The following is a 57,671-nucleotide window of genomic DNA, read 5'->3' as shown; positions in this document are numbered from 1 at the left end:
CGTCACAGTTCGTTGTCGATGAGGGCGAAGATCTCCTCGTCGGAAGCAGAGTCGATCTTGTCCATCACGCCGCCCGCGTCCGCGGGGGCGGCGCCGAGCTTGGTGAGCGCGCCCTGCAGGATCGGTACGAGCCGGCCTCGGATGGCGTCTCCTTCGCCGTTGGCGTTGAGCAGCAGGTCGTCGATCTGCTCCAGCGCCTTGCGCAGGGTGTCCTCGGGTGAGGGCGGCGCGGGGGCGAGGACGCCGGCCAGGTAGGCGGCCAGCGCGTTGACGGTGGGGTGGTCGAAGACGAGCGTGGGCGGCAGGCGCAGGCCGGTGTCGGCGTTGAGCCGGTTGCGCAGTTCGACGGCGGTGAGGGAGTCGAAGCCGAGCTGGTTGAAGGGCCGGTCGAGTTCGACGCTGTCGGGGCTGCCGTGCGCGAGGACGGCGGCGACCTGGGCGCGTACGGTGTCGACGAGCAGGCGGTGGGCGTCCTGGCGGGGCAGGGTGGCGAGGCGGGCGGCGAGTGCGCCGGGTCCGGCTCCGGCGGGTGCGCCGGCGGTGCGGCGGGGGGCGCGGACGAGGCCGTGGAGCATGGGCGGCAGGTCGCCGGTCTCGGCTCGGGCGCGCAGTCCGGCGGTGTCCCAGCGGGCGGCGACGACGAGCGGGTCGGGGCTGGTGAGCGCGGTGTCGAACAGGTCGAGGCCCTGGTCGACGGTGAGGGGGGCGATGCCGGCGCGGGCGAGCCTGGCGACGTCCGTCTGGGTGAGGGCGCCGGTCATGCCGGAATCGGTGTCCCACAGGCCCCAGGCGATGGACACGCCGGTGAGGCCGTGTTCGCGCCGGTGGGCGGCGAGGGCGTCGAGGAAGGCGTTCGCCGCGGCGTAGTTGCCCTGGCCGGGGTTGCCGAGGACGCCCGCGAGGGAGGAGAACAGGACGAAGAACGCCAGGTCGCGGTCCTGGGTGAGCTCGTGCAGGTGCCAGGCGGCGTCGGCCTTGGGGCGCAGCACGGTGTCGATCCGGCCGGGGGTCAGGCTCTCGACGAGGCCGTCGTCGAGGACTCCGGCGGTGTGGACGACCCCGGCCAGCGGGACGTCCGCGAGCAGGGCGGCCAGGGCGTCGCGGTCGGCCACGTCGCAGGCCGCGACGGTGACGCGGGCGCCCAGCTCTTCCAGGTCCGCCACCAGGCCGGCGGCGCCGGGGGCGGCCTCGCCGCGCCGCGACACCAGCAGCAGGTCCCGTACGCCGTGGCCTGTCACGAGGCGGCGGGCCACGAGGGCGCCCAGGCCGCCGGTGCCGCCGGTCACCAGCACGGTTCCGGAGATTTCGGGTAACGGGTGGGGGTCGGGCTTGCGGCGGGCCAGGCGCGGGATGAGGGCCTTGCCGTCCACGACGCGGACCTGGGGCTCGCCGGTGGCGGTGACGAGGGCCCAGTCGGTGTGGCCTTCCTGGGCCTCGGCCAGCACGAACCGGCCGGGCTGCTCCGACTGCGCCGAGCGCACCAGCCCCCACACGGCGGCCGCCGCCGGGTCGCCGGGCCGGGTGGCGAAGACCACGGTGGCGTCGTCGGGCTGCGCGGCGACGGCGTCGAGGACGCGCGTGGTCAGCTCGCGCACGCGGGACGGCACGTCAGGCCGGTCGCTGACGCACGGGATCACCACGGGGTCGGCGGCTCCGGCCGCGGCGGCGGGGGCCTCGACCCAGTCCACGCCGTGCGCGGCCGTGCCGGTGGCGGCGCGGCGGGGCGCGGCGGCGCGGACGCGCAGGCTGCCGATCGACAGGACGGGCGCGCCGTCGGGGCCGGCCGCCTCGACGTGCGTGTCGTCGCCGTCCACGGCGAGGCGTACGCGCAGCTCGGGGGCCTGCGAGGCGTGCAGGGCGACGCCGCCGAACGCGAACGGCAGCCGCAGCTCGTCGTCGCCGCCGGCCAGCACGAGCGGGTGCAGCGCGGCGTCGAGCAGGGCGGGGTGGATGCCGAACCCCGCGGGGTCGACGCCGTCGGGCAGGGCGACCTCGGCGAACAGCTCGTCGCCGCGCCGCCACACCGCGCGCAGCCCCTGGAAGGCCGGGCCGTACTCGTAACCGCGCTCGGCCAGCCGCTCGTAGCCGCCCTCGACCTCGACCGGCTCGGCGCCCTCCGGGGGCCAGGTCCCGGCCCACGGGTACGCGGCCGCGTGCGGGGCGTCGGGGGTGAGGGTGCCGGAGGCGTGCCGCTGCCAGCCGTCGGGGGTGCGGGAGTGGACGGCGACGGCGCGGCGTCCTTCGTCGCCGGGCGGGTCGACGGTGACCTGGAGGGTGACGGCGCCGCTGTCGGGGAGCGGCAGCGGGGCCTCGATGACGAGCTCGTCCAGGCGGCCGCACCCGGCGTGGGCGCCGGCTTCGAGCGCGAGCTCGGCGAACGCGGCGCCGGGCAGCAGCGCGCCGCCTTCCACGGCGTGGTCGGCGAGCCAGGGCGCGCCCCGCGCCGACAGCGGGCCGGACAGCACGTACGCGTCGCCCGCGACGGGGACGACGGCGGCGAGCAGCGGGTGCCGGGAGCCGTCGATGCCCGCGCCGGCGGGGCGGGCGGGCGCCTCGTGGTCGCCGAGCCAGTAGCGGCGCCGTTCGAAGGCGTAGGTGGGCGGCTCGGCGGCCGGGTAGGGGGCGGCGGCCAGGGCGGTGAGCCAGTCGACCGGCGCGCCGAGCACCCAGGCGTGGGCGAGCGCGGCCAGCATGCGCGGCCAGTCGCCCGCGCCGCGCCGCAAAGAGGCGCAGACTCCGGCGGTGATGCCGGCGGCGTGCCGGCTGTCGTCGGTGTCGGCGCCGAGCACCGGGTGCGGGCTGCACTCGACGAACAGCGGCGTGCCGGTCCCGGCGAAGGCCCGGACCGCCTCGTCGAACAGCACCGGGTTGCGCAGGTTGTCGTACCAGTAGCCGGAGGTGAGCCGGTCCGGCTCGACGAAGCGCCCGTCGAGGGAGGAGCAGAAGGCGACGCCGGTGTCCTGCGGCCGTACGCCGTCGAGGGCGGCGGCGAGCTCGTCGGCGATGGGCTCGACGAGCGGGGTGTGGGAGGCGTAGTCGACGGCGATGCGGCGCGTCCGGACGGCGTCGCCGCAGGCGGCGGCGAACTCGTCCAGGGCGGCGTCCTCGCCGGCGACGACGCAGGAGGCGGGGCCGCTGTGCACGGCCACCCAGAGGCGGCCCGCCCACGGCTCGATCCGCGCCTGAGTGTCGGCGGCGGGCAGGGCGACGGCCATCATGCCGCCGGTGCCGCTGAGCCGCAGCAGGGCGCGGGAGCGCAGGGCGACGACGCGGGCGGCGTCCTCCAGGGTGAGCGCCCCGGCGACGCAGGCGGCGGCGATCTCGCCCTGGGAGTGGCCGAGGACGGCGGTGGGCTGGACGCCGAGCGAGCGCCACAGCTCGGCGAGCGAGACCATGACGGCGAACAGGACGGGCTGGATGACGTCCGTGCCGTCGAGCGCGGGGGCGCCGCCGGTGCCGCGCAGCACGTCGACGACGGACCAGCCGGTGTGCGGGCGCAGTGCCTCGTCGCAGCTCAGCAGCCGGTCGCGGAAGACGTCGCTGGTGTCGAGGAGGTCGACGGCCATGCCCGCCCACTGGGAGCCCTGGCCGGGGAAGACGAACACGGGCCGGGGGGCGGGCAGCGCCTCGCCGAGGACGGCGGCGGCGTGCGGGGCGCCGGTGGCGAGGGCGTCGAGCGCGTCGAGCAGCTCGGCGCGGCCGTCGGCGACGACGGCGGCGCGGTGCGCGAACGCGGCGCGGCGGGCCAGGGCGCGGCCGGTGGCGCGCAGGTCGGCGTCGGTGGCGGTGGCGGCGTAGCGGCGCAGGCGGGCGGCCTGGGCGCGCAGGGCGGTCTCGGTCTTGGCGGACACGGTCCAGACGAGCGGCTCGCCGGTCGTGGCGGGCGTGCCGGTGGGGGCGGGGACGGCTTCGAGGATGACGTGGGCGTTGGTGCCGCTGACGCCGAAGCTGGACACGCCGGTGCGGGCCGGGCGGTCGGCGGGCAGCGCGACCTCCTCGGTGGCCACGCGGACGCCGCCGGACTCCCAGTCGACGTGCGCGGTGGGCTCGGTGACGTGCAGGGTGCGCGGCAGCACGCCGTGGCGCATGGCCTGCACCATCTTGATCACTCCGGCGACGCCGGCGGCGGCCTGGGTGTGGCCGATGTTGGACTTGACCGAGCCGACCCACACGGGCTGGTCGTCGGCGCGGCCCCGGCCGTAGGTGGCCAGCAGCGCCCCGGCCTCGATCGGGTCACCCAGGCGGGTGCCGGTGCCGTGCGCCTCGACGGCGTCGACGTCGCGGGTGTCCAGCAGGGCGTCGGCGAGGGCCTGGCCGATCACGCGTTCCTGGGCGGGGCCGCTGGGGGCGGTCAGGCCGTTGCTTGCCCCGTCCTGGTTGACCGCCGAACCCCGGATCACCGCGAGCACGCGCCGCCCGTTGCGGATCGCCGACGACAGCCGCTCCAGCACCAGCACGCCCACGCCCTCGGACCACGCCGCCCCGTCCGCCGAGGCGGAGAACGACTTGCACCGCCCGTCGGCCGACAGCGCCCGCTGCCGCGAGAACTCGATGAACGGCACCGGTGACGCCATCACCGTCACGCCGCCGGCCAGGGCGAGCGCGCACTCCCCGCGCCGCAGCGACTGCACGGCCAGGTGCAGGGCGACGAGCGAGGAGGAGCAGGCGGTGTCGACGGTCAGGCTGGGGCCCTCCAGCCCGAGCGTGTACGAGACGCGCCCCGACAGGACGCTGGAGGCGCTGGAGGTGAACAGGGTGCCCTCGACCGAGCCGGGGGCCAGCTCCAGGAACCGGGTGGAGTAGTGCTCGTACATGCATCCGGCGTAGACGCCGGTGCGGCTGCCGCGCAGCGTGCCCGGGTCGATCCCGGCCCGCTCCAGCGCCTCCCAGCACGACTCCAGGAACAGCCGGTGCTGCGGATCCGTCGCCAGGGCGCTGCGCGGGCTCATGCCGAAGAACCCCGCGTCGAACTCCCCGGCGTCGTGGACGAAGCCGCCGTGCCTGACGTACGACTTGCCCGCGGCCTCGGGGTCGGGATCGTAGAGGCCGTCCAGGTCCCAGCCCCGGTCGGCGGGGAACTCGGTGATGGCGTCGCCCCCGGACGCCACCAGGTCCCACAGCTCCTCGGGGCTCGTCACCCCGCCGGGGTAGCGGCAGGCCATGCCGACGATCGCCACCGGCTCGTGCCGGCGGCCCTCCTCGTCGGCGAGTTGCCTGCGGGTGTCCGCCAGTTCGACGGTCGCGCGCTTGAGGTAGGCGCGGAGCTTGTCCTCGGTGCCCATCGGTCTGGCCCTTCCGGTCTCGGTCATGGCGTCACATCTCGTTGTCGATGAGGGCGAAGATCTCCTCGTCGGAAGCGGAATCGATCTTGTCCATCACCGTGTCGGGACGGCCCGCGCCGTCCGGAGCCGCGCCGAACCTGGCCAGGCCGCTCTGCAGCACCGCGACGAGCTTGCTGCGGATGGCCTCGCCGTCGCCCGTGGCGCTGGTGAGCATGGATCCCACACGTTCGAGCGCGCCGCGCAGGGTCTCCTCCGGGGAGGGCGGCGCGGGCGCGAGGGTGCTGAACAGGTACTCGGCGAGCGAGCTGATCGTCGGATGGTCGAAGACGAGCGTGGGCGGCAGGCGCAGGCCGGTGTCGGCGTTGAGCCGGTTGCGCAGTTCGACGGCGGTGAGGGAGTCGAAGCCGAGCTGGTTGAAGGCGCGGTCGACGCTGACCTTGTCGGGGCTGCCGTGGGCGAGCACGACGGCGACGTGGCCGCGCACCCGTTCGGTGAGCAGGCGCAGCGCCTCGTCCCTGGTGAGGGTGGCGAGCCGGGACATCAGCTCGGCCACGCCGGCGGGCTTGGCGGTGCGGCGGGGGGTGCGGACGAGGCCGTGCAGCATGGGCGGCAGGTCGCCCGCCTCGGCTCGGGCGCGCAGCCCGGCGGTGTCCCAGCGGGCGGCGACGACGAGGGGATCGGGGCTGGTGAGCGCGGTGTCGAACAGGTCGAGGCCCTGCTCGACGGTGAGGGGGGCGATGCCGGTACGGGCCAGCCTGGCCACGTCGGCCTGCGAGAGGCCGCCCGACATGCCCGATGCGGTGTCCCACAGGCCCCAGGCGACCGACACCGCCGCCAGGCCCAGCTCCCACCGGTGGGCGGCGAGGGCGTCGAGGAACGCGTTCGCCGCCGCGTAGTTGCCCTGACCGGCGTTCCCCAGCACCCCGGCCAGCGACGAGAACAGCACGAAGAACGCCAGGTCCCGGTCGCGGGTGAGCTCGTGCAGGTGCCAGGCGGCGTCGGCCTTGGGGCGCAGCACCGCGTCCATGCGTTCGGGGGTCAGGCTCTCGATCAGCGCGTCGTCCAGGACTGCCGCGGTGTGGACGACCCCGGCCAGGGGCACGTCCGCGAGCAGCGCGGCCAGGGCGTCGCGGTCGGCCACGTCGCAGGCGGCGACCGTGACCCGGGCGCCCAGCCCCTCCAGCTCCGCCACCAGCTCACCGGCGCCCGGAGCGGACTCACCACGCCGCGACACCAGCAGCAGATCCCGCACACCGTGAACCGTCACCAGACGGCGCGCCACCAGCGCGCCCAGACCACCCGTGCCACCAGTCACCAGCACAGGCCCCGAAATTTCCGGCAATGGGCGGGTTTCGGGCTTGCGGCGGACGAGGGCCGGGGCCAGCACCCTGCCGTCGCGGACCCGTACCTGGGGCTCGGCGACGGCGGCCAGGCTGCCCCAGTCGGCGTGGCCGTCCTCGACCTCGGCCAGCACGAACCGGCCGGGCTGCTCGGCCTGCGCCGCGCGCACCAGCCCCCACACGGCGGCGCCCGCCGGGTCGCCGGAGCGGGTGACGAACGCCAGCCGCGACTCGGCCATCCGCGCGTCGCCGATCGCCGTCAGCACCTGCTGGGTGAGCCGGCGGACGGCGGCGGGGACGTCGCCGGGACGGTCGGTGACGCACGGGATGACGACGGCCTCGGCCACGCCGCTGCCGGGCGGCGTCTCGGACCACTCCACGGCGTACACCGCCTGCGCGGGCCTGGCCGGCGTCCCGGACGGGACCGCCCGCACGCGCAGGGAGGCGAAGGAGAGCGCCGGCTGTCCCGCCGGGGTGGCGGCCTCCAGCGCGCACTCGTCGCCGCCCGCGCCGGTCAGGCGCACCCGCAGCCGGTCCGCGCCGGGATGGAGGAGCCGCAGGCCGCGCAGCTCGAACGGCAGCCGCACGCTCTCGTCGTCCCCGGCGACGAGCAGCGGGTGGAAGGCCGCGTCGAGCAGCGCGGGGTGGATGCCGAACCCCTCGGGGTCCACGTCGCCGGGCAGGGCGACCTCGGCGAACAGCTCGTCGCCGCGCCGCCACACCGCGCGCAGCCCCTGGAAGGCCGGGCCGTACTCGTAACCGCGCTCGGCCAGCCGCTCGTAACCGCCCTCGACCTCGACCGGCTCGGCGCCCTCCGGCGGCCAGGTCCCGGCCCACGGGTACGCGGCCGCCTGCGGGGCGCCGCCCGCCGTGACGGTGGCGGACACGTGGCGGGTCCAGTCGGCGTCGGGGTCACCGGCGGGCCGCGAGTACACGCGTACCGGCCTGGCCCCCGCGTCGTCGGCGCTCTCGGCGACCACCCGGACGGCCACCCCGCCCTCCGGCGGCAGCGTCAGCGGCGACTCGAACACCAGCTCCTCGACCGCGTCGCAGTCCACCCGCCCGGCCGCCTCCAGGACCAGCTCGGCCAGCGCCGCCCCGGGCAGCACGACCGTCCCGGACACCGCGTGCCCGGCCAGCCAGGGCGCCGTGGCCACCGACAGGCGCCCGGTCAGCACCACGGGCCCGTCCTCGGGCAGGTCGACGGCCGCGCTCAGCAGCGGGTGCCCGGCCTCGCGCAGCCCGGCCGCCGCCAGGTCGGCGGCGGACGCGGGCGGGGCGAGCCAGTAGCGTTCGCGCTCGAAGGCGTACGTCGGCAGGTCCACGAGCCGGCCGCCCGCCGCCCGCGCGGGCCAGTCCACGCGCACCCCCGCCGTCCAGGCGCGGGCCAGGCAGCCGGCGAGCCCGTCGGTCTCGGTACGGTCGCGGCGGTGCAGGGGGACGATCGCGGCGTCCTCGCGGGTGACGCAGTCGTGCGCCATCCCGGACAGCACCGCCTGCGGCCCCACCTCCACGAAGACGCCGACGCCCTCGTCCTCCAGGCGGGAGATCGCCGCCCGGAACAGCACCGGCCCGGTGATCTGGTCGAGCCAGTAGGAGGTGCTCGCCCACGTGCCGCCCGCTCCCGGGACGGCCGTGGTGTGCGGCCTGCCGAACGTCACCCCCGCCAGCTCGGCGGCGAACGCCGACAGCATCGGCTCCATCAGCGGCGAGTGGAAGGCGTGGCTGACCGGCAGGCGGCGGATGCGGCGGCCCCGGGCCCGCCACTGCTCGGCGACGGCCAGGCACTCCCGCTCGGCGCCGGACACGACCACGGCGGCGGGGCCGTTGACGGCGGCGACGCTCACGCGCGACTCCAGCCCGGCGATCGACCCGGCGACCTCCTCGGCGGTGGCCTCCACGGCCACCATCGCGCCGGGCTCGCGCAGCTCCTGCATGAGCCGGCCGCGCGCGGCGATGAGGCGGGCGGCGTCGGCCAGGGACCACACCCCGGCGGCGTACGCGGCGGCGTACTCGCCCACCGAGTGCCCGGCGACCGCGTCCGGCCGCACGCCGTGCGAGGCGAGCAGCTTGAGGGCGGCCACCTCGAAGGCGAACAGCGCCGGCTGCGTGTAGGCGGTCCTGTCGAGCAGAGCGGCGGTGGCGCTGCCGGGCTCGGCCCACATCACGTCCCGCAGCGGCCTGTCGAGGTACGGGCCCAGCGCGTCGCACACGTCGTCCAGGGCGGCGGCGAACACGGGGGACGCCGCCGCGAGCTCGCGGCCCATCCCGGCCCGCTGCCCGCCCTGCCCGGTGAACAGGAACGCCGTCCTCGGCTGCTCCCCCGCCACCCCTTCCACCACTGCCGCTTCCACCACGGCCGCCGCGGCGGGCCCGCCGCTCGGGGAGCTCCCGTTGGCGTGCGCGGCCGGGGCGGGTGTGCCGGTGGCGTACGCGGCGAGGGCGGTGGTGAGGGCGGCGTGGTCGGGGCCGAGGACGACGGCGCGGTGCGGGAGTGCGGCGCGTCCGGCGAGGGTGCGCGCCACGTCGGCGGGCCGGGGCGGCTCGCCGGAGGTGACGGCGGCGTGCAGCCGGGCGGCCTGGGCGCGCAGGGCCCGGGGGCTGCGGGCGCTGATCGGCCAGGCGACCTGCTCCGGCGCCTCCGGCGTCACGGGCTCGGGCTCGGGCTCAGCGGCGGGCTCGGCGGCGGGGGCCTCCTCGATGATGAGGTGGGCGTTGGTGCCGCTGATGCCGAACGAGGAGATCCCGGCCCGGCGCGGCCGTTCCCCCGAGGGCCAGGCGCGGGCGGAGGTCAGCAGCTCGGCCCGCCCGGACTCCCAGTCGACGTGCGGGGTGCGTTCGGTGACGTGCAGGGTGGGCGGCAGCACCTCGTGGCGCATGGCCTGCACCATCTTGATCACTCCGGCCACCCCGGCGGCGGCCTGGGTGTGGCCGATGTTGGACTTGACCGAGCCGACCCACACCGGCCGGTCGTCGGCGCGGCCCCGGCCGTAGGTGGCCAGCAGCGCCCCGGCCTCGATCGGGTCACCCAGGCGGGTCCCGGTGCCGTGCGCCTCGACGGCGTCCACGTCCCGCGTGTCGAGCCGCGCGTCCGCCAGGGCCTGGCCGATCACGCGCTCCTGGGCCGGGCCGCTGGGGGCGGTCAGCCCGTTGCTGGCGCCGTCCTGGTTGACAGCCGATCCGCGGATCACCGCGAGCACGCGCCGTCCGTTGCGGATCGCCGACGACAGCCGCTCCAGCACCAGCACGCCCACGCCCTCGGACCACGCCGCCCCGTCGGCCGAGGCGGAGAACGACTTGCACCGCCCGTCCGCCGACAGCGCCCGCTGCCGCGAGAACTCGACGAAGATGTCCGGCGCGGCGATCACGGTGACGCCGCCGGCCAGCGCGAGCGTGCACTCGTCCTGGCGCAGGGCGCGCGTGGCGAGGTGGAGCGCGACCAGGGACGACGAGCAGGCCGTGTCCACGGTGATGGACGGTCCCTCGAGCCCCAGCGTGTACGAGACGCGCCCGGACAGGACGCTCGGCGTGCTGGAGGTGAGCAGGCTGCCCTCGACCTCTTCGGGCACCCGGTCGAGGAAGCGCGTGGAGTAGAGCTCGTACATGCTGCCCGCGTAGACGCCGGTGCGGCTGCCGCGCAGCGTGCCCGGGTCGATCCCGGCCCGCTCCAGCGCCTCCCAGCACGACTCCAGGAACAGCCGGTGCTGCGGATCCGTCGCCAGCGCGCTGCGCGGGCTCATGCCGAAGAACCCCGCGTCGAACTCCCCCGCGTCGTGCAGGAACCCGCCGTGGCGCACATAGGACTTCCCGGACGCCTCCGGATCGGGGTCGTACAGCCCGTCCACGTCCCAGCCCCGGTCGGCGGGAAACTCGGTGATCGCGTCGCCCCCGGACGCCACCAGGTCCCACAACTCCTCCGGGCCCGTCACCCCGCCGGGGAAACGGCACGCCATGCCGACGATCGCCACCGGCTCGTGCCGGCGGCCCTCCTCGTCGGCCAGCCGCCGGCGGGTCTCCGCCAGCTCGACGGTCACACGCTTGAGATAGGCACGGAGTTTCTCGTCATTCGCCACGTTCTGGCCTTTCCATAGACAGGGGGGACGTCATCGCCCGGTTGTCGATCAGGGCGAAGATCTCCTCGTCCGATGCGGAGCCGATCTCCGCCGCGCCGCCGCTGCCGGCGGGGTCGGCGGAGGGGACGGCGCTGGTGGCCCCGATCCTCGTGAGAGCGCTCTGCAGGATGGCGACGAGCTGGCCGCGCATGGCGTCCGCCTCGCCGTTGGCCGTCCGCAGCATCGACTCGGCCTGGTCCACGGCGGCCCGCAGCGTGTCCTCGGCCGACGGCGCCTCGGGCGCCAGCGCGCCGAACAGGTAGGCGGCCAGCGCGGTGACGGTCGGGTGGTCGAAGACCAGCGTGGCGGGCAGCCGGAGCCCGGCGTCGGCGTTGAGCCGGTTACGCAGTTCGACGGCGGTGAGCGAGTCGAAGCCCAGCTCGTTGAAGGCCCGGTCGACGTCCACGTCCTCGGGGCTGCCGTGCGCCAGGACGGCGGCGACGTGCGAGCGGACCAGCTCGACCAGGTGGGCGCGGCCGTCGGCCTCGGCCATCCCGGCCAGCCGCTCGGTCAGCCCGCCGGGTCCGGCGACGGCCGCCGTGCTCGCCGCCGTCGTCGCGCGCCGAGGGGTGCGGACGAGGCCGCGGAGCATGGGCGGCAGGTCGCCCGCCTCGGCTCGGGCGCGCAGCCCGGCGGTGTCCCAGCGGGCGGCCACGATCAGCGGCTCAGAGCTGGTCAGGGCCGTGTCGAACAGGTCGAGGCCCTGGTCCACGGTGAGCGGGGCGATGCCCGCGCGGGCCAGCCTGGCCACGTCGGCCTGGGACAGGCCGCCCGACATGCCCGATGCGGTGTCCCACAGGCCCCAGGCGATCGACACCGCCGCCAGGCCCAGCTCCCGCCGGTGGGCGGCGAGGGCGTCGAGGAACGCGTTCGCCGCCGCGTAGTTGCCCTGGCCCGCGTTCCCCAGCACCCCGGCCAGCGACGAGAAGAGCACGAAGAAGGACAGCTCGCGATCCTGGGTCAGCTCGTGCAGGTACCAGGCCGCGTCGGCCTTGGGCGCCAGCACCGCGTCGAGCCGGGCCCCGGACAGCCCTTCCAGGACGGTGTCGTCGAGCACGGCCGCCGTGTGGACGACCCCGGCCAGGGGCACGTCCGCGAGCAGGGCGGCCAGAGCGTCGCGGTCCGACACGTCGCAGGCCGCGACCCTGACCCGGGCGCCCAGCCCCTCCAGCTCGGCCACCAGCTCACCGGCCCCCGGAGCGGCCTCACCACGCCGCGACACCAGCAGCAGATCCCGCACACCGTGAACCGTCACCAGACGGCGCGCCACCAGCGCGCCCAGACCACCCGTGCCACCAGTCACCAGCACAGGTCCCGAAATTTCGGGCGATGTCCCCGGGGTGAGCTCCTGCCGGGTCAGGCGCGGCGCCAGCAACTGCTCGTCGGCCGTGGCCAGCTGGGTCTCGCCGGAGGCGACGGCGGCGGCGAGGCGTTCCCAGGCGGTGAAGCCGGGCGCGACCTCGGCCAGGGCGAAGCGGCCGGGGTGCTCGGACTGGGCAGACCGCAGCAGGCCCCAGACGGCGGCCGTCCCCGGCCCGCCCGGCCGGGTGGCGAACACCAGCCGCGACCCGGCGAACCGCTCGTCGGCCAGCCACCCCTGCGCCAGGTCGAGGACCTCGCGCAGCGCGTCGTGCGCCGAGTACGGCAGGTCGTCGCCGTCCACGTGGACGGGCGCCAGCACGGTGGCGGGCACGCCGCCCGCGTTCATGCCGGCCAGCGAGGCGAGGTCGTAGTGGCGCGGCGCGGCGATCCCCGCCCGCTCCAGCTCGGCCGCCAGCTCGTCGGCGGCCTCGTCGTACCCGACGAGCGCCCAGCCGCCGGCCCCGGCCGCGGACGGCTCGGGCAGCGGCGTCCAGTCCAGCGTGTGCCCGGCGGCCCCGGCGGCGGGCCGGGCGGCGCCGCGCGGCAGGCGGCGCAGGGCCAGCTCGGCGGCGGCGATCCGGGCGCCCGTGCCGTCGAACAGCGCCAGCGCGATCCGGTCGTCGCCCAGGTCGGTGATCCGGGCGCGCACCGTCTCGGCACCCAGCGCGGTGACGCGCACGCCGCTCCAGGAGAACGGCAGCAGCAGCGCCGACGGGTCGTCGGCCGACTCCAGCACCACCAGGTGCAGCACCGCGTCCAGCAGCGCCGGGTGCAGCACGAACCGGCCGGCGTCGGCGCGTGCCTGCTCGGGCAGCGCCACCTCCACGTACGCGTCGCCGCCGTCGCGCCAGGCGGCCCGCAGCCCCTGGAACGCGGGACCGTACGCGTAACCGCGCTCGGCGAGCAGCTCGTAGAGGCCGTCCAGGCCGATCGGACCGGCCTCGGGCGGCCAGCCGGGCAGCCACTCGGGGGCGTCCCCGGCGCCGGAGCCGAGCAGGCCGGTGGCGTGGCGCGTCCAGGGGGCGTCGGCGTCGCCCGCCGGGCGGGCGTGCACGGTCAGGGCGCGGCGGCCCTGCTCGTCCGGCCCCGACACGCTGACCTGCACGTGCGCCGCGCCCTCCGGCGGGAGCGGCAGCGGCGCCTCCAGGGTCAGGTCCTCGACGGCGTCGCAGCCGGCGGCGGCCACGGCCTGCAGCGCCAGCTCGACGAAGGCGGTGCCGGGCAGCAGGACGCCGCCGTCGATCGCGTGGTCGGCCAGCCACGGCACGGCCGGCACGGACAGCCGGCCGGCCAGCAGGAACCCGTCGTCGGCGGCCACCGGCAGCACGGCGCCCAGCAGCGGGTGCCCGGAGCCCGGCGCGGCGAGGCCGAACAGCTCCCCCGAGCCGCCCGAGGGGGCGGTGAGCCAGTGCCGGGCCCGCTCGAACGGGTAGCCGGGCAGGGCCTCGTGGTGGCGGCGGGCCGTGCCGAGCGCGGCGGCCCAGTCGACGCCCGCGCCGAGCACCCACGCCTGGCCGAGCGCCTTGAACAGCCTCGGCGCGCCGCCGTCGCCGCGCCGCAGCGTGCCCGTGGCGCCGCCGGGCGCGCCGGCCGCCGCGAGCGTGTCCTGGACGTGGCCGGTCAGCACCGGGTGCGGGCTGGCCTCGACGAACACCGGCGTCCCCGCCGCCGCGACCGCCTCGATCGCCTGCTGGAAGCGGACCGGGTTGCGCAGCCCGGTGAACCAGTACTCGGCCGTGAGCAGGCCAGGGTCGATGAACTCGCCCGCGTACGAGGAGCAGAACGCCACCTCGGTGTCGCGGGGCCGTACCCCGTCGAGGACGCGCAGGATCTCCTCACGCAGCTCGTCGATGTGCGGGGTGTGGGCGGCGTAGCCGATGGCGACGCGGCGGGTCTGCACCGCGTCGCCGCAGGCGGCGGCGAACTCGTCGAGCGCGTCGGCGTCGCCCGCCACGACCGTGCTGGACGGGCCGCTGAACACGGCCGGCCACAGCCGTCCGGCGAACGGCTCCAGCAGCTCGCCGACGCGGGCGGCGGGCAGCGACACGGCGAGCATGCCGCCCTTGTCTCCCAGTCTCGTCAGCGCCCGGCTGCGCAGCACGACCACGCGGGCGGCGTCCTCCAGGGAGAGCGCCCCGGCGGCGCACGCGGCGGCGATCTCGCCCTGCGAGTGGCCGACGACGGCGGCAGGCTGGACGCCGAGCGTGCGCCACAGCCCGGCCAGCGCGACCATGACCGTGAACAGCACCGGCTGGATGACGTCGGAGCCCTCCATCGGCGGCGCGCCGGGACGTCCGCGCAGCACGTCGATGACGGACCAGCCGGTGTACGGGAACAGGGCGCGGTCGCAGCGGGCGGCCTGCTCGCGGAAGGCGGGGCTGCCGTCCAGCAGGTCGACGGCCATGCCGGCCCACTGGGAGCCCTGGCCGGGGAAGACGAACACCGGCTTGACCTCGGCGGGCGCGACGCCGCTGGTGACGGCGGCGTGCGGCGTCCCGGCGGCCAGGGCGGCGAGCCCGGCCAGCAGCTCGTCCGGGTCCGCGGCGACCACCACGGCCCGGTGCGCGAACACCGCCCGCCGCGCCAGCGCCCGCCCCGCGTCCACCAGCACCCCGATCACGCCACCCGCGACCGCGTCGGCGGACTCACCGCCGGGGACGTCGGCGTCCGCGGAGGTGGCGGCCGACCCGGCGGTGGGGTCGGTCGGTTCCGAGGTGGGGGTCTGGGTGATGAGGGTTTCGGCGTGGGTGTGGAGGCGGGCGGCCTGGGTGCGCAGGGCGGCCTCGGTGCGGGCCGACACGACCCAGACGATCGGCCCGGCGTCCGTGCCGGCCACCGGCTCCTCGTACGGGAGCTCGGCGGGCGGCGGGGCGGCCTCCACGATGACGTGCGCGTTCGTGCCGCTGATGCCGAAGCTGGAGACGCCGGCCCGGGGCGGCCGGTCCCCCGTGAGCTCGACCGGCTCGGTGAGCAGGCTGACCCCGGCCGAGGCCCAGTCGACGTGCGGCGTCGGGTCGGCGGCGTGCAGGGTGGGCGGCAGCGTCCGGTGCTCCAGCGCCTTCACCATCTTGATCACGCCGGCGACGCCGGCGGCGGCCTGGGTGTGGCCGATGTTGGACTTGAGCGACCCGAGCCAGACCGGCCGGCCGGGGTCGCGGCCCTCGCCGTAGACGGCGATGACCGAGTCGGCCTCGATGGGGTCGCCGAGCCGGGTGCCGGTGCCGTGCGCCTCGACGGCGTCGACGTCGGCGGCGGTGAGCCGGGCGTCGGCGAGCGCCTGCCTGATGACCTCGCGCTGGGCCTGCCCGCTGGGGGCGGTGAGCCCGTTGCTGGCGCCGTCCTGGTTGACGGCGCCGCCGCGCAGGACGCCGAGGACGCGGTGGCCGTGGCGGCGGGCGTCGGAGAGACGTTCGAGCACGAGCATGCCGGCGCCCTCGGCCCAGCCGGTGCCGTCGGCCTGCGCCGAGAACGCCTTGCACCGCCCGTCGCGGGCCAGCCCGCCCTGCCTGCTGAACTCGACGAACATGCCGGGCGTCGACATCACGGTCACGCCGCCCGCCAGCGCCAGCGCGCATTCGCCGCGCCGCAGCGCCCGCATCGCCAGGATGATCGAGACGAGCGAGGAGGAGCAGGCCGTGTCGGTGGTGATCGCGGGGCCGCGCAGGCCGAGCGTGTAGGCGATGCGGCCGGAGACGACGCTGAGCGCGGTGCCGGTCAGCAGGTGGCCGTCGGAGGCGCCGTCCGGCTGGTGCAGGCGGGGCCCGTAGTCGGGGGCCATCGCGCCGACGTACACGCCGGTCGGGGAGCCGCGCAGCGCCGCCGGGTCGATGCCGGCGCGTTCGACGGCCTCCCAGCAGATCTCCAGGAGGAGGCGCTGCTGCGGGTCCATGGCGGTGGCCTCGCGCGGGCTGATCCCGAAGAACGCGGCGTCGAACCGGTCGGCGTCGTGCAGGAACCCGCCGTGCCTGGTGTCGCTGGTGCCGGAGCCGCCCGAGCCGAACAGGGTGCCGAAGTCCCAGCCCCGGTTGGCGGGGAACTCGGTGATGGCGTCGGAGCCGGTGCTGACGAGCCGCCACAGGTCCTCGGGCGAGGTGACCTCGCCGGGGTAGCGGCAGCCCATGCCGACGATCGCGATCGGGTCGTCGTCAGTCCGCGCCGGGGTGACGGCGGCGGCGGTGGCGGGCTCCGGCTCCGCTCCGGTGAGCAGCCCGTGCAGGAAGGCGGTCAGCCGGTCGGGCGTGGGGTGGTCGTACAGCAGCCCGGCGGGCAGCCGCAGCCCGGTGGCCGAGCGCAGCTTGTCGCGCAGCTCGACGGCGGTGGCGGACTCCATGCCGAGGTCCTTGAACGTGCGGCCGGGCTCGACCGCCGCCGCCTCGCCGTAGCCGAGCAGCCGCGCCGTCGTGTCCAGCACCAGCTCGCGCACCTCGGCGCGCGACGTCCCGCCGCGTGGCGCCGCCTGCTGCGGCTCCGCGTCCAGCGGGACCGGCGTCGCCGGCGCGGTGCGGCGGGACGTGGCGGAGGCGCCGTGGGTCAGGTGCTGGAACGGGTACGTGGGCAGGTCGATCGGGCGTCCGCCGGGGCAGAGGCGGGCCCAGTCCACCGGTGCGCCCTGCGCGTACGCCTGGGCCAGCGACCGGGTCAGCCGTTCGGCGCCGCCCTCGCCGCGGCGCAGGGTGCCGGTCACGGCGACGTCGCGGCCCGCGTCCTCGGCCGTCTCCTCCACGCCGGTGACCAGCACCGGGTGCGGGCTGCACTCGACGAACAGCGCGCACTCCTCCAGGGCGGCGCGCACCGCCTGGCCGAAGCGGACGGGGCGGCGCAGGCTGCGGTACCAGTAGGCGGCGTCGAGCCCGGCGGTGTCCATCGGCTCGCCCGTGAGCGTCGAGACGAACGTCGTCTCCACGCTCACCGGCCGGATCGGGGCGAGCGCGGCCAGCACGTCCTCGCGCACCGCCTCGACCTCGGGCGAGTGGGAGGCGTAGTCGACCGGAATGATCTTGGTGCGGTGTCCGGGCAGCCGGGCGGCGAGCTCGGCCAGCGCCTCGCGGGGGCCGGAGACGACCAGCGAGCGCGGCCCGTTGTAGGCGGCGACGGACACGCCGCCGGGCAGCACGGGCTCGACCACCTCCAGCGGGGCGGCGACCGACATCATGCCGCCCTTGCCGGTGATGCCGGCGATGGCGCGGCTGCGCAGGGCGACGACCCTGGCGGCGTCGCCCAGCGTGAGCGCCCCGGCGACGGCGGCGGCGGCGATCTCGCCCTGCGAGTGGCCGACGACGGCGGCGGGGTGCACGCCGTGCGCGCGCCACGTCCCGGCCAGCGCGACCATGACCGCCCACAGCGCGGGCTGCACGACGTCGACGCGGTCCAGGCCGGGCGCGCCGGGGCGCTCGCGCAGGACGTCCATCAGCGCGTACGGAACGAAGGGCGCGAGGGCGTCGGCGCACTCGGCGAGGCGGGCGGCGAACACCGGGGAGGCGTCGATCAGCTCGCGCGCCATCCCGGGCCACTGGGAGCCCTGGCCGGGGAAGACGAACGCGCACCCGCCGGGCACGGCGGCGCCGGTGACGACGGAGTCGTGGGGACGCCCCTCGGCCAGGGCGGCGAGCGCGTCCCGCCGGGCTTCGCGGCCGGTGGCGAGGACGACGGCGCGCCGCTCGAACGGCGTCCTGGTGGCGGCGAGGCTGAGCGCCACGTCCACCGGCGCGACGGCGGGGTCCGCCGCGAGCGCGGCCAGCCGGGCGGCCTGCTCACGCAGGGCCCCTTCCGCTCGCCCGGACAGCACCCACGGTGCCTGATCGCCCGCTCCCGTCACGGCCCCGGCTTCGGCTGCGGCTTCGGTCGCGGCGGTTGCCGCCGCGCCGGGGGCGGGCGGCGGGGGTTCGGCGAGGATGAGGTGGCAGTTGGTGCCGCCCATGCCGAACGAGCTCACGCCCGCGAGCAGGCGGCCGCCGTCCGGCCAGGGGCGGGTCTCGGCGACGACGCTCAGGCGCAGCGCGTCCAGGGGGATGGCGGCGGGCGGCGTGCGGAAGTGCAGGCTGGCGGGCAGTTCGCGGTGCTTGACGGCGAGCACGACCTTGAGCAGCCCAGCGATGCCCGCCGCGCCCTCCAGGTGGCCGATGTTCGTCTTGACGGACCCGACCAGCAGCGGCTCGGCCCGCCCGGCCCCGTAGGCGGCGCCGAGCGCGGCGGCCTCCACCGGGTCGCCGGCCTTGGTGCCGGTGCCGTGCAGCTCGACGTAACGCACCTCGCCGGGCGTCACCCCGGCCTCGGCGCAGGCGAGCCTGATGACCTCCTCCTGGGCCCGGGCGCTGGGCACGGTCAGCCCTTCGCCGCCGCCGTCGTTGTTGACGGCCCCGCCGAGGATCACCGCGTGCACCCGGTCCCCGTCGGCCAGCGCGTCGGCGAGCCGCTTGAGCACGACGACGGCGCCGCCCTCGCCGCGCACGTACCCGTTGGCCCGCTCGTCGAAGACGTGGCAGCGGCCGTCGGGGGACAGCGCGCCGAACGCGCCGATGGCGGCGGTGGTCTCGCCGAGCAGGTTCAGGTTGACGCCGCCGGCGAGCGCCACGTCGCTCTCGCCGCGCCGCAGGCTGGCCGCGGCCATCTGGACCGCGACGAGCGACGACGACTGGCCGGTGTCGAGGGTGAGGCTGGGGCCGCGCAGCCCGAGCGCGTACGAGATCCGGTTGGCGATCAGCGCCCGGTTGACGCCCGTGTAGGCGTGGCGGCCGGGGCCGGGCGCCCGGTCGCGCAGGGCGGCGTAGTCCTGGGAGATCGCGCCGAGGAAGACGCCGGCGGCGCTGCCGCGCAGCGCGGCGGGCACGACGCGGGCGTGCTCGAGGGCTTCCCAGCCGAGTTCGAGCGCCAGCCGCTGGTGCGGGTCCATCGCGGCCGCCTCGTTCGGCGAGATGCCGAAGAAGGCGGCGTCGAAGCCGTCGACGTCGTCGAGGAACCCGCCCCGCCGGTACTCGGCCGCCTCGGGCCATCGGCCTTCGGGCGCGTCCGTGACCGCGTCCTCGCCATCGCGCAGGAGTTTCCAGAAACTGTCCGGATCCGTTGCCCGCGGCAGCCTGCACGCCATGCCGATGACGGCGATCGCGTCCGGCTCGCTCCGCTGTCCCGACTCACCCATCAATGCGCCACCCCAAAGCCTCGGGCGTCCAATTGACGCCGTTTATCCGAACGGCTGTGAAGCATTTACCGACAGCCGGACGAGTTCGCGGCCATTGCATAGTGAGTGAGACCCTAATTGGCGGTTCGGACCGCGGGCACAGGTCGCAGGCGGCACCTTGTTGCCGCCATTTGTTGCCATCGCCGCCGACCGTCCGGCCCCTTGACCCGGGCGCCGGCGGTCGGGGATGAATGACGGACGGACGAAGCCGCGGGAGGAGGGCGCATGCCCGTCGAGTCTCCGCTCAGTCACGGCCAGCTGTTCAGCTGGCGGGAGATCGAGCGGTATCCGGAGGACTGGCTGGCCGAGGCGAACCTGCCTGCCACCTGGGACCTGCGCGGCCTGTCCGTCGGGCAGGTGACCGCCGCGCTGGAGCGGCTCGTCGCCCGGCACGAGGCCCTGCGGACCACGTACGACCCGGGCGGCGGCACGCCGGTGCAGCGCGTGCACGAGAGCGTGGCGCTGCCGATCGAGCGGGTGGACCGGGTGGTGACCGACCCGGCCGAGCACGAGCGGACCAAGGCGGAGCTGGTGGCGGTGCCGTTCGCGATGGCGGACGACCTCAACTGGCGGGGCCGGCTGGTGTGCTCGCGCGGCGTCCCGGTGTACCTGACGCTGGTGTTCTCCCATCTGATCGTGGACCTGTGGTCGATCCACCACCTCCAGGACGAGTTCAAGGCGCTCACGTCGGGCGCCCGCCCGGCGCCCGCGGGCCCGCCGCCGCGCGAGGTGGCGCGGCGGCAGCGCGCGGACGCCTGGCGGCCCCGCCAGGAGGGCGCCGAGCGCTACTGGCGGTCGGTGCTGGCCGAGGGGCTGACCGACGAGCTGCCGACGCTGCCCGCGCGGGTCAAGCGCGAGCGGCTGGAGCTGACGCTGCACTCGCGGCGGCTGGGCGGCCTGGCGGCGGAGGCCGCGCGCAGGCACGGCGTGACCGCGCCGGCGGTGGTGATGGCGTTCGTCGCCGCCGGGCTGGCCCGCCACCTGGGCACCGACCGGGTGACGATGAGCCTGATGTCGTCCAACCGGTTCGCCCCGGAGGACCAGCACCTCATCGGCACCATGAACCAGCTCGTCCCCGTCGTGACCGAGGTGGACCGGCGGGCCACGCTCGCCGAGCACATCAAGCGGCTGCACTGGGCGGGGGCCAGGGCCTACCGGCACGGCAGCTACGACTTCGACCGCGTCACCGAGGTGGCCGGGCCCGCGCCGGAGCACGGCTGCTGGGTCAACCACTTCTTCCGCGCCTGGTTCAACTACGTGCAGGTGGACCGGCGGCCGAGCGACCCCGCCGACCAGACGCCGGCCGAGCTGGCCTGGACACCCGTCGCCCAGCCGTACGGGCAGGCGTTCCGGGTGCGGGTGGAGGTGCGGGGCGGGCGCACCGGCGTGCTCATGCTGGGCGACCCCGACGTGCTGCCGGCCGAGGCGATGACGGACCTCATGCGGACGATCCCGATGGGGATCCAGCTCGCGCTGACGGAGCCGGACCGGGCGCTGAAGGACCTGTGGAGCGCGGGCGCCGAGCTGCCCCCGGCGCTGTTCCCGGCGAACCCGCCCAGCCCGCCCGGCCCGCCGAGCCCGGCCGGGTCGTCCCGGTAGCGGGCCGTCATCGAGGAGAAGGCCATGGCACGCACCCTCCACCAGTGGTTCGCCGCGTCGGCGGCGCGTCACGGCGACCGGGTCGCCCTGGAGGCCGGCGGCGAACGCTGGACGTACGCCGAGCTGGAGGCGCTGTCCGGGCGGCTGGCGGCGCTGATCGCCGGCGCCTGCGACGGGCCGCCGTCGCGGGTGGGGCTGCACGCGGGCCGCGGCCCGCTGGCCTACGCCGGGTACCTGGCGATCCAGCGGCTCGGCGCGGCGGCCGTACCCCTGAGCCCGGCCGCGCCGCCCGCCCGCAACCGGCTGGTGGCCGCGTCCGCCGGGCTCGGCGCGGTGCTGTCGGACGCGGGCCTGGAGCCTCCCGGACTGCCGGACGGCGTCCGCGTGGTGCGGGCCGGCGCCGGGCAGCCGCACCCGTCCGGTCCCGCGCCGTCCGCGCGGGCGCAGGCCGACGACGTCGCCTACGTGCTGTTCACCTCGGGCTCGACGGGGACGCCGAAGGGCGTGCCGATCCGTCACCGCAGCGTGGACGCCTACCTGCGGCACGTGATCCCCCGGTACGGGCTCGGGCCGGGGTGCAGGGTGTCGCAGACCTTCGACCTGACGTTCGACCTGTCGGTGTTCGACCTGTTCGCCACCTGGGGCAGCGGCGCGACGCTGGTCGTGCCGGGCCGCTACGACCTGCTCAAACCGGTCGCGTTCGTCTCCCGGGAGCGGCTGACCCACTGGTTCTCGGTGCCGTCGGTGGTGTCGGTGGCGATGCGGCTGCGCCGGCTGGCGCCGGGGTCGATGCCGTCGCTGCGGTGGAGCCTGTTCTGCGGGGAGCCGCTGACGCTGCGGCAGGCCGCGGCGTGGCAGGCTGCGGCGCCGGACAGCGTCCTGGAGAACGTGTACGGGCCGACGGAGCTGACGCTGAGCTGCACCGAGTACCGCCTGCCCGCCGACCCGGCCCGCTGGCCCGTGACGGCCAACGGGACGGTGCCGATCGGCCTGCCGTACCCGGGCGTGGAGCACCTGGTGATCGACGGCGACGGGCGGCCGGCCGAGGAGGGCGAGCTGTGCCTGCGCGGCGTGCAGCGCTTCCCCGGCTACACCGATCCGGCGGTGAACGCGGGCCGGTTCGCCGCGTTCGACGGGCGGGTCGCGACCGGCGCGGAGACGGGCGCGACGGCGGCGCCGGAGCTGTGGTACCGCACCGGGGACCGGGTGGCCTGGCGTGACGGGGTGCTGGTGCACCTGGGCCGGCTGGACCAGCAGGTGAAGATCTCCGGCCACCGGGTGGAGCTGGGCGAGGTGGAGTGCGCGCTGCGCGGGCAGCCGGGCGTGCAGGAGGCGGTCGTGCTGGCGCTGCCCGGCCCGGACGGCGAGCCGGAGCTGGCCGCCGCCTGCACCGGGCTCGACGGGGCGGCGCTGGATCCGGTGGCGCTGGTCAAGGGGGTCACGCAGGTGCTGCCCGGCTACATGGTGCCGCGCTCGGTCACGCCGGTGGCGGAGCTGCCGCTCAACGCCAACGGGAAGGTGGACCGCCGGGCCGTGGCGGCGGTCCTGCGCGGGTGACGGCTGCGGGACGGCCCCGCTCAGAAGGGCCTGGGACGGTCCGGGCGGGTCGTCATCAGCGTGGACAGCGCCAGCCACAGCGAGCCGACGGTCGCGAACGTGGACTCGTCCAGGAGCTCGTCGGGCAGCTCGACCGCGTAGCCGTTCTCGATGTCGACCATCAGCCGCACCACGCCCATCGAGTCGAGACCGAGCGCCGACAGCTCGTCGCGGGCGGTGAGCCCGGCCGACTCCGCGTACGGCAGATGCGCGCGCAGAATGCTCTGGAACCGGTCCGGAATTTCCAGCATCGCGTTACCCCCAATCCAGTGGTGAATATTCAGGCTGCCGAACGGCGGATCATCGGTCAACAATGGCGCTCCTGGCCGTTTCCCACGGCCGGAACCTGCCATTGAACAGCGGTTGTGCCGGCTGTCCTGAAAAGCCGATCCTCGAATGTGTCCGCCGACCGCCGGGGGTGGGAGAAAATGAAATCCGCGAGCCTGTGCTGGGGGCAGCGCTACATGTGGCTGCGGGTCCACCAGCTGCCGCCCGGCCACCAGCACGAGACGCACGTGGTGCTGCGGTTCGACCTGCCCGCGGGGCTGACGGTCGCGGCCTGCCGGGCGATGCTCACGTACCTGACGCGGCGGCACGAGATCCTGCGCACGACCTTCGGCCCGGGGCCGGAGCAGCGGGTGCGCCCGCCCGCGCCGTTGCCGGTCACGGTGGTGACCGCCGAGCGCGACGGCGGCGCCACGCCCGCCGAGGTGGTCGAGGAGCTCAGCACGCGGCCGTTCGACCTGGCCGGGGAGTGGCCGGTGCGGGCGTGCCTGATCACCTCCGGCGGGGCGCCGCGGCAGTGCGTGCTGGTGTTCAACCACCTGGCGGTCGACATGTGGACGCTCGGGGAGATCAAGCGGGAGCTGCGCACGCAGAGCGCGGGGGCCGTCGCCCGGCGCCCGGCCGCGCTGCCGCCGGTCCGCCACCAGCCCGCCGACCTGGCCCGGCACGAGGCGTCGGCGGACGCGGCCATCGTGGCGTCACGCGCGATGGCGTACTGGCAGGAGGAGGTCGGCGCGCTGCCGGCCGACCCGTTCGCGGCGCGCCGGACCGAGCGGGCCGACGGCCCTCCGGCCGGGCACGCGACGCTGATCTCGCCGCCGATGCTGGCGGCGTCGCGGCGGATCGCCGCCCGGCACGGCGTGTGGCCGTCGCTGGTGCACGTGGCCGCCTACACGGCGATGGCGGCCCTCTACACCGGGCGCGCCGACGTGGCGCACCTGGCGTTCGTCAGCAACCGTGAGTCGCACCCGTGCCCCGACGTGCTGACGTGCATGTTCTCGCCGATGCTGGTGCGGGTGAGCTGCGCGGGCGACCCCTCGTTCGGCGAGCTGCTGCGCCGGGTGGCCGCCGCGTACGGGCGGGCCGGGGAGCACGCGTACGTGCCCTACGACAAGGTCGTGGAGATGGTGTCGCGGGAGGGGTCGCGGCGCGGCGTCGCCGTACGGCTCGGCTCGGAGATCAACTTCATCAAGCAGCGCACCCGCGAGTACGGCGGCCGGCGCACCGCCTTCACCTGGAACCCGGTGCCGTGGGCGTGGGCGCACCACGGCGACGACACGTACCTGCGGGTGGACGAGTGGCGCGACGCGGTCGCCCTGTCGCTGCACGCCGCCTCGTCCGTCATGGACGCCGGCGACGTCGAGCGGTTCCTGCGCGGCATGGAGGCGCTGGTCCTCACCTGCGACGCCCGCGCGTCACAAGAGGGCGCGCCCGGTCCGACGCTCGGCGAGGCGGCCCGGATCGCCGGGTTCGCCCCGGCGGGCGCGCCGCCCGCCCCCGTCCCGCTGGAGACGTGGCACGGTCACGCCGGCCCCGCCGCCCGCGCCCTGGCCGACGCCGTGCGGGAGGCGCACGGCCTCGGCCCCCTCGATCTCTCCGACAGCTACACCCTCGCCGGAGGCCAGGTCCTGCGCATCCCGCAGGTGCTGGCCGAGCTCGCGCGGCGCGGCTGGGAGGGTCTGACCCTCAACCAGCTCGCCGGGCCCGCACCGCTGGGCGCGCTGGCCTCCCGGCTGGCCCAGGGGCGCCTTCACCAGAACCAGGCACACTCGGAGTGAGACCATGAACCACGCATCCACCGGCCAGGTGACCAGGTCACAGCGCCTGGTCGCCTCGGAGCGGGAGCTCCGCGACGCGATAGCACGCGAACTGCCCGGCGAGGACCTCGCCAACCTGGTCGTCATGGGCGGCCACTTCATGCTGTTCGAGGACGCGGCGTCGGGGCGGCTCGTCCCGGGCGTCATCGAGGAGCAGGCGGACGAGACGATGCGCCGCCGGATCGCCGGCCGCGTCGGCATCTTCCCCGGCTACACCTGGCAGCTGTCGGCCGGGCTGCTGCGCGACTACGCCGCCGCCGGCGTCGACACCCGGCTGCTGCTGCTCGTCAACGACTGGCAGTACGTGCCGTCGGCGGGCCGCCCGGCCTCCGAGCTGCGCGCGGAGTTCTTCGCCGGCTTCGCCGAGCTGCCCGGCTCGTACGAGAAGATCCTGCGCGAGGCCGGGCTGTCGGCCGAGGACGTGCTGCCGAGCAGGAAGCACCCGCTGGCGTTCCCGGAGACGTGGCTGAAGTACCGCTTCCAGAAGGCCGCCGACCGGCTGGTCAAGCAGGGCCGGCTGGAGAAGCGCTACCTCGACTCGGGGAACGGCGACAGCGAGGTGGCCTTCCTCGACGCCGACGGCAACTACCGCACGCTCATCAGCTGCGGCATCACCGGCTGCGCCGGCGAGATCACCGAGATGGTCTCCGAGGTGTACCGGGCGGGCTACCGGGCCATCCTGATCTTCGCGCCGGGCGAGTGCCTGATGCCCGTGCAGACGGGCGTGGACATCGCGCTCAACCTGTACGAGCTGCCGGGCATGCGGGTGGTGATCGCCGATCCTGGCGGCAGCGGCGAGATGTCCGCCGAGGAGATCTACGGCAAGCTCGTCACCGTCAGCACGTTCGGGAGCTGACGCCATGAAGGTCATCTATCTGGACGGCTGCGCGACGACGCGGGTGGACGACGAGGTCCTGGACGCGATGCTGCCGTTCCTGCGCGAGGAGTACGGCAACCCGTCGTCCCCGCACGTGCTGGGCAAGCGGGCCAGGCGGGCGGTGGACGAAGCGGCCGCGTCGGTGGCGGCGCTCCTGGGCGCCGACCCTGGCGACGTGGTGTTCACCTCGGGCGCGACCGAGAGCAACAACCTGGCGCTGCTCGGCGTGTTCGGCCACGACGACCGGGCGCCCGTCAACGGGCTGTTCTGCCCGACGGACCACAAGTCGTCGCTGGCGATCGGCCGGGCGCTGGCCGGGCGCGGCGTGGACGTGCGAATGATGCGGGTCGGCCCGGACGGCCGGATCGACCTGGAGCACCTGGCCGGGCGGCTCGACCTGCACTCGCGGGTGGCGACCGCCGCGTGGGTCAACAGCGAGATCGGCACCGTGCAGCCGGTGGCGGAGCTGGCCGCGCTCTGCCACGAGGCGGGCGCGCTGCTGCACGTGGACGCGGCGCAGGCGGCCGGGCGGATCCCGATGCGGGTGCGGGAGGCGGCGGCCGACACGCTGTCGATCTCCGGGCACAAGATCCGCGGCCCGAAGGGCGTCGGCGCGCTGTACGTGCGGCCGGAGATCCGGCACCGGCTGCGGCCGGTGATGTTCGGCGGCGGCCAGTACGAGCTGCGCAGCGGGACGATCCCGGCGCACCTGGTGGTGGGGCTGGGCAAGGCGTGCGAGCTGGCGCTGGCCCGGCTGGAGGCCGAGCGGGCGCGGGCCGCCGAGCTGCGCGCGACCGCGCTGGACATGCTGCAGGCGGGGCTGCCAGGCGTGCGGGTCAACGGCGACCCGCGCCACGGCGTGCCGCACGTGCTCAGCGTGGTGCTGCCCGGCGTGCGCGGGGAGAGCCTGGTGTCGAGCCTGTCGTCGGTGGCGCTGGCCACCGGGTCGGCGTGCAACTCAGGGTCGCAGGAGCCGTCGCACGTGCTGACGGCGATCGGCCTGGACGCGGAGGACGCCAACAGCACGGTCCGGATCTGCCTGGACGCCCGGATGCCGTTCGAGGATCTGGTGCTCGGGCTCGACCTGGTCGTGGAGCGGGCCCGCGACCTGGCCGGCGTGGTCGTCGCCACGGGCGCTCAGGCCCCCTTCAGCCCGTCTTGAGGAACTTCCTGGCCGCTTCCACCCCTGCCTGGAAGCGGCTGGTGGCGTCCAGGTCGCGCATGAGCGTGGCGATGTGGCGGCGGCAGCTGCGCACCGACATGCCGAGCTTCCTGGCCACCACCTCGTCGGTGTAGCCCTTGGCCATGAGGGCGGCGATGGACTGCTGGAGGTCGTCGGCGACGGTGCCGTAGCCGAACTCGACGCCCTCCAGCGGGGTCGCGCTCTCCCACAGGTGGTTGAACATGTCGAGGAAGAACCGGGCGATCCCCTGGTTGCGCACCCGGGCCAGTGACACGTCGCCGTCGCCGTCGCCGAACAGGGCGACGAGCGAGCGGTCGAAGACGATCGCCGAGCGGGGCACGTTGCTGACGGTGTAGACCTCGACCCCGGCGTCCGTGAGCCGCTTCATCGCCAGCCGGGTGGCCACGTCGGCGCGGCTGCGGTGCTGGCAGATGACGCGCACGGTCACGCCCCTGGCGACCAGCACGAGGTACATCTGCGACAGGTCGCCCGCCTCGCCGATCCCGGCCTGGAGCACGAGCAGCTCGTCCCGGCAGGCGTCACCGGCCGTCTTGAGGAAGCCGCGCACCTCCAGGTCGCCGACGAGGTAGTCCACGGTGCTGCGGGCGGCGTCGCCGCCGCCGAGGAAGCCGACGCCCTCGCGGATCTGGTCGATGAGCTCGCGCCGCCGGTAGATCTCCCGCTCGACGGAGGAGACCAGCGAGGCGACCGCGAGATCGGGGTCGACGGGCACGTACCGGCCGATGGTGGCGGCGTCGGCGCGCAGCAGCCGGTTCTCCACCAGGTGCTGGACGGCCTGGCTGACCAGGTGGACGTCGATGCCCAGGTCGGCGGCGGCCACGTCGACGGCCTCGATGGCTCCCTTGCGGGCCGCGTAGTGGTAGACGTCGGTCTCGTGCCCGCCGTCGGAGGCGGACCTGCCGGTGAACAGCGCTGTCATGGACATGGTCGTCACTCCTTCTCTCACGCCGGCGTGCGGCGGCTGAACAGGACAAGTGAGGCGGACAGCAGGAGGGCCGCCATCCCGGCGAGCACGCCGAGCTGCGGCAGCACCGCGCCGAGGCCGGTACCGGGCTCGGCGAGCCGCAGCAGCGCGTCCATGCCCCAGGCGTGCGGGAACAGGTGGCCGATCGCGTTGAGCACGTCCGGCGAGGACTCGCGCGGCCACAGGCAGCCGCCGAGCATCCCGAGGACGACGCCGAGCGGCGGGCCGATCGCGGGGGCCTGGTCGGGCGAGCTGAGCAGGGTGCCGGTGAGGATCGCGGCGCCGGTGGCGACGAGCGCGAACACGCCCACGACCGCCGCCACGCCGACCGGGTCGCCCCACGAGACGCCGAACAGCAGCGCGCTGACCACGACGATGAGCGCCGCCTGCGCGAGCGCGACGATCAGGCGGCTGACGGCCTCGCCGAGCAGCACCGACCTGCGGGTCACGGGCGCGGTGAGCGCCCGCTGCAGCATGCCGAGCCGGCGGCTCTCCACGAGCGCGGCGGCCACGGCCATCGAGTTGATGAACGTGAACAGCAGCAGGTTGGCCGGGGCGGTGTAGGCGAAGCCGCCCGGGTCGCCGCTGCCGGTTGCGGTGCCGGTCACGCCGACGCGCCCCGACTCGGCCTGCGCCCGGCGTACGTGGGCGGCGGCCTCCTCGGCGGTGGCGCCCGCGGCCCGGACGGCGCGGGTGGCCTCCAGGACGGCGGCGACCTTGGCGACCGCGCCGTCGACGGCGCCGCGGGCGGCCAGGCCGCTGCCGTTGGCCTGGGTCATGACGAGGTCGAGGCGGCCGGCGCCGGGCCCGATGATCAGCCCGGCGGCCAGCTCCCCCGACCGCACGGCCGAGCGTACGTCGTCCGTATCCGTCATGGCGCGCACGTCCAGGTCGGCGTGCGCGCGCAGCTCGGCGAGCAGGGCGGCGGTGACGGGGTCGGAGCCTTCGGCGACGACGCCGACGGGCAGCTTGCCGGAGCCGCCGCCACCGAACGCCATGCCGACGAACAGGATCGACACGAACGGCATGATCACCATGAAGAACAGGCCGGTGCGGTCGCGGGCGTGCCTGCGCAGGTTGGCGGCCACGAGCGCGGCCACCGGCCTGGGCCGGTGCGGTGCCTGCGGGGGCGTCACAGCAGCATCCCCTTCCTGAGGCCGAGGACGGCCAGGCCGCCCGCGCCGAGCGCGATCGCCAGCAGGACGGCGACGGGGCCCGCGACGGCGGCCACGCCCGCGCCGGACCCGGCGAGCTCGGCCAGCGCCGTGGCGGTCCAGCCGTTGGGGGTGAGCAGCGCCGCCGTCTGCAGCGGGCCGGGCAGGCTGTGCAGGGGTACGAGGCTGCCGCCGAGGAACGCCGCCACGAACGAGATCACCATGATCACCCCGTCGGCCTGGGCGTCGGTCCTGACCCGGGCGGCGACCAGCATGGTGATCGCGGCGGCGGCGAGCACGTGCGCGGTCAGCACGGTCAGCACGGCGAGCGGGTCGCCCCAGGAGGAGCCGAAGATGAGCGTGCCGGACGCCCAGGTGGCGCAGACGCTGACCATCGCCAGCCCGAACCCGACGACGGCCTTCCCGGCGACCGGCACCCAGGCGGCGAGCGGCCCGGCGCGCATCCGGTCGAGGGTGCCGAGCTTGCGCTCGGTGAGCAGGCTGCGGAAGGACGCGCCGACGACGAAGAAGGCGAACAGCGCCGCCATGCCGGAGCCGTAGTAGACGGCCAGGTCCACCTTGCCGCCGGCCAGCGGGTCGCCGGTGAGCGCGAGCGCGGGACCGGCGGCGCCGTTGCGCTCGACCAGCTCCTTGACCTCGTCGCCGGGCACCCCGGCGAGCAGCGCGGCCCGCACGGCCAGCGTCCTGGCGTCCACGACGGCGGAGATGCGGTCCACGACCGCGCCCGCGACCACGCCGGCCAGCGGCGATCCGGCCGAGGTGAGAACGGTGACGTCGCCGCCCTCCCCCGCGCCGACGCGGGCGCTGAACCCGGCGGGGAAGACGATGGCCGCGCCGATCTCGCCGGCGTCGAGCGCCCGCCGCGCCTCCCCGCCGTCCGGCAGGTCGCGCAGCGTCACGCTGCCCTTCAGCTCCTCGGCGCCCGCCACCTCGCGGCGCACGCTCGCCGGGAACTCGCCGCCGTCCAGGTCGACCAGGCCGATGGTGGCGCGCAGCGGCGGGTCGTCACCGCCGAGCGCCAGCCCGAACAGCGTGGCCAGCGTGACGGGGACGATCAGCGCGATGACGATCGCGGTGCCGTCGCGCAGCCTGGTGCGCAGCTCGTGCGCGCTCACCGTGAGCAGGGCCCGCCCCATGTCAGTCCCGCAAGGTGGTGCCGGTGAGGTGCAGGAACGTGGCTTCCAGGTCGGGCTCGACGACTTGGGCGGCGGTCACGGTGGCATGTCCCTCCACGGCGGTGATGAGCGACGGCAGCAGGTAGCGCCCGCCGTCGGCGAGCAGCCGCACGGACGACTCCCCGGTTCTGGCGGCCTCGCTCACGCCCTCGACGGCCCGCAGCTTCCCGAACGCGGCGGCGACGTCGCCGTCCAGCACCAGCTCCACGGTGTCCGCGCCGCCGACGAGGGAGACCAGCTCGCGGCGGGTGCCGTCGGCGACGATGCGGCCGTGGTCGATGATCGCCACCCGGTCGCAGACGCGCTCGACCTCCTCCATGTAGTGGGAGGTGTACAGCAGCGCCATGCCGTCGGCGACGAGGCGTTCGAGGCCGTCGAGGATGGCCTTGCGGCTCTGCGGGTCGACGCCGACGGTCGGCTCGTCCAGGATGAGCACCTGGGGGCGGTGCAGCAGGGCGGCGCCGATGTTGACGCGCCGCTTCATGCCGCCGGAGTAGGCGCCGAGCTTGCCGTCGGCCCGGTCGGCCAGGCCGATCAGGTCGAGCACCTCGTCGACGCGGGCGGCCAGGCCACGCCGGGGCAGGCCGAACAGGCGGCCGAAGAAGCGCAGGTTCTCCCGCCCGGTCAGCTCCGGGTAGAGGGCGATCTCCTGCGGGACGTAGCCGATCCGCGCCTTGGCGCGCAGCGGCTCGCGGGCCAGGTCGACGCCGCCGACCAGCACCTCGCCGGCGTCGGGGCGGAGCAGGCCGACGAGCATGGAGATCGTGGTGGTCTTGCCGGCTCCGTTCGGGCCGAGCAGCCCGTACGCCTGCCCGGGGGTGATGGACAGGCCCACGTCGTCCACGGCGACCAGGTCGCCGTAGCGTTTGCCGAGGCCCCGGCAGGCGAGTGCGGCCGTCATCGCCGCCACCCGGGCGCGTCCTGCGGGTCGCCCTTGCCCGCCGTGTTGCCCGCGTACACCTGCCGGGCGGGGTCGGCGCCGAGCTGGTAGTCCAGCGGGCTGTTGCCGGTGACCCGGTTCCACAGCAGGTGGCAGTCGTCGACGTCGTCGCCGCCGAAGTCCTTGGACGAGCCCAGGACGAGCCCGGCGCCCATCACCGACTCGCCGCTGGGGTGGTTGTCGTGGATGCGGTTGTCGACGACGGTGACGCGGTGCGCGCCGATCAGGGCGAGGCCGACGCCGGAGATCGGCGGCCCGGCCGCGCCCAGCCCGTCCGGCTCGGCGCCTGCGGCGAGCACGTTGCCGTACAGGTCGTTGCCGGAGACGAGGCAGTCGCGCACGCCGCCTTCGGGCTCGCCCTCGTACACCTGGTTGAGCAGCAGGATGCCGATCGCGTTGCCGTGGCAGGAGTTGCCCGTCACGCGCGCCTGCGAGGAGTTGTCGACGAAGACGCCGAAGGCGTTGCCGGTGCACTCGTTGCCGGTGATCTCCGCGTCGGAGCGGGGGCAGAAGCTGAGCGCGACGCCGCCGTACTGGCTGCCGGAGGCGTGGCAGCGCACCACCCGGCAGCCGGTGGACTCGCGCAGGTAGACGCCCCAGACGGCGTTGCCGCGCAGCTCGGCGTCGCGCACGCTCACCCCGGCGACGGTGTGGGCGTAGACGCCCGCGCCGGAGAAGCCGCGCACGCTCAGCGCCTCGACGCGCACGCCGCCGGCGGACTCGCCGTACACGGTGACGCCGCTGACCACGTCCTCGGCGGCGTCGTGCAGCCGGGGGACGCCGGCCGGGCCGCCGCCGGGCTCCAGCACCGTGCGCCCGGCCCCGGCTCCGGTCAGCGTCACGCCGGGGTGCCTGATCCAGACGCTCTCCCGGTACGTGCCCTCCTCCAGGACGACGCGGGCGCCGGGGCCCGCCTCGTCGAGGGCGCGCTGGATCGGCTCGCCGGGGCGGACCGTTCTCGTCACGGACATGCGTTCCCCTTCTCGGCCAGGTAGACGATCGCCAGCGACACGAACACGCCGCCGCCCTCGCCCCACCGGGCGGCGGCGGCCACGGTCCGGGACCGGGGCGCGCCGCCCGGGGGAGCTGCTCCCGGCGGCGGTCACGGGGGCCTTCTCGGGGGCGTTCTCCGGAGCTGCCAGCCGGAGCAGGGCCGCGCGGGCGCTGGCGCCGCGCACCCGGTACGCCGCCCCGCCCGTCAGGGGGAGCCCGGTGGAGTCGGCCAGCTCGCAGGCCGCCTCGTCCAGCAGCGGGCGCGCCCACGCGGCCGGCGGCTCCTTCACGGCCTCGAAGTCGTGCCAGGTGAAGCCGGGCGGCCGGCCGCCGACGGCCTTGATCAGGCTCTCCTTGACCGAGACGGCGACCGGGCCCGCTCCCAGGCTCCGCTCGGCGGCGGTGGCGACGTGCCGGGCCAGCAGGTGCCCGCCCCGGCCGACGGCCGCGGCCAGCCGGTCGGCCTCCACGATGTCCACGCCCAGCAGGACGGCCGGCGCGCTCACGCGAGCGTCCCCGCGCCGGTCCCCGCGACGAAGGACGTCAGGGCCGCCGTGTACTCCTCGGCCCGCTCCACCATCGGGATGTGGCCGCTGTCCTCGACGAGCAGCAGCTCGTGCCCGTCGCGCCCGGCCAGCGCCTCCGCCCACGGCGCCACGGGCGTCATCCTGTCGTGCCGCCCCCACACGTACAGGGCCGGGCAGGTCACCTTGTCCAGCGCGGGCGGCACCCGGTAGGCGCGGGTGGCCTTGAGGCTGCGCGCCATCGACACCATCGACTCGGGGCGGGCCAGCAGCTCGCCCGCCTCCGCCATGCGCTCGGCGGAGAAGTGGCAGCCCTCGTGGAACAGGGCGGCGACCATGCGGCGGCCGAAGTCCTCACCGGTCGGCCGGATGCTGCCGCGCCGGTCGAAGCTCAGGCCGACGTCGGGGTCGGCGGACAGGCCGGGGGCGCCGCTCACCACGATGCCGCGCACCCGGTCGGGGCGGCGGCCCGCCAGGTCGATCGCGACCAGGCCGCCGAGTGAGTTGGCGCAGACGACGACCTGGCCGTCCGCCCCGGCGGCGTCGCAGGCGTCGAGCAGCGCGTCGCCGAGCCGTTCGATGGAGCCGGCCAGCCGCCGGTCCAGGCCGCAGATCGGCTCGTTCGTGCGCAGCACCGGCACGCCGGCCCGCTCCAGGCTGCGGTAGGGGTGGTCCCAGATCCAGCCGCCGGCGAACAGCGCGGACATGAACACCACGGCGGTGTCCGCGTCGCCGAGCCGGTGCTCGGTGGTGAATTCCCTCATCGTGGCTCCAGTCACAGCGTCGGGGCGTCGTCGGGGATCCAGCCGCACCCGCAGGCCGTGCCCGAGGCGACGACCTGCTCGCACGTCGGGCAGCGGGCGTAGTCCCGCGCGGAGGCGGGATACCAGACGCTGGTGTGGACGCGGGTGCACAGACCGCTCCTGAAGAAGCGGCGCATGGCCCGCTGGTGCGGCCGGGCGTGCACGGCGCGCATCGACTCGGGCCGGTCGAAGGCGCTCAGCGTGAACTTGCGCCCGCCGACGTCGAACGTGGTCACGCCGAGGAAGCCGCGCGTGGCGCGCAGCGACTTGACGATCTCGACGCTGAGCAGGTCCACGTCGGCGGCCTCGGCGTCGTCGCGGATCTCCAGCCAGGTCAGGACGAGCGCGCCGGGCCGCTCGGTGCGGCCGGTGGCGGCCCTGGCGCTCACGCCGAACTCGCGGGTCCCGTCGGAGCCGGGCGTGAAGCGGGCCGTGTGGCCGAGCGCCGCGGCGAGGGCGAGCCGGTCGAACGTGCGCCGCACGTGCGGGCCGTCCGCGCCGGCGGTGACCAGGTCGACGCCGTCGACGGCGACGGCGCCGCCGGTCGCGGGCATGCCCAGGTACGGCTCGCGGTGGTCGGCGGTCAGCCGCCACGACACGGCGGCGGCGCTCTCGTCGCCGGTGACGCGCTCCACGTCGAAGCGGGCGTTCCTGAAGCGGGACAGCGTGGCGGCGGCGTGCGCGGCCAGCGCCTCCCCGGCCAGCGGGGCCCCGGTGTCGGGGTCGGCGTAGGTGGCGGCGGTGGCCGCGACGGCCTCGGCGTCGCCGGACCCCCACGCCTCCAGATGCGCCTCGGCGAGCTTCCTGGCGTCCATCAGCGGCCCCCGCCCTCGATCAGCCGGGTCGTCCGCATGGCCCGGGACCCGTCCTCGGGGAGGCGGGGGGTGCGGACGGCCAGGGCCAGGGCGCGCAGGTCGGTGTGGCTGACCGACACCCGGATCCACCCGGGCACGGACGCGGCCAGCGCCGGCAGGTCGCCGAGCAGGCGCACCGACGGCGGATGCCCGTCGCGGCAGGCCGCGCCCGCGGCGCAGGCCGGGGTCGGCAGCGGCAGGATCTCCACCTGGCCCAGCCGCTCGGCGTCCGCCGGCAGCCCGAGCAGGCGCAGCACCGCCCGCTTGGCGGCCAGCCGGCCCGCCCAGCGCTGCAGCGTCCGCCCGCCCGACCTGACGCGTTCGGCACGGGTGAAGACGACCTCCAGCGGCATGCCGGCGACCAGGTCGCGCGGGCCGCCGAGCCCGGCGTGGCCGACGATCGCGCTGCCCCACCGCCTCACGCCGCCACCCCCTTGGCCAGGCGTCGCGGCGTGGCCGGGTCGGCCATGCTCAGGCAGCGCACCCCGGCGCGGCGGGCCAGCCCGGCGAGCACCTTGCTGTCGCCCACCTCGACGAGGGACGGCGCGAGCGGCGCGACCGCCGCCATCGTGGCGGTCCAGCGGACCCGGCCCGTGAGCTGGGCGACCAGGGCGCGGCGCAGGACGTCCACGTCGGTGGTGGGCTCGCCGGTGACGTTCGGGACGACGGGGAGGCGCGGCTGCCGCAGCGGCGCCCCGGCCACCGCCGCCGCCCACGCGGCCTCGGCCCCGGCCATCAGCGGCGAGTGGAAGGCGTCCCCCACCTTCAGCGGCACGATCTTGACGTCGGGGGCGAGCCCGGCCAGCCGGTCCAGGCCGGGCGGCGCACCCGACACCACCACGTGGCCGGGCGCGTTCTCCAGCGCCACGACGACCGGCTCCCCCGGCTCCGACGCGGCCCCGGCCAGCTCCTCGACCCGCTCCACCGGCAGGCCCATCACCGCCCGCATCCCGCCCGACGCGGCCACCCCGGCCATCAGCCAGGCCCGCAGCTCCACCAGCCGCACGGTCGCGGCCAGGTCCAGGACGCCCGCCGCGTGCAGCGCGCTCAGCTCGCCCACGCTGTGCCCAGCCACGACGGCGGGCTCGTACCCCTCCTCGTCCAGCACGGCCAGCGCCGCCAGATTGCACGCCGTCACCGCGATCTGGGCGTGCTCGGTGGCGACCAGCCGGTCCAGCGGCCCCCGCGCGCACAGCGGCGAGATCGGCCGCGCCAGCAGCGCGTCGACCTCGTCGAGCCGCCGCCGGGCCGCCGGGGCGCGGCGCAGCCAGGCGCCCATGCCGACGCGGACCGTCCCCTGCCCGGGGAAGAGATAGCCGAGCATGTGCCGTCCCCTCTAGAGCCGGCGCCGGGGGCGCCGCTCCTCGTGCGCGGGCCGCTCGGTGCCGAGGAAACCGAGCAGCAGCTTGCTGACCTCGTCGGGGGCGTCCAGGGGCAGCCAGTGACCGGCGTCCTCGATCCGCTCGTAGCGCCAGGGGCCCTTCACGTACTTGCCGGAGGCGGTCATGCCCTCCTCCAGCAGCGCCTTGTCACCCGCGCCCCAGATGCCGAGCGTCGGCGCGTACACGGGCGGGAACGGGCGGGCCGGGCGCAGCTCGGCCTCCGGCGAGCGGTTGGCCCGGTACCAGTTGAGCCCGGCGGTGAGCGCGCCCGGCCGGGCCAGGTCGCGCAGGTAGCGGTCGTAGTCGCCGTCGCGGCCCATGATCTCCTTGAACAGCCGCCAGCCGTTGCGCCGCAGCAGCTCCTCGCTCACGCCGGGGAACTGGTAGAAGAGCATGTACCAGGAGGCCGCCCGCTGCTCCAGCGACGGCGTGGCGAAGACGCCCGGGTGCCCGACCGACAGGACCACCAGGTGGTCGAGCCTGCGCGGCATGAGGAAGGCGTACATCCACGCGATCGCCGCGCCCCAGTCGTGGCCGACCAGGTGCGGGCGCTTGATCCCGAGCTTGAGCGTGAGCGCCACGACGTCGTTGACGATCGTCTGCATGCCGTACGCCTCGGCCTCCTGCGGCTTGCTGGAGTCGCCGAACCCGCGCAGGTCCGGCGCGATCACCCGGAAGCCGCCATCGACCAGCGCCGGGATCTGGTGCCGCCACAGGTAGGAGGAGTCGGGGAAGCCGTGCAGGAGGATGACGGGGTCGCCCTCCCCCTCGTCGATGTAGGCGAGCTCGATGTCGTTGACGCTTACGGTCTTCTTCTCGGTCATGCGGTCTCCCTGAACAGGCGCTCAGCGAAGAACTCGCTGAAGCCGAACTCCGGTACGTCCTCGGGCGCGACCATGTTGAGCAGCCCGGTCACCTGGGCGGCGAAGTTGCGCGCCATCAGCCTGCGGACCCGCCGCCTGCGCTCCACCGCGGCCGGCCCGAACTCCACGTGCAGCCTGCTGATGATGGACGCGCCGAAGTCCAGCCGCTCCAGCCGCGAGCCCCGCTCCTTCACGTACGGCTCGAACGCCGCCGGGGACCAGTCGGAGGAGGCCAGCAGGATGTCGCACACGGTACGGGCGTCCCGCATGGCGCACGACAGGCCGGTGCCGAGCACCGTGTCGGCGTTGCCCGCCTCGTCGCCGATGAGCACGACGCCCTCGGTCAGCGGCGGCCCCTCCGGCACGCTCGACACCGACGGCCACACCGACAGCGGGCCCGCGGGCCTGGCCCCGGTCACCGCCCTGCCGCGGTCGGGCAGGCACTTCAGCGCGTACGCGGCCAGGAACCGCTCCACGCCGCCCGGGCCCCGGTAGCGGTGCTTGTTGGCCACGGGGAAGTTCAGATAGAGGCGGGCCCGGCCGTAGCCCTGCGGGAACACCATGAACATGACGTCGCCCTCGGTGCCCATCGCCTGCACGTCCGGCGGCCAGCCGTCCATGCCCTCGACCATCATGCCGCCGCCCCAGTGGTGCATGGAGTTGCGCATGGTGACGCCGATCTGGCGGCCCACGGTGCAGCCGCGTCCCGTCGCGCCGAGCACGAGGCGGGGGCGCAGCTCGTGCTCGCCCTCCTCCGTCCGGTAGGTGACGACGGGCCGCTCGCCGGCGACGACGCGGATCCTCGCCGCGTCCATCACCAGCCGGGCGCCGCCCGCCACCGCCTGCTCGGCCATCAGCGCGCACACCGCGTGATGCGGGAACGACATCGGGCCGCCGACACCCGGGATGAACCGGGTCATGTCCACCGCCTCGACCTCGTCCTCGGTGACGGCCTCGTCCCAGGTCATCCACTCGCGGATCTCCCAGGCGCCACCGGCCGAGAAGCAGTCGTCCACGCCGAGGCGCTGCGCCTCCACGATCCCCCACGGCGCCAGCCACTCGCCGCGTACGAGATCGTGGTAGGTCGCCTGCTTCTCCAGCAGCACCACCGACAACCCGCCGGCGGTCAGCTTGCAGGCGGCGGAGGCGCCGGCGATGCCCCCGCCGACGATGACGACGTCGGGCTGCTCGGGTCGGGTCACTGCCCCCACCTCTCCCAATAGGTGCGTTCACCGGCGCTGTAGCGGGCCGCCGGGCGGAAGCCGTCACCCAGCGTGTAGGCGACGGGGATCATGCACACCTGCGTGACCCCGGACGGGATGCCGAGCAGCCGCCCGGTCTCCCGCTCGTGCGGCACGTGCAGGCAGGTGATCGTGCTGCCGAGGCCCCGGCTGCGCAGGGCGAGCTGGAAGGACCAGATCGCGGGGAAGATCGAGCCGTAGAAGATGCTGGCCCGCGTCTCGCCGTGCTGCACCAGGTGGCCGGGGTCCTCGGCGACCTTGCTCGCCATGCGCTCCCGCCAGCGGGCGTTGATCTCGGCGATGTCCGGCGGCCGGCCCAGCACGCACGGGATCACCAGCACGGGCACCGCCGCGATCGTCTCCGTCAGCGCCCGCGCCGAGTCGAAGTTGCGCCGGGCCTGCGCGTCGTTGCGCCGCCGGCCCGCGTTGGTCCACATGTCGTTGCGGTGGAACGTCCACGACGAGCGGATCATCTCGGCGAGCTTCTCCTTGACGCCCGCCTCGGTGATCACCAGCCAGCGCCAGTTCTGGTGGTTGTTCGCGGTCGGCGCCTGGACCGCCACCTCCAGCGCCTCCCGCACGATCTCGCGCGGCACGGGCCGGTCCAGGTCCAGCCGCCGGCGCACCGACCTGGTCGTGGTCAGCAGCCTGTCCGTCTCGGCCACGTCGAACGGCCTCTCGCTCACACCGCCTCCAGCAGTACGGCCCCGCGCACGGAGTCGTGCGCCGCCGTCAGCGCCACCGCCCGCTCCACCGCCCCGGCCAGCTCCGGCCCCGCGACATACGGCCCGCCGGCCGCCTCACCGCCAGAGGACCCGGCAACCTCCGGACCGGAGGCTCCGGCCAGGGCGGGGGTGATGCCGTCGCGGACGGCGAGGGCCGCCAGGGCGATGTTCATGGCGCCGGTCGCCGACTGGCAGTCGCCGATCAGGGCCGCCGAGGCGGTGAGGAGCGCGTCCGGCATGCGTGCCCGGACCGCCGCCGCCTCCTCGGCGTCGCGCGGCAGCCCGGTGGCGGCGCCGACGACCAGGCCGGGCGCCGCACCGGGCAGTTCCAGGCTGCGCGCCACCGGCTCGGCCCCTTCGCCCGCCACGTGCCGCGTCCCGGCCACCCGCGCGTACGGCCTGCCGCCACGCTGGGCGCAGTGCTCGGCGGACTCCACCACGAACGCCACCGCCCCCGACCCGGCTCCCTGAGCCACAGGCCCGGAAGCCCCCTCACCGCCCGCGACCCCGGGTACGCCCCCCTCGGCACCGGAAGCCGAGGTCGGGAGCCCGTACGGAAAGCCCGAATGCGCGGACGGAGCGGAGGCGGCGGACGCGGAGCCCGCGCCCTCCGGGGTGGCGGTGGCCTGGGGGGCGGGGGTTTCGTCGGCGGCCACCACCAGGACGACGTCGGCCTTGCCCGCGGCGATCATCTCCAGGGCGCAGTCGAGGGCGATGGACGCCGACGCCGCGCCGTTGCAGATGGTCGTGGTGGGCCCGCGCAGCCCGAGCGTCTGGCAGACGGCGCCGCCGGTGGCGTTCAGGACGACGTTGGAGAAGCTGAGCACGGCGGGCTTGTTGGGGTTGAGCGCGATGCTGTCGTCGAACCCGCCGGTGCTCTCGGCGGACCCGGCGCCGGTGGCGAAGACCAGCGCGACGTCGTCGAGCGCCCGGCGGGGCAGTTTGAGCCCGGCGTCCTCCCAGGCGAGCCGGGAGGCGGCGATGGCCAGGCGGGACAGCCGGTTCATGTGCCGCCACAGCGACCGGGGCGCGAACGTGCGGCCTTCCAGGGAGGGGGCGCGCCCGTCGGCGCGGCGGCCGGCGGTGATGGCGGCGGCGGTCTCGGCGATGCCGGTGCCCGCGCCGGTGACCGGTCCGAGCCCGGTGATGACGGCGTCGCGGCGGGCCGGCGGGTCGTGCGGGCGGGGTTGGCCGGACGGGCCGGGCCCGGCGCCGGTGCGGGGCCGGGTCAGCACGAGGGAGACGTTGTTGCCGCCGAAGGCGTAGTTGTTGGAGACGACGGTGTCGATGGTCATCGGGCGGGCGTCGTTGGGCACGTAGTCGAGGTCGGCGCGGGAGTCGTCGTCGAAGCCGATCGTGGGGGGCGCGACGCCGTGCCGCAGGGCGAGGACGGAGGCGACGGCCTCGACGGCTCCGGCGGCGCCGAGGGTGTGGCCGACGAACGACTTGATGCTGCTGGTGGGCACCTGGGGGGCGCGTTCGCCGAAGACCAGGCGCATGACCTTGGCCTCCATGGCGTCGTTGGCCGGGGTGCCGGTGCCGTGGCCGCTGACGTAGTGGACGTCGGCGGGGGTGAGCCCGGCGTCGGCGAGCGCGCGGCGGACGGCGCCGGCGCCGCCTCGGCCGGTGGGGTCGGGGGCGGTGGCGTGGTAGGCGTCGGCGGACAGCCCGTAGCCGGCGACTTCGGCGAGCGGGGTGGCACCGCGGGCGAGTGCCAGGTCGAGCGGCTCCAGCAGCAGGAACGCGGCGCCTTCGCCCAGGTTGAGCCCGTCGGAGTGGCTGTAGGGGCGGCAGGGCCCGGTGCTGAGCGCCTGGAGCCCGGCGAAGCCCGCGTACGTGCCGAACAGGAGCGGGTCGACCCCGCCGGCGAGGACGGCGTCGGCCTCGCCGGTGAGGATCTTGTCGCGGGCCAGGCCGACGGCGTTGCCTCCGGCGGCGCACGCGGTGGAGACCAGGACGCGCGGGCCGCCGAGGCCGAGCCGCCGGGCGACCACGTCGGCGGTGTGGTGCATCGGCTGGTAGCGCCCCTGCGGCCCGGGGGTCGCCTGGCACTTGCCGAGGATGATCCCGAACCGCCCGGGATCGGGCCCCGCCGGGCCCGGCCCGCCGACGCCGGAGCCGAAGCCAGGGCCGGCGCTCGGGCCGGGGTCGGGGAGGGGCAGGCCGGCCTGTTCGATCGCCTGGCGGGCGGCGACCAGGGCGAGCCTGGCGGTACGGTCGCCGGCTTCGACGCCGGCGGGGAGCTGGGTGTCGATCCAGGCGTCGGGCACCTGCCCGGCGTGCCTGGCGGCGAACACGGCGTACGCCGGGTCCTCGATGGGGGCGAGCCCGCCCCTGGCCGTGGTGAGCCGCGTCCAGAACTCCGCGGGGTCCCTGCCGGCCGCGCAGATGATGCCCAGACCGGTGACCACGACGGGCCGCAGCGCCATGCTCTGCCTCCTTCTCAGCGTGACCGGCCGATCAGATGATCGGGATGCTCCAGCTCTTGGGCACGATGTACGGGCTGGTCAGCGTGGTGACGCCGAGGCCGCCGACGGTCAGGTCCAGTCCGGCCGCCGCGAGCTCGGGGTCGACGCGGGCCAGGCCGAGGGTGGCGCCGAGGCCGGTGCTGTGGACGGCGTGGACGACCTCGCCGACGTCCTGGCCGCCGGCGAGCACCCGGGTGCCGGGCGCGGGGACGCCTTCGCAGCCAGTGAAGCCGACCGTGCGCCGCCCGTCCCCGCTCTCGAACGCCTCGAGCACGGCGTCGCGTCCGACGAAGTCGTCCTTGGTGATGTCGACCAGCCAGTTGGCGCCGATCTCGATCACGGTGGCGCCGGGGGTGGCCTCGTGGCGCGGGATCGGCTGGCGCACCTCCAGCATGGCCAGTTCCAGCGCCTCCTGCCCGGCGGCCTGGGCGTGCTCCAGCGCTCCGGCCCACAGGCGGGACGCGGCCTCGCGCGGGACGATCATCTGGTAGCCGTACTCGCCGGTGTAGCCGGTCCTGGCGAAGACGATGTCCACGTCCTCCCAGGTGGCGTCCACGACCGATTCGAACGGCAGGGAGGCCAGCTCGCCGTCGATGAGCCGGCCGACGACGCCCCAGGCGTAGGGCCCTTCGAGGCCGATGACGGTCAGCTCGGCGGAGCGGTCGGTGATCTCGGCGCCGTCGACGGCGTGGGCGTTCAGGTGGTCCAGGAGCTTGGAGCCGGCGCCGCAGGAGCTCTCCAGGAGCAGGCCGTCCTCCCTGCCGAAGGCGATGACCTGGTCGACGACCTGGCCGGAGTCGTCGAGGACGAGGCTCATCATGCAGCGGTCGGAGGTCAGGTACTCCACGTCGCGGGCGAGGATCCGCTGGGCGAAGTCCACGGCGGCGGGGCCGGTGATCTCGATGAGGCGGTGCCCGCCGAGGTCGAGCACGGCCGCCCGTTCGCGCAGCACCTGGTACTCCCCCGCGAGGGTGGAGAAGCGCAGCGGTACGGTGACGTCGCCCACCTGGCCGTAGACGGTGTCCTCCGGATGCCGGGTCGCGAGGACGCTTGCCATGTTCACACCTTTCGCACGGAACGTTGGTTCGCCGGGTCGGCGATGGTGAGGTTTCCTTCGGCGGCGATCTGGCCGTCGACGCGGGCCGAGACCCGGTATTCGGCGAACCCGCCGCCGCCCCCGGTGCGCTCGGCGGTGAGCACGAGCTGGTCGCCGGGCACGACGGGGCGGCGGAAGCGCATCGCCCTGACGCCCGCCAGGTAGCTGATCTCGCTGGCGCCGGCCAGGGCGAAGACGACGCCGGCGAGCTGGGCCATGGCTTCGACCATGACGACGCCAGGCAGGACGGCCTCGCCGGGGAAGTGTCCCTGGAACCACAGCTCGGTGCCGGTGACGTTCTTGGTGGCGGTGCCCTTGACGCCGGGGACGACCTTGCCGACGCGGTCGAGGAGCAGCATCGGCCAGCGGTGCGGCAGGACGGCGCGGATCTGGTCGTGGTTCAGCCCGGAGACGGGCGGCGCCTGTTCGGCGACCGTCATGCCGTGGCCCGCAGGCTGGGGTCGACCTCGTCGGCGAGGCGGGACACCGAGCCGAACACGGCCATGTCGCTGTCGTAGAGCGCGACGCCGAACTCGGCCTCGATGGCGACGTACAGTTCGAGCACGTCGAGGCTGTCGAGTTCGAGGCCGCGGCCGAACAGGGGCTGGTCGTCGGTGATCCAGCCGGGTTCGATCTCCAGGTCGAGCCGCGAGACGATCATCTTCTTGATCTGGCTGCAGGTCTGCTGCCGCTGCGCGGCCCTGGCCCGCAGTTCGTCGATGGTCATGGGTTCTCCTTGTGCGCCGGGCTGCTGCTGGTCGGGGCGGGTCACTGCAGGCCGCCGCCGTGCGCGACGACCACTGAGCCGGACATGTACGAGGCCTTGTCCGAGGCGAGGAAGCTGACGATGGCGGCGATCTCCTCGGGGCGGCCCATGCGGCCCAGGCGGATGCGCGACTCGTACCGCTTCTTGATGTCGGCGGGCACCTTGCGGGTCATGTCGGTGGAGACGAAGCCGGGGGCGACGACGTTGGCGCGGACCCCGTGCGGGGCGGCCTCGTTGGACAGCGCGTGGGTGAAGGCGATGATCGCGCCTTTGGACGCCACGTAGTTGGTCTGGCCGGGGAAGCCGCCGTCGAGGCCGCTGGAGGAGGAGATCGTCACGATCGACCCGCTCCGCTGGTGCTGCATGATCTTGAGCGCTTCGCGGCAGGCGAGGAAGGTGCCGACGAGGTTGGTGTCCACGGGGGTGCGGAACTGCTCCAGGCTCATCGCGATGAGGTAGCGGTCCAGGGTCACTCCGGCGCTGGTCACGAGCACGTCGAGGCGGCCGTGTTCGGCGCGGACGTCGCGGAAGAGGCGCTTGACCTCGTCCTCGTCGGTGACGTCGGCGCGTACGGCGGCGGCGCTGCCGCCTTCCGCCGTGATCAGGCCGGCGACCTCCTTGGCGTCGTGCTCGGAGCGGGCGTAGTTCACGACGACGTGGGCGCCCTCGCGGGCCAGGTCGAGGGCGACGGCCCGGCCGATGCCGCGCGACCCGCCCGTCACCACGGCCACGGATCCTGGGGCAAAGAGCATCATCTCTCCAGGAATTCGATAATCACCGGATCGATCAACTGGATCTTCTCCCCATAAGCTACTAAGCCCCGATATCACCCCTGTATCACGCAGATATCTGCGCATTGACCTGAATAATCGCGATATATGACTCTGGGGCCATGAATGAGCTCAATGCGGAAGTTCTGGTCGTCGGTGGCGGGCCCGTCGGGCTGTGCGCCGCCATTGAGCTCGCCCGCCACGGAATATCAGTGCTCCTGGTGGAAAGGCACGCGGGCACGGCGATTTTCCCCAAGGCCCGCCTGATCACCACCAGGACGATGGAGCTGCTGCGCTCCTGGGGCCTCCAGGAGGAGGTCGAGCGCGCCGGCATGCCCCGCGAGGAGTACCTGGCGGTGGGCGTCGGCAGCTCCCTGACCGCGCCCGACTTCGTCCGCTCGGCCGCCGAGCTGGACCGCGACGCCCCGCAGAGCCCCACGTACACGTTCCTGTGCTCGCAGGACCGGCTGGAGGTGATCCTGCGCCGCCACGCCGAGTCGCTGCCCGGCGCCGACATCCGGTTCGGCGTCACCATGACCGGCCTGCGGCCCGGCCCCGGCGGCGTGACGGCGGGCCTGCGCGACGAGAGCGGCCGCGAGACGTCCGTGACCTGCCGGTACGTGGTCGCCGCCGACGGCAGCCGCAGCGGCGTGCGTGACGCGCTCGGCATCGCCGTCGAGGGCCCCCCGCCGCTCGGGCACATGATCAGCATCATGTTCGAGGCCGACCTGGGCTTCCTGCCGCCCGACCGGCGGGCCGCGCTGTCGTTCCTGCGCGATCCGCCGTGCGCCGTGGAGGCCGTGGACCACGAACGGCGCTGGATGGTGCAGACCGGCTACGAGCCCGAGCTGGGCGGCAGCCCGGCGGACTTCACCGAGGAGGTGTGCCTGGCGGCGGTGCGCGCGGCCGTCGGCGTCCCGGACCTGCCGGTCACGCTGCTCGGCGTGATGCCGTGGCTGCAGCAGGCCAAGGTCGCCGCCGCCTTCCGCGCCGGGCCCGTCTTCCTGGCGGGCGACGCCGCGCACGTGGCCACGCCGCAGGGCGGGTTCGGCATGAACTGCGGCATCCAGGACGCGCACAACCTGGCCTGGAAGCTCGCCGCCGTGCTGCGCGGCGCCGCGGGCGAGGCGCTGCTGGACACCTACGAGGCCGAGCGCCGGCCCGTGGCCGTCCGTACCGTGGACGAGAGCCTGAACAACGCGCTGATCACCTTCGAGATGATGGAGGGGCGGCTGTCGATGCGGGAGGCGATCGAGCGGCAGGCCGGGCGGCGCAGCAACGAGGGCCTGGTGCTGGGGTTCGCCTACGACTCCGCCGCCGTGCTGCCCGACGGCACCGCGCCGCCCGCCCCCGCCGACCCGTACCGCACGTACGTCCCCGCCGCGCGTCCCGGGCACCGGGCGCCGCACGTCTGGCTGTCCGGCCCCGGCGGCCGCCTGTCGACCCTGGACCTGCTCGGCCCCCGCTTCACCCTGCTCACCCCGTCGGGCAGCGGCTGGCTCGCGGCGTCCGCCCACCTCACCGCCTCCCTCTCGGTGGTGGAGGTCGCCCCCGACGACCTCGCCGCGCCGCCGGACGCGGGGGGATCGGCCCGGGCCCCGTACGTGTCCGCGACGTGGGCCAAGGAGTACGGGGTCGGCCCGGAGGGGGCGGTGCTGGTGCGGCCGGACGGGCATGTCGCCTGGCGGTCCGCGGCGGGCCCGGCGTCGGCGCGGGCCCTCGCGGAGGCGCTGGCCGGGGTGCTGGGGCACGGACGGTGAGCCGCGGGGCCGGGGCGTCAGGCGGCGGCGCTGGAGCGGAGGCGGGCGGCGCCGAGCCGGAGGGACAGCGGGTTGCCGCCCGAAGTGCCGACCAGGTCGGCGACCGCCTGGGGGCCGAGGGCCGCGCCGACGAGCAGGTCGGCCAGGCGGGTGGCGGCCTCGTCGGCGAGGGGCCGCAGGAACGCCCGGTGCGCGCCCTGCCGGGCGACGAGGTCGTCGAGCGCGTCGGCGCTGGTGACGATGACGCGGCAGCCGGGCCCGCCGGGCAGCAGCGGCAGCACCTGGTCGGCGCTCTCGGCGCCGTCGAGCACGACGAGGACGCGCCGGCGCGCGGTGCAGCTCCGGTAGAGGGCGAGCTTCTCGGCCGGGTCGGCAGGCAGGTCGGGAGCGCCGAGGGCGCGCAGGAACCGGTCCAGGACCGGGCCGGGCCCGGTGCCGCCCATGTCGGCGTAGAGCTGCCCGTCGGGGAAGCGGTCGAGGCGGCGGTGCGCCCAGTGCACGGCCAGGGTGGTCTTGCCGACGCCCGCGGGCCCGCTGAGCACCATGGGGCCGGGGGCGCGGGCGGAGCCGAGGATCGCGTCGAGGGCGACCAGCTCGGCCTCGCGGCCGACGAACGGCAGGACGCGCGGCGGGAGCTGGCACGGCACGACGCGGCCGGCCGGCCGGGCGGAGGCCGGGGCGGCGGGCGGGCGCATGAGGGCGGACTCGTCGCGCAGGATCTGCTCGTGCAGCCGCCGCAGCGCGGGGCCGGGCTCGAGGCCGATCTGCTCCAGCAGGTAGCGGCGGGTCTCCTGGTAGGTGCGCAGCGCGTCGGCGCGGCGGCCGGCCCGGTACTGGGCGAGCATGAGCTGGGCGCGGACGCGCTCGCGGAAGGGCGATTCGGCGACGAGGGCGAGCAGTTCGGGGATCACCTGGTGGTGGCGGCCCAGCTCGATCTCCAGCTCCAGGCAGGTCTCCAGCGCCTCCAGCCGTGACTCGGCCATCCGGGCGGCGTCGTAGCGCAGCCCGCGGATGTCCTCGAACGGCTGCCCGCGCCACAGGGCGAGCGCGTCGCGCAGCAGCAGGACGGCGTCCTCCCGGGCGGCGGCGTCGGCCCGGCCCCGGGCCTGTCCGACGAGGTCGCGGAAGCGGAGCCAGTCGATGCTGGCCGGGGCGGCGCGCAGCAGGTAGCCGGGGCTGGAGGTCTCGATGAGCCCGGCGCCGAGCGTGCGGCGCAGCCGCGACACGCAGATGGCGACCTGCCGCCAGGCGCTGCGGGGCGCGGATCCGGCCCACACGGCCTCGACGAGCCGTTCGACGCTCATCACGCGGTTGGGGTTGAGGAGCAGGCTGGCCAGGATGACCAGCTCGCGGTGGGCGCTCATGGGCAGTTCGGCGCCGTCCTTGACGACGGTGAGCGGGCCGAGCACACGGAACTCGAAGGCGGTGTCCATCAGGCGGTCAGCCTGCTTTCGAGCACGTCGGCGGCGCGGGCGGTGCCCCCGGCGGCGGCGATCTCGCGGCGCATCGCGGCGGCGGCCCGGTGCATGGTCTCGTCGGCGGCGGCGTCGAGGACCGTCTCGACCAACTGTCCGGGGGTGAGGGCGGCGGGGTCGAGGGTGCGGCCGAGGCCGAGTTCGGCGATGCGGCGGGCGCTGACCCGGTCGATGGCGGTGGCGGGGACGACGACGGCGGGGCGGCCCCAGTGCAGCGCCTCCATCGCGGTGCCCATGCCGCCCTGGGTGACGGCGACGCGGGCGTGGCGCAGCACGTCGAGGTGGGACACCCAGCGGTGCGCCTCGACGGTGGGCGGGAGCGGGCCGAGCTCGGCGGGGTCGAGGCCGTCGCCGAGGGTGACGACGGTCCGCCAGGGCAGTTCGGCGAAGGCGCGCACGCAGGTGCGGACGAGCTCGGGGCGGCTGGTGAGCACGGTGCCGAAGGACAGCAGCGCGATCGGCAGGCCGTCGCCCGGCGGCTGCCATCCGGTGAGGAAGCGGCGCTCGTCCAGGCAGGGGCCGACGAAGGCGAACCGCTCGTCGAAGGTGTCGCCGGCGTACTGGAAGGCGCGCGGCAGCGCGACCACGTTGGAGTCCTGCACCTGCCACCACAGCTCGGCCGGGTCGGCGGTGACGCCGTGGGCGGCGGCCAGGTCGCGGGTCCTGGCGAGCATGCCGTCGACCCAGCCGGGCAGCTCGGGGCCGGGCCCGCCGCCGCCGTCCTCGGCGTAGACGGCGGTGAGGAAGGAGAAGTGCTCGTTGGCGGCGAACACCGGGATGAACTGCGTGGCGGGCACGTCCCATTTCCTGGCCAGGACGCGGCCGGCGTGCAGGACGGACACGTCGTAGACGATCACGTCGGGCCGGTGTTCCGGGCCTGCGGCGGCGAGCATCGCCGCGCTCTCGTCGAGGAAGAGCGAGAGCAGGCCGAGCGGGTCGTCCTCCAGCTTGCGCAGGTCGACGTCCCGGTAGATCGACTCGTACGGGAGCAGGGTGGCGCCGGCTCCCGTCACCAGCCCGGCCATGGCGGGCGAGGTGAGATAGGTGACCTGGTTGCCCCGTCGGACGAGCTCGGCCGCGACCGCGAGGCCGGGAATGACATGTCCGTGGTCGGGCTGGCACATGAAAAGAAAACGCCCCGTCATGTGAGGCCTCCCCGCAATGATTGCGCATTTACGTGCGCTGCCCAATCTATGGACGGGCGGGAGAATCGGTCACCCCTAGCTTCCCCCTCACCTTCGCGGCGCTTTCTAGGGGTTCCCCCGATCGGGGCCCCGCTGTTTATTCTGGGGCCGCCGGAGCCAGCAGGAGGACGAATGGTCACGCGCGTCTGGGATTATCTGCCCGAATACGAATCCGAGCGAGCCGACATCCTGGACGCCGTGGAGACGGTGTTCGCCTCGGGGCAGCTCGTGCTGGGGCAGAGCGTGCGCTCGTTCGAGGAGGAGTTCGCCGCCTATCACGGGGTGCGCCACTGCGTCGGCGTCGACAACGGGACGAACGCGGTCAAGCTGGGGCTGCAGGCGCTGGGCGTCGGGCCGGGCGACGAGGTGATCACGGTGTCCAACACGGCGGCGCCGACCGTGGTGGCCATCGACGCCGTGGGCGCCGTCCCGGTCTTCGTCGACATGCGCCCCGGCACGTACCTGATGGACGTGGAGCGCGTGGCGGCGGCGATCACGCCGCGCACCCGCTGCCTGCTGCCGGTCCACCTGTACGGGCAGTGCGTGGAGATGGAGCCGCTGGAGCGGCTGGCCGCCGAGCACGACCTGGTGATCCTGGAGGACTGCGCGCAGGCGCACGGCGCCCGCCACCACGGCCGGGTCGCCGGCTCGATGGGGCACGCGGCGGCGTTCTCGTTCTACCCGACGAAGGTGCTGGGGGCCTACGGCGACGGCGGGGCGACGATCACCTCCGACCCGGAGGTGGAGCGGGCGCTGCGGCGGCTGCGCTACTACGGGATGGAGAAGACGTACTACGTGGTGAGCACGCCCGGCCACAACGCGCGGCTGGACGAGGTGCAGGCGGAGATCCTGCGCCGCAAGCTGCGCCGGCTCGACCGCTACGTGGACGGCCGCCGGGCGGTCGCCGCCCGCTACGCCGAGGCCCTGGCCGGCACCGGGCTGGTGCTGCCGGAGACGGCGCCGGGCAACGAGCACGCCTACTACCTGTACGTGGTGCGCCACCCGCGCCGGGACGAGATCCTGGAGGCGCTGCGCGGCTTCGGCATCCAGCTCAACGTCAGCTACCCGTGGCCGGTCCACACGATGTCGGGGTTCGCGCATCTGGGTCACGGGGCGGGCAGCCTGCCGGTGACCGAGGCGCTGGCCGGGGAGATCTTCTCGCTGCCGATGTACCCGTCGCTGCCGGTGGAGCTGCAGGACCGGGTCATCGCGGCGCTGCTGAAGGTGCTGTAGCGGGCGCGTAGCGGGGCAGCAGCCCGAGCGCCGCCGCCTCGGCCAGGGTGGGGGCGGCGGCGTCGCGCTCCGACAGCAGCGGCGTCTCCCCCGCCGGCAGCGGCAGCGCCAGGTCCTCGTCCAGGACCGACAGCGTGAGGTCGTCGGCCGCGCGGTACTCCGACGACAGCAGGTAGCACATGACGGTGTCGTCCTCCAGCGCGGCGAACGCGTGCCCGGCACCCGGCGGCAGGTAGACGGCCCGGCCGTTGCCCGCGGTGAGCTCGACCGCGTCCCAGCGGCCGAACGTGGGCGAGCCGTCGCGCAGGTCGACGACCATGTCCAGAGCCCGGCCGCCGGCGCAGAAGACGTACTTGGCGGTGCCGGGCGGGACCAGCGTGTAGTGCACGCCGCGCACGACGCCGCGCCGGGAGACGTTGCGGCTGGCCTGGGCGACGGCGAACAGCGGGCGGCCCACCGCGGCGGCGAACGCGCTCTCCTGGTAGGGGGAGGCGAAGCTGCCGCGCCGGTCGGGGTAGACGTCGGGCTCGAAGGCGAAGGCGCCGGTCACGGCGAGCTCACGGTGGCGCACGGGTCATCCCCTGACGAGGTAGACGTCCGGCACGTACAGGATCCAGGAGCCGCCCGCGTCGCGGAACGCCGTCTCCTTGGCCATGATCTCCTCGGCGTGGTTCCAGGCGAACAGCAGCGCGTAGTCGGGGTACGGGTCGGCGAACGCCTCCGGGCCGAGGACGGGGATGTGCGAGCCGGGCGTGAGCCTGCCCTGCTTGGCCGGGGTGGTGTCGCAGATCAGCGGGACGAGGCCGGGGCCGATGCCGCAGTAGTTGAGCACGGTGGCGCTCTTGGCGGTGGCGCCGTAGCCGTACACGGTGGCACCCCGCGCGCGCAGGCCGGTCAGCAGGTCCACGAGGCCGTCGCGGATGCCGGCGACGCGGCCGGCGAAGGCGGAGAGCGTCGCGGGGGCGGCCAGCTCGGCGGCCTCCTCGGCGACCAGCAGCTCGGCCACGGCGGCCGTGGGGGTCCTGGCGCCCTCGCGGGCGAGCGTGTAGCGGACCTCGCCGCCGTGCACGGGCAGCCGTTCGACGTCGACGAGCTCGAAGCCGTGGCGGCGGGCCATCGCGCGCACGGAGGTGGCGGAGAAGAGGTAGAAGTGCTCGTCGTAGATCTGGTCGAAGGAGGCGCGCTCGACGACGTCGCCGAGGTACGGGTCCTCGAAGACGAACACGCCGCCGGGCCGCAGCAGCGTGGCGACTCCCTTCATGATCGAGTCGAGGTAGGGGATGTGGCACAGGGTGTTGGCGGCGTAGACGACGTCCGCGGGCCCGTCGAAGGCGCGGATGCTCGCGGCGGTGGCGGCCTCGAAGAAGTCCTTGCGCACCCGCACGCCGCGGGCGGCGGCCAGGTCGGCGACGCCGCCGGACGGCTCGACGCCGAGGTGCCTGACGCCGGCGGCGGCGATCGTGGCCAGCATGGTGCCGTCGTTGCAGCCCAGCTCGACGACGAACGGGTCGGGCCCGGTCAGCTCGGTGGCGAGCAGCCGCCCGGCCAGGGCGCGGAAGTGCTCGCGCATCACGGCGGAGCCGGACGACAGGTACGGGTAGCCGTCATGGAACATCCGCTCGCGCGGCACCTCGTGCAGGAGCTGCACCATGGCGCAGCTCTCGCACACGCCGACGGCCAGGTCGAAGAAGAACTCCTCCCCGGGGTCGGCGGGGAGGACGAAGGCGTCGGAGACCGGCTGGCGGCCGAAGTCGGCGAAAGGGTGGAGACGGCCCGAGCAGATCCGGCACGCCATGCGCTCCTCCTTAGTCGGTGTCCCGGCGATAGCGCACCCAGACGTCGCCGGTCTGCACGTATCCGGTGAGCCGCACGGTCACGCCGTCGGGCGCGAGCGGCACGGGCGGGCGGTTGTAGACGGCGCCCATCCACCGGCGGACGACCTCCTCGTCCCGGACGATCCAGCCGCGCGGCACCACCACGGTGATGTCGCCGAACCAGGAGGTGATCTCGATGTCGAGCCGCACCTCCCGGTGCGGGCAGTCGGCCCGGGTGAAGTCGACGCGCACCTTGCCCCACCGGCCCGCCTTGGCGCTCAGGTAGGCGGGCACGCTCCAGCGGCCCACCTGGGCGAGCTTGCCGCTGGTCGTGTGCAGCTGTAACGCGCCGCCCACGGGTGCGGGCAGCGCCGCGGTCGCCGCGACCGCCGCGGACGGCGGGCCGGGGTGCGGCAGGTCGGCCACGACGTCGTCCAGCTCGCCCAGCGTGCGGGCGGAGTAGGTGCGGTCGACGCGGTCGTTCAGCTCTTCCAGGCTGATGCGTCCCTCGCTGACGGCCACGCGCAGCATCTCGGCGACTCTCTCGCGGTCGTGGTCACTGGCCCGCACTTCCCGGTGATCGGTCATGGCGTCCACCCTAGAAGGGTAGGAATGCGGCGGCCCAGTGCAGAACCCCTATCCTCTGACCTCGCGCGGGACAGGGGTGGGGGCGCAAGGCAGGGGTTGAGCGGCTCGCGTGGCCGGTGGCAGCGTCGGCGGTGGGAAAACCGTTGTGAGGAGCCTGCCATCAGCGACGTACACGAGTGGTTGCGCGAGATGGCCGGGCACACGTCGATGAGCGTGACCCGGCTCCCCCTGGAGGAGCTGGCCGGCTGGCACGAGGACCCGGCGACGGGCAACATCCACCACCGCAGCGGCCGGTTCTTCACCGTCGAGGGGCTGGACGTGCGCCGCCCCGGGTGGGCGGTGCCGGCCTGGACGCAGCCCATCATCAACCAGCCCGAAGCGGGCATCCTCGGCATCCTGCTCAAGCGGCCGGGCGGCGTGCCGCACCTGCTGATGCAGGCCAAGAACGAGCCGGGCAACGTCGACGGGCCGCAGCTCTCCCCCACCGTGCAGGCGACCAGGAGCAACTACACGGGCGTGCACCGGGGGCGGGCGGTGCCGTACCTGGACTTCTTCCGGGAGCGGCGCGGCCGGGTGCTGGCCGACGTGCGCCAGTCGGAGCAGGGCGCGTGGTTCTACCGCAAGCGCAACCGGAACATGGTCGTGGAGGTCGGCGAGGAGGTGGCGGCGGCCGAGGGGTTCCGGTGGCTGCCACTGCGGCTGGTGCGCGACCTGCTGTCGGTGCCGGACCTGGTCAACATGGACGCGCGGACGGTGCTGGCGTGCCTGCCGGCGCTGGACGAGCCGGGCGGCGGCGGGTTCGGCGGTGACGGGTTCGGCGGCCTGCTGGCCCGCTCGCGCGACCCGCTGGCGGGCGCCCGGCACGACGTGCAGGAGGTGCTGAGCTGGCTGAGCGGCATCCGTTCGACGGTGGACGTGCAGGCCAGCCCGCTGCCGCTGAACCGGCTGCGCCGCTGGCACCGGGACGCGGGCCGCATCACGCACGAGAGCGGCAGGTTCTTCGACGTGATCGGCGTGCGCGTGGAGGCGCGCGGCCGGGAGGTCGACCGGTGGACGCAGCCGATGATCGAGCCGGTGGGCACCGGGCTGGTCGCCTTCCTCGTCCGGCCGATCGGCGGGGTGCTGCACGCGCTGGTGCACGCCCGTGTCGAGCCCGGCTACACCGACGTGGTGGAGCTGGCCCCGACCGTGCAGTGCACGCCGGGCAACTACGACCACCTGCCGGCGTCGGCCCGGCCGCCGCTGCTGGCGCACGTGCTCGCGGCGCCGCCGGAGCGGGTGCGCTACGACACCGTCCTGTCGGAGGAGGGCGGGCGCTTCTTCCACGCGCGCAACCGCTATCTGGTGGTGGAGACGGACGAGGACCCGCTGCCCGGCCACCCGTCCTTCCGCTGGCTCGCGCTGCACCAGCTCGACGCGCTGCTGCGGCACAGCTACTACCTGAACGTGCAGGCGCGCAGCCTGAACGCCTGCCTGCACGGGCTGGCGAGCGAGCCGGTCAGCGGAGGTGCGCGATGACCTCGCCGAAGTCCTCCATCGCGGAGTCCATCACGGTGACGTAGGTGAAGCCGAACCGTTCCCGGTCGCGCCTGACCTGCTCGGCGATCTGGGCCGGGGTGCCGGCGAACAGCGTCGGCACGTCCAGGAGCTGGGCGGTGGTGAGGTCGGGGGCGTAGCGGCGCAGGCCCTCCAGCCCGGCGCGGCGGTCGCGGGTCAGCACGGTGGCCTTGGACAGCACGTTGAGCTCCGGCGGCGCGGCCCGCCCGGCCGACTCGGCGCGCACGTGCGCGACCCGCTCCAGCAGCGTGGCGGCGTCGACGAGCGCGGTCCTGCCGTACTCGGGCCGGTAGGGGGCGCCGGTGAAGCTGACGATCTCGGCGGTGCGGGCGGCCAGGGCGAGCACCCGGTCGCCGTGCCCGCCGATCATGAGGGGCGGGCGCTTGCGGTCCAGCAGCCGGTCGAGCTCGGCGACGAGCCTTTCCAGCGTGCGCGCACGGGCGCCCGCGCCGAACGGCAGCCCGGCCGCCTCGAACTCGGCGCGCACGTAGCCGGTGCCGAGCCCGAGCTCCAGCCGCCCGTCCATGAGCCGGTCGAGCGTGACGACGTCGCGGGCGAGCAGGGCGGGCCGGTGGAAGGAGGCGTTGAGCACGTACGTGCCGATGAGCGGCCGTTCGGTGGCCTCGGCGGCGAGCAGCGCGGTGGGGAACGGCGCGAGCAGGTTCAGGTGGTCGGGCACGGCGATCACGTCGTAGCCGAGCGCCTCGGCGCGGCGGCACCGGGTCACCCAGGCGTTCCTGGAGCAGTCCTCGGCGATGAGCACGACGCCGAACCTCATCGCAGCGTGCTCTCGTGACCGCGGGCGGGCGGGACGGCCGGCGGGACGGTGTGCGCGGCGGCGATCGCGGCGACGGCGGTGACGATGAGCCCGCCGCCGGTGCGCCACCTGCCGCTGAACCCGGTGAGCGGGCGGCCCATCCAGCGCGGCCCCGGCACCAGCAGCTCGGCCCGGAACGTGCCGCGCAGCGGGTCGACGCTGACCACGGCGTCCTGGAAGTCGAGCCAGCGCCCGGCCAGCGGGAACCACGCCTTGTAGACGGACTCCTTGGCGCTGAACAGCAGCCGGTCCCAGCTCGTGCGCGGGTGGCGTTCGGCCAGGCGGCGCAGCATGTCGCGCTCGCCGGGGACGGAGACGACCTCCAGCACCCCGGGCGGCAGCGGCGCGTCGGGCTCGGCGTCGATGCCGACGGCGCCGGGCTCGGCGCTGACGGCGGCGGCCCGGTAGCCGGCGCAGTGGGTGATGCTGCCGATGACGCCGGGCGGCCAGAGCGGCTCGCCGTAGGAGCCGCTGAGGATCGGGACGGGGTCGAGGCCGAGCCGCCGCATGGCCCGGTGAGCGCAGTCGCGGGCGGTGGTGAACTCGGCCCGGCGCTTGACGGCCACGCGGCGCACCAGCGCGGCCTCCTCCGGGAAGAGGATGACGCCGGCCGGGTCGGTGAAGGTGTCGAAAGACTTGACCGTCACCGGCAGGATCTCCTCGATCACCTAATCCTCCTCGCACCCCGTATAACCGGCACATTAGCCGCCGTCCAGGGCGGCCGAAAGGAAGGCCAATCATCTTTATGGGTGTCGCCGGATTTTCTGGGGTAGGGACAGGGGTTCCGGCGTGGCCGGGAAGCCGGGAGGTCCCCTATCATGCGCAGGGGCACATCGGGGGTTGACTGACCAATCCCACACTTTGTGAAGTACGGGGTTGCCACGCGATTTGAAGCCCCTTTTGATAGGAAGGCGCACACGTGGAAAGCGACGGAATGTAAGGGGATTCGTGCGGTACACGAGGCTCGGCCCGTCGGGGCCGGTTATCTCCGGCGTCGGGCTCGGCTCGCTCGCCCTGTCCGGCGCCTACGGGCCCGTCGGCGACACCGACGCCGACCGGCTGCTCCGGGCGGCGCTCGACGCCGGCGTGACCTTTCTCGACACGGCGGGCTTCTACGCCGCGGGCCACGTGGAGAGCATGATCGGCAAGGCGGTCGCGCGCCGGGGCGACGGCGTGGTGGTGGCCACGCGCGGCGGGGTGCGCCGTCACGGCCCGCGCGGGACCGTGGAGTCCGACGGGCGGCCCGGCTCCCTGGAGCGTGACTGCGACGCCTCGCTCAGGCGGCTGCGCACCGGCCGCATCGGCCTGTTCTACCTCGACTGCCAGGACGAGCGCGTGCCCGTGGAGGCGGGCGTGCAGCGGCTGTCGGAGCTGGTGGCGGCCGGGAAGATCGCCCATGTGGGGCTGACCGGCGGCACCCCGCAGCAGGTGCGGCGGGCGCACGCGGTGCACCCGATCAGCGCGGTCGCCGTGGAGTTCTCGCTGTGGGGGCGGCGGCCGTCGCAGGGGCTGCTCGACACCGTGCGGGAGCTCGGCATCGCCGTGGTCGCCGCCCGGCCGCTGGGCCGCGGGTTCCTCACCGGCCGGATGGGGTCACGCCCGGCGCTCGGGCCGGGCGACTGGCGGCACGCCGATCCGCGCTTCGACGCCGAGCAGCGCGAGGCGTGCGCGCCGCAGCTGAAGTCGCTGGAGGCGATGGCCGCCCGGCTCGACGTGGGGGCCGGCCGGCTCGCGCTGAGCTGGCTGCTGGCGCAGGGCGACTACGTGGTGCCGGTCCCGAGCACGCGCGACCCGGTGCATCTGGAGATGAACCTGGCGGCCTCGTCGGTCGAGGTGCCGTCGGCGACCCGCGACGCGCTGGCGGAGCTCTTCCCGGCCTGCCCGTCGGGTCAGTCGTCGCCGCCCCTGCTCTGAGGCGGGATGAGCGAGGCGGCCAGGGCCTTGTTGACGGCGTCGATGCGGGAGGCGGCGTTCAGCTTGACGAAGATGTTGCGCATGTGGCGCTTGACCGTCGCCTCGGCCAGGCCGAGCCGGCGGGCGATCTGGTTGTTGCTGAGCGCCTGCGCGGCCAGCTGCAGCACCTCCAGCTCCTTGTCCGACAGCACGCCGGTCGAGGGCGCCTCGACGCGGGCCAGGCTGCTGCGGGAGACGGCCAGCACGAGCCGCGACGGCTCCTCGTGGACGCTGCGCACGGCCGAGATCAGCTCGTGCCGGTGCACGCTCTTGAGCAGGTAGCCGCGGATGCCGGCGGCCAGCAGCCGGGTGAGCAGGTGCGGGCCGTCGTACATGCTGAGGATGATGATGCCGGTCTCCGGCGAGAGCGCGCGGATGCGGCCGACGGTCTCGGTCACCTCGTCGCCGGGGATCTCCACGTCGAGCAGCACCACGTCGGGCAGCGTCTCGGCGACCACGCGCACGGCGGTGGCGGAGTCGCCGGCCTCCCCGGCCACGCTGATGTCGCCGACCGACTCCAGGATCTCCCGCAGGCCCTCCCGGAACAGGGCGTGATCGTCGACCAGGACCACGGAGATCCGGGTGTCAGGCGTCGCGCTGTCCACCGGGCCGCCTCTTGAGTGGGACGAAGAGCTGGACCAGGCAGCCCCGGCCCGGCTCGCTGGAGATGAGCACCCGGCCGCCGAGCAGTTCGGCGCGCTCGCGCATGGAGGTGAGGCCGACGCCGTCGTGCTCGCGGGCCCGGGCAGGGTCGAAGCCGTGGCCGTTGTCCTGGACGGAGGCCGACAGCTCGTGCGGGGCGATGTTCACCCGGACCACGACGAGCTTGGGGCGGCCGTGGCCGAGCGCGTTGCGCACGGCCTCGCGGACGATGAGGAACGCCTCGTCGAGGACGCGCGGCGGGGCCCACGACTCGTCGCCGCTCACGTCGAGCCCGACGGAGACCACGTCGTCCTCGACGGTCTCGATGAAGCCGAGCAGCGCCTTCTCCAGGCTCTTGACCGGGACCTGCGGGTGCAGCTCGGAGGTGATCTGGCGCAGGTTCTCCATCGTCTCCTGGACGGCCTGCTGGGCGAGGCTGATCTTGGCGGCGGCGCGGGCGGCGTCCACCGGACGGTATACCTCCGACAGCGCGAGCTGCTGGTGGGCGACGCTGACGCCGTGGCCGATGCGGTCGTGCAGCTCGCGGGCGATGCGGCGGCGCTCGTCGTCCTGGGCCTCGTGGACCTGGTTGAGCAGGAAGCTGTGGTAGCTGTCGGCCGACTCGCGCACGCGCCGGGACAGGCTCTCCTCCATGCCGCTGACGGCCAGCGTGATCAGGTCGGCGGGCGAGTCGTACGCGTCCGCCAGCCCCCGGGTCAAATGCCGCAACGCCGCACGGAAGAAAAGTGAGCCCGCCTCAAGTGAGGCTTTGGGATGGACGCCGCCCGCGGCCCGCGCGTTTCCCACCTCGCGCGCGTGAAATTGATAGAGCTCGCCCACCTGCACCTTTCCGGCACGGAGCGTGGCCGCCACGTCGTCGAGCACCTGACGGGCGGTGGAGAGCGCGAGCTCGCGCGCGCTCTGATCTGCGAAGACGACGTTACCGGCGGTCTGAAGGGCTGATTCGAATTCGTTGAGGATTAAATCACGACACGATTCGACTAATTCCGCCGGGTCCCCCGTGGCCCCGTGTGCCGCCTCCAATGTCCCCCCTCCGCCGCCGCGCGTTGAGCGTTCTCCAAACTATCGCGCGACCAGGAGACACATGCAACATTTGGGTCAGATCCATGACAAAAACGCGGTCAGGTGAAGAAGATGTTGCGTTCCCATGAACGCTCCATACGGGCGGCGCGCCCGCCGCCGCCCGCCGTCCCCGCCGCCGGCGCCGCCCTCCGGGCCCCGGGCGGCCGGCAGTCCCGCC

General features: G+C 75.1%; 40 protein-coding genes. 10 read left to right on the top strand and 30 right to left on the bottom strand.

Annotation, left to right across the window (positions count from 1 at the left end):
- Window positions 1-2: 2 nt before the first annotated feature.
- Genes KME80_RS29500 through KME80_RS29490 form a run of 3 tightly spaced genes read right to left on the bottom strand, consistent with a single transcriptional unit; the run spans window position 3 to window position 19,231 of the window.
- Window positions 3-5,309: a type I polyketide synthase gene (locus KME80_RS29500; RefSeq protein WP_219509644.1), complete on the bottom strand. Its 5,307-nt coding sequence runs from the start codon at window positions 5,307-5,309 to the stop codon at window positions 3-5.
- A 4-nt stretch (window positions 5,310-5,313) separates the two neighbouring features.
- Window positions 5,314-10,656, bottom strand: coding sequence for a type I polyketide synthase (locus KME80_RS52065; protein WP_219509643.1), 5,343 nt, complete (start codon window positions 10,654-10,656; stop codon window positions 5,314-5,316).
- Window positions 10,657-10,684: 28 nt separating this feature from the next.
- Window positions 10,685-19,231, bottom strand: a complete 8,547-nt coding sequence (locus KME80_RS29490; protein WP_219509642.1) for a type I polyketide synthase — start codon at window positions 19,229-19,231, stop codon at window positions 10,685-10,687.
- A 264-nt stretch (window positions 19,232-19,495) separates the two neighbouring features.
- Here KME80_RS29490 and KME80_RS29485 point away from each other — a divergent pair, with 264 nt between their 5' ends.
- Together KME80_RS29485 and KME80_RS29480 are read left to right on the top strand one after the other, a co-directional pair.
- Window positions 19,496-20,869 (top strand): condensation domain-containing protein, encoded by a 1,374-nt coding sequence (locus KME80_RS29485; protein ID WP_219509641.1) that lies wholly within the window; start codon window positions 19,496-19,498, stop codon window positions 20,867-20,869.
- A 24-nt stretch (window positions 20,870-20,893) separates the two neighbouring features.
- Entirely contained in the window at window positions 20,894-22,426 is a 1,533-nt protein-coding gene (locus KME80_RS29480) for an AMP-binding protein (RefSeq protein WP_219509640.1), read from the top strand.
- Window positions 22,427-22,446: 20 nt separating this feature from the next.
- Here KME80_RS29480 and KME80_RS29475 read toward each other — a convergent pair whose 3' ends face one another.
- Window positions 22,447-22,716 carry a phosphopantetheine-binding protein gene (locus KME80_RS29475; RefSeq protein ID WP_219509639.1) on the bottom strand — a complete coding sequence of 90 codons (270 nt, stop codon included), beginning with the start codon at window positions 22,714-22,716 and terminating at the stop codon, window positions 22,447-22,449.
- 177 nt (window positions 22,717-22,893) lie between these two features.
- On the opposite strand from KME80_RS29475, the gene KME80_RS29470 reads away from it, so the two are divergent.
- Genes KME80_RS29470 through KME80_RS29460 form a run of 3 tightly spaced genes read left to right on the top strand, consistent with a single transcriptional unit; the run spans window position 22,894 to window position 26,606 of the window.
- Window positions 22,894-24,528 (top strand): condensation domain-containing protein, encoded by a 1,635-nt coding sequence (locus KME80_RS29470; protein ID WP_219509638.1) that lies wholly within the window; start codon window positions 22,894-22,896, stop codon window positions 24,526-24,528.
- A gap of 4 nt (window positions 24,529-24,532) precedes the next feature.
- The gene (locus KME80_RS29465; protein WP_219509637.1) at window positions 24,533-25,423 is read left to right on the top strand and encodes an LPD16 domain-containing protein; all 891 of its coding nucleotides are present in this window, start codon (window positions 24,533-24,535) and stop codon (window positions 25,421-25,423) included.
- Between the two features lie 4 nt (window positions 25,424-25,427).
- Window positions 25,428-26,606: a cysteine desulfurase family protein gene (locus tag KME80_RS29460; protein WP_219509636.1), complete on the top strand. Its 1,179-nt coding sequence runs from the start codon at window positions 25,428-25,430 to the stop codon at window positions 26,604-26,606.
- Here the strand turns inward: KME80_RS29460 and KME80_RS29455 are convergent.
- Genes KME80_RS29455 through fabG form a run of 17 tightly spaced genes read right to left on the bottom strand, consistent with a single transcriptional unit; the run spans window position 26,593 to window position 43,348 of the window.
- On the bottom strand, window positions 26,593-27,573 hold the full coding sequence (locus KME80_RS29455) for a hypothetical protein (RefSeq protein WP_219509635.1): 981 nt from the start codon (window positions 27,571-27,573) through the stop codon (window positions 26,593-26,595). The genes KME80_RS29460 and KME80_RS29455 overlap by 14 nt on opposite strands.
- A gap of 17 nt (window positions 27,574-27,590) precedes the next feature.
- Window positions 27,591-28,748 carry an ABC transporter permease gene (locus KME80_RS29450; RefSeq protein WP_219509634.1) on the bottom strand — a complete coding sequence of 386 codons (1,158 nt, stop codon included), beginning with the start codon at window positions 28,746-28,748 and terminating at the stop codon, window positions 27,591-27,593.
- A complete protein-coding gene (locus KME80_RS29445; protein WP_246645975.1) occupies window positions 28,745-29,923 on the bottom strand; it encodes an ABC transporter permease in 1,179 nt (392 codons plus the stop codon). Before KME80_RS29445 ends, KME80_RS29450 begins: the two co-directional genes overlap by 4 nt.
- Before the next feature lies 1 nt (window position 29,924).
- The gene (locus tag KME80_RS29440) at window positions 29,925-30,863 is read right to left on the bottom strand and encodes an ABC transporter ATP-binding protein (protein WP_246645974.1); all 939 of its coding nucleotides are present in this window, start codon (window positions 30,861-30,863) and stop codon (window positions 29,925-29,927) included.
- On the bottom strand, window positions 30,860-32,401 hold the full coding sequence (locus tag KME80_RS29435; protein ID WP_308125980.1) for a right-handed parallel beta-helix repeat-containing protein: 1,542 nt from the start codon (window positions 32,399-32,401) through the stop codon (window positions 30,860-30,862). The genes KME80_RS29440 and KME80_RS29435 overlap by 4 nt, the downstream gene beginning before the upstream one ends.
- Window positions 32,398-33,183: an alpha/beta fold hydrolase gene (locus KME80_RS29430; RefSeq protein ID WP_219509632.1), complete on the bottom strand. Its 786-nt coding sequence runs from the start codon at window positions 33,181-33,183 to the stop codon at window positions 32,398-32,400. The genes KME80_RS29435 and KME80_RS29430 overlap by 4 nt, the downstream gene beginning before the upstream one ends.
- 11 nt (window positions 33,184-33,194) lie before the next feature.
- Window positions 33,195-34,037 carry an ester cyclase gene (locus KME80_RS29425; protein ID WP_219509631.1) on the bottom strand — a complete coding sequence of 281 codons (843 nt, stop codon included), beginning with the start codon at window positions 34,035-34,037 and terminating at the stop codon, window positions 33,195-33,197.
- Window positions 34,037-34,498 carry a holo-ACP synthase gene (locus KME80_RS29420; protein ID WP_219509630.1) on the bottom strand — a complete coding sequence of 154 codons (462 nt, stop codon included), beginning with the start codon at window positions 34,496-34,498 and terminating at the stop codon, window positions 34,037-34,039. Before KME80_RS29420 ends, KME80_RS29425 begins: the two co-directional genes overlap by 1 nt.
- Entirely contained in the window at window positions 34,495-35,400 is a 906-nt protein-coding gene (locus KME80_RS29415; RefSeq protein WP_219509629.1) for an ACP S-malonyltransferase, read from the bottom strand. Before KME80_RS29415 ends, KME80_RS29420 begins: the two co-directional genes overlap by 4 nt.
- 12 nt (window positions 35,401-35,412) lie before the next feature.
- Entirely contained in the window at window positions 35,413-36,282 is an 870-nt protein-coding gene (locus tag KME80_RS29410; RefSeq protein ID WP_219509628.1) for an alpha/beta fold hydrolase, read from the bottom strand.
- A complete protein-coding gene (locus KME80_RS29405) occupies window positions 36,279-37,523 on the bottom strand; it encodes an NAD(P)/FAD-dependent oxidoreductase (RefSeq protein ID WP_308125979.1) in 1,245 nt (414 codons plus the stop codon). Before KME80_RS29405 ends, KME80_RS29410 begins: the two co-directional genes overlap by 4 nt.
- On the bottom strand, window positions 37,520-38,248 hold the full coding sequence (locus KME80_RS29400) for a nitroreductase family protein (RefSeq protein WP_219509626.1): 729 nt from the start codon (window positions 38,246-38,248) through the stop codon (window positions 37,520-37,522). Before KME80_RS29400 ends, KME80_RS29405 begins: the two co-directional genes overlap by 4 nt.
- The gene (locus tag KME80_RS29395; RefSeq protein ID WP_219509625.1) at window positions 38,245-40,716 is read right to left on the bottom strand and encodes a beta-ketoacyl-[acyl-carrier-protein] synthase family protein; all 2,472 of its coding nucleotides are present in this window, start codon (window positions 40,714-40,716) and stop codon (window positions 38,245-38,247) included. The genes KME80_RS29400 and KME80_RS29395 overlap by 4 nt, the downstream gene beginning before the upstream one ends.
- A 31-nt stretch (window positions 40,717-40,747) precedes the next feature.
- The gene (locus tag KME80_RS29390) at window positions 40,748-41,812 is read right to left on the bottom strand and encodes an aminomethyl transferase family protein (RefSeq protein WP_246645972.1); all 1,065 of its coding nucleotides are present in this window, start codon (window positions 41,810-41,812) and stop codon (window positions 40,748-40,750) included.
- A gap of 2 nt (window positions 41,813-41,814) precedes the next feature.
- On the bottom strand, window positions 41,815-42,291 hold the full coding sequence (gene fabZ, locus KME80_RS29385) for a 3-hydroxyacyl-ACP dehydratase FabZ (protein WP_219509623.1): 477 nt from the start codon (window positions 42,289-42,291) through the stop codon (window positions 41,815-41,817).
- Complete coding sequence (locus tag KME80_RS29380) at window positions 42,288-42,578, bottom strand: acyl carrier protein (protein ID WP_219509622.1); 291 nt, start codon at window positions 42,576-42,578, stop codon at window positions 42,288-42,290. Before KME80_RS29380 ends, fabZ begins: the two co-directional genes overlap by 4 nt.
- A 41-nt stretch (window positions 42,579-42,619) precedes the next feature.
- Window positions 42,620-43,348: a 3-oxoacyl-ACP reductase FabG gene (gene fabG, locus KME80_RS29375; RefSeq protein ID WP_308125978.1), complete on the bottom strand. Its 729-nt coding sequence runs from the start codon at window positions 43,346-43,348 to the stop codon at window positions 42,620-42,622.
- Window positions 43,349-43,509: 161 nt separating this feature from the next.
- On the opposite strand from fabG, the gene KME80_RS29370 reads away from it, so the two are divergent.
- Window positions 43,510-45,147 (top strand): FAD-dependent oxidoreductase, encoded by a 1,638-nt coding sequence (locus tag KME80_RS29370; protein WP_219509620.1) that lies wholly within the window; start codon window positions 43,510-43,512, stop codon window positions 45,145-45,147.
- A 17-nt stretch (window positions 45,148-45,164) separates the two neighbouring features.
- Here KME80_RS29370 and KME80_RS29365 read toward each other — a convergent pair whose 3' ends face one another.
- Window positions 45,165-46,580 (bottom strand): AfsR/SARP family transcriptional regulator, encoded by a 1,416-nt coding sequence (locus KME80_RS29365; RefSeq protein ID WP_219509619.1) that lies wholly within the window; start codon window positions 46,578-46,580, stop codon window positions 45,165-45,167.
- Entirely contained in the window at window positions 46,580-47,767 is a 1,188-nt protein-coding gene (locus KME80_RS29360; protein ID WP_246645971.1) for a macrolide family glycosyltransferase, read from the bottom strand. The genes KME80_RS29365 and KME80_RS29360 overlap by 1 nt, the downstream gene beginning before the upstream one ends.
- A gap of 171 nt (window positions 47,768-47,938) precedes the next feature.
- Here KME80_RS29360 and KME80_RS29355 point away from each other — a divergent pair, with 171 nt between their 5' ends.
- The gene (locus tag KME80_RS29355) at window positions 47,939-49,039 is read left to right on the top strand and encodes a DegT/DnrJ/EryC1/StrS family aminotransferase (protein WP_219509618.1); all 1,101 of its coding nucleotides are present in this window, start codon (window positions 47,939-47,941) and stop codon (window positions 49,037-49,039) included.
- Here KME80_RS29355 and KME80_RS29350 read toward each other — a convergent pair.
- From KME80_RS29350 to KME80_RS29340, 3 genes are read right to left on the bottom strand one after another with little or no spacing between them, the layout of a single operon-like run.
- Window positions 49,011-49,610: a dTDP-4-dehydrorhamnose 3,5-epimerase family protein gene (locus tag KME80_RS29350; protein WP_219509617.1), complete on the bottom strand. Its 600-nt coding sequence runs from the start codon at window positions 49,608-49,610 to the stop codon at window positions 49,011-49,013. The genes KME80_RS29355 and KME80_RS29350 overlap by 29 nt on opposite strands.
- 3 nt (window positions 49,611-49,613) lie before the next feature.
- Entirely contained in the window at window positions 49,614-50,834 is a 1,221-nt protein-coding gene (locus tag KME80_RS29345; RefSeq protein WP_219509616.1) for a class I SAM-dependent methyltransferase, read from the bottom strand.
- A gap of 10 nt (window positions 50,835-50,844) precedes the next feature.
- Window positions 50,845-51,441 carry a DUF1707 SHOCT-like domain-containing protein gene (locus KME80_RS29340; protein ID WP_219509615.1) on the bottom strand — a complete coding sequence of 199 codons (597 nt, stop codon included), beginning with the start codon at window positions 51,439-51,441 and terminating at the stop codon, window positions 50,845-50,847.
- Window positions 51,442-51,465: 24 nt separating this feature from the next.
- Here KME80_RS29340 and KME80_RS29335 point away from each other — a divergent pair, with 24 nt between their 5' ends.
- Entirely contained in the window at window positions 51,466-52,959 is a 1,494-nt protein-coding gene (locus tag KME80_RS29335; protein WP_219509614.1) for an NDP-hexose 2,3-dehydratase family protein, read from the top strand.
- Here the strand turns inward: KME80_RS29335 and KME80_RS29330 are convergent.
- Together KME80_RS29330 and KME80_RS29325 are read right to left on the bottom strand one after the other, a co-directional pair.
- On the bottom strand, window positions 52,940-53,776 hold the full coding sequence (locus KME80_RS29330; protein WP_219509613.1) for a TIGR03621 family F420-dependent LLM class oxidoreductase: 837 nt from the start codon (window positions 53,774-53,776) through the stop codon (window positions 52,940-52,942). The genes KME80_RS29335 and KME80_RS29330 overlap by 20 nt on opposite strands.
- Window positions 53,773-54,483, bottom strand: coding sequence for a 4'-phosphopantetheinyl transferase family protein (locus KME80_RS29325; protein WP_219509612.1), 711 nt, complete (start codon window positions 54,481-54,483; stop codon window positions 53,773-53,775). Before KME80_RS29325 ends, KME80_RS29330 begins: the two co-directional genes overlap by 4 nt.
- A gap of 280 nt (window positions 54,484-54,763) precedes the next feature.
- On the opposite strand from KME80_RS29325, the gene KME80_RS29320 reads away from it, so the two are divergent.
- Window positions 54,764-55,729, top strand: coding sequence for an aldo/keto reductase (locus KME80_RS29320; protein ID WP_219509611.1), 966 nt, complete (start codon window positions 54,764-54,766; stop codon window positions 55,727-55,729).
- Here the strand turns inward: KME80_RS29320 and KME80_RS29315 are convergent.
- Window positions 55,705-56,373, bottom strand: a complete 669-nt coding sequence (locus KME80_RS29315; RefSeq protein WP_219509610.1) for a response regulator transcription factor — start codon at window positions 56,371-56,373, stop codon at window positions 55,705-55,707. The genes KME80_RS29320 and KME80_RS29315 overlap by 25 nt on opposite strands.
- The gene (locus KME80_RS29310; protein WP_219509609.1) at window positions 56,354-57,139 is read right to left on the bottom strand and encodes a sensor histidine kinase; all 786 of its coding nucleotides are present in this window, start codon (window positions 57,137-57,139) and stop codon (window positions 56,354-56,356) included. Before KME80_RS29310 ends, KME80_RS29315 begins: the two co-directional genes overlap by 20 nt.
- 45 nt (window positions 57,140-57,184) lie before the next feature.
- On the opposite strand from KME80_RS29310, the gene KME80_RS29305 reads away from it, so the two are divergent.
- Window positions 57,185-57,373: a hypothetical protein gene (locus KME80_RS29305; protein ID WP_219509608.1), complete on the top strand. Its 189-nt coding sequence runs from the start codon at window positions 57,185-57,187 to the stop codon at window positions 57,371-57,373.
- The last annotated feature ends 298 nt before the right edge of the window (window positions 57,374-57,671 follow it).

Source organism: Nonomuraea ceibae, from assembly GCF_019396325.1.
GTDB classification, from domain to species: Bacteria; Actinomycetota; Actinomycetes; order Streptosporangiales; family Streptosporangiaceae; genus Nonomuraea; species Nonomuraea ceibae.
Note: the sequence above shows the minus strand (reverse complement) of the source record. Positions and strands in the feature narration are given on the sequence as shown.

Excerpts from the sequence above, each read along its gene's own strand:
- KME80_RS29465 (WP_219509637.1), top strand. The coding sequence starts at position 24,533 with ATGAACCACGCATCCACCGGCCAGGTGACCAGGTCACAGCGCCTGGTC.
- fabZ (WP_219509623.1), bottom strand. The coding sequence starts at position 42,291 with ATGACGGTCGCCGAACAGGCGCCGCCCGTCTCCGGGCTGAACCACGAC.
- KME80_RS29380 (WP_219509622.1), bottom strand. The coding sequence starts at position 42,578 with ATGACCATCGACGAACTGCGGGCCAGGGCCGCGCAGCGGCAGCAGACC.
- KME80_RS29480 (WP_219509640.1), top strand. The coding sequence starts at position 20,894 with ATGGCACGCACCCTCCACCAGTGGTTCGCCGCGTCGGCGGCGCGTCAC.
- KME80_RS29360 (WP_246645971.1), bottom strand. The coding sequence starts at position 47,767 with ATGACGGGGCGTTTTCTTTTCATGTGCCAGCCCGACCACGGACATGTC.
- KME80_RS29410 (WP_219509628.1), bottom strand. The coding sequence starts at position 36,282 with ATGACCGAGAAGAAGACCGTAAGCGTCAACGACATCGAGCTCGCCTAC.
- KME80_RS29335 (WP_219509614.1), top strand. The coding sequence starts at position 51,466 with ATGCGGCGGCCCAGTGCAGAACCCCTATCCTCTGACCTCGCGCGGGAC.
- KME80_RS29365 (WP_219509619.1), bottom strand. The coding sequence starts at position 46,580 with ATGGACACCGCCTTCGAGTTCCGTGTGCTCGGCCCGCTCACCGTCGTC.
- KME80_RS29425 (WP_219509631.1), bottom strand. The coding sequence starts at position 34,037 with ATGGACGCCAGGAAGCTCGCCGAGGCGCATCTGGAGGCGTGGGGGTCC.
- KME80_RS29440 (WP_246645974.1), bottom strand. The coding sequence starts at position 30,863 with ATGACGGCCGCACTCGCCTGCCGGGGCCTCGGCAAACGCTACGGCGAC.
- KME80_RS29390 (WP_246645972.1), bottom strand. The coding sequence starts at position 41,812 with ATGGCAAGCGTCCTCGCGACCCGGCATCCGGAGGACACCGTCTACGGC.
- KME80_RS29500 (WP_219509644.1), bottom strand. The coding sequence starts at position 5,309 with ATGACCGAGACCGGAAGGGCCAGACCGATGGGCACCGAGGACAAGCTC.
- KME80_RS29305 (WP_219509608.1), top strand. The coding sequence starts at position 57,185 with ATGGACGCCGCCCGCGGCCCGCGCGTTTCCCACCTCGCGCGCGTGAAA.
- KME80_RS29490 (WP_219509642.1), bottom strand. The coding sequence starts at position 19,231 with ATGGGTGAGTCGGGACAGCGGAGCGAGCCGGACGCGATCGCCGTCATC.
- KME80_RS29470 (WP_219509638.1), top strand. The coding sequence starts at position 22,894 with ATGAAATCCGCGAGCCTGTGCTGGGGGCAGCGCTACATGTGGCTGCGG.
- KME80_RS29370 (WP_219509620.1), top strand. The coding sequence starts at position 43,510 with ATGAATGAGCTCAATGCGGAAGTTCTGGTCGTCGGTGGCGGGCCCGTC.
- KME80_RS29355 (WP_219509618.1), top strand. The coding sequence starts at position 47,939 with ATGGTCACGCGCGTCTGGGATTATCTGCCCGAATACGAATCCGAGCGA.
- KME80_RS29430 (WP_219509632.1), bottom strand. The coding sequence starts at position 33,183 with ATGAGGGAATTCACCACCGAGCACCGGCTCGGCGACGCGGACACCGCC.
- KME80_RS29340 (WP_219509615.1), bottom strand. The coding sequence starts at position 51,441 with ATGACCGATCACCGGGAAGTGCGGGCCAGTGACCACGACCGCGAGAGA.
- KME80_RS29455 (WP_219509635.1), bottom strand. The coding sequence starts at position 27,573 with ATGTCCATGACAGCGCTGTTCACCGGCAGGTCCGCCTCCGACGGCGGG.
- KME80_RS29445 (WP_246645975.1), bottom strand. The coding sequence starts at position 29,923 with ATGGGGCGGGCCCTGCTCACGGTGAGCGCGCACGAGCTGCGCACCAGG.
- KME80_RS29395 (WP_219509625.1), bottom strand. The coding sequence starts at position 40,716 with ATGGCGCTGCGGCCCGTCGTGGTCACCGGTCTGGGCATCATCTGCGCG.
- KME80_RS29475 (WP_219509639.1), bottom strand. The coding sequence starts at position 22,716 with ATGCTGGAAATTCCGGACCGGTTCCAGAGCATTCTGCGCGCGCATCTG.
- KME80_RS29330 (WP_219509613.1), bottom strand. The coding sequence starts at position 53,776 with ATGAGGTTCGGCGTCGTGCTCATCGCCGAGGACTGCTCCAGGAACGCC.
- KME80_RS29460 (WP_219509636.1), top strand. The coding sequence starts at position 25,428 with ATGAAGGTCATCTATCTGGACGGCTGCGCGACGACGCGGGTGGACGAC.
- KME80_RS29345 (WP_219509616.1), bottom strand. The coding sequence starts at position 50,834 with ATGGCGTGCCGGATCTGCTCGGGCCGTCTCCACCCTTTCGCCGACTTC.
- KME80_RS29485 (WP_219509641.1), top strand. The coding sequence starts at position 19,496 with ATGCCCGTCGAGTCTCCGCTCAGTCACGGCCAGCTGTTCAGCTGGCGG.
- KME80_RS29415 (WP_219509629.1), bottom strand. The coding sequence starts at position 35,400 with ATGCTCGGCTATCTCTTCCCCGGGCAGGGGACGGTCCGCGTCGGCATG.